Source organism: Facklamia languida CCUG 37842 (assembly GCF_000245795.1).
In the GTDB taxonomy this organism is placed as follows: domain Bacteria; phylum Bacillota; class Bacilli; order Lactobacillales; family Aerococcaceae; genus Facklamia; species Facklamia languida.
The window spans coordinates 1,434,007-1,487,404 of the sequence record NZ_JH601133.1 but is presented as its reverse complement, the minus strand read 5'-3'; the positions used below and the strand labels follow the sequence as shown (position 1 = coordinate 1,487,404).

Annotated in this window: 48 protein-coding genes (1 of these 48 cut by a window edge); 7 read left to right on the top strand and 41 right to left on the bottom strand. The window is 45.6% G+C overall.

Going from position 1 to position 53,398, the window contains the following annotated elements; translation table 11 throughout:
- Positions 1-209: 209 nt before the first annotated feature.
- The 14 genes from rplS to HMPREF9708_RS06810 all read right to left on the bottom strand — a co-directional run bounded on the left by rplS (position 210) and on the right by HMPREF9708_RS06810 (position 13,841).
- Entirely contained in the window at positions 210-557 is a 348-nt protein-coding gene (gene rplS / locus HMPREF9708_RS06875) for a 50S ribosomal protein L19 (protein ID WP_006309547.1), read from the bottom strand.
- 160 nt (positions 558-717) lie between these two features.
- Complete coding sequence (trmD, locus tag HMPREF9708_RS06870; protein WP_006309546.1) at positions 718-1,461, bottom strand: tRNA (guanosine(37)-N1)-methyltransferase TrmD; 744 nt, start codon at positions 1,459-1,461, stop codon at positions 718-720.
- Positions 1,451-1,972 (bottom strand): ribosome maturation factor RimM, encoded by a 522-nt coding sequence (rimM, locus tag HMPREF9708_RS06865; RefSeq protein WP_006309545.1) that lies wholly within the window; start codon positions 1,970-1,972, stop codon positions 1,451-1,453. Before rimM ends, trmD begins: the two co-directional genes overlap by 11 nt.
- Positions 1,973-2,142: 170 nt before the next feature.
- Entirely contained in the window at positions 2,143-2,421 is a 279-nt protein-coding gene (locus HMPREF9708_RS06860; protein ID WP_006309544.1) for a KH domain-containing protein, read from the bottom strand.
- Between the two features lie 36 nt (positions 2,422-2,457).
- On the bottom strand, positions 2,458-2,730 hold the full coding sequence (rpsP, locus tag HMPREF9708_RS06855) for a 30S ribosomal protein S16 (protein ID WP_006309543.1): 273 nt from the start codon (positions 2,728-2,730) through the stop codon (positions 2,458-2,460).
- A 91-nt stretch (positions 2,731-2,821) separates the two neighbouring features.
- Positions 2,822-4,294, bottom strand: a complete 1,473-nt coding sequence (ffh, locus tag HMPREF9708_RS06850; RefSeq protein WP_006309542.1) for a signal recognition particle protein — start codon at positions 4,292-4,294, stop codon at positions 2,822-2,824.
- A 17-nt stretch (positions 4,295-4,311) separates the two neighbouring features.
- A complete protein-coding gene (gene ylxM, locus HMPREF9708_RS06845; RefSeq protein WP_006309541.1) occupies positions 4,312-4,638 on the bottom strand; it encodes a YlxM family DNA-binding protein in 327 nt (108 codons plus the stop codon).
- A gap of 163 nt (positions 4,639-4,801) precedes the next feature.
- Positions 4,802-5,599: a hypothetical protein gene (locus tag HMPREF9708_RS06840; RefSeq protein WP_006309540.1), complete on the bottom strand. Its 798-nt coding sequence runs from the start codon at positions 5,597-5,599 to the stop codon at positions 4,802-4,804.
- A 9-nt stretch (positions 5,600-5,608) separates the two neighbouring features.
- Positions 5,609-6,172, bottom strand: coding sequence for a hypothetical protein (locus tag HMPREF9708_RS06835; protein WP_156798791.1), 564 nt, complete (start codon positions 6,170-6,172; stop codon positions 5,609-5,611).
- A 41-nt stretch (positions 6,173-6,213) separates the two neighbouring features.
- Entirely contained in the window at positions 6,214-6,828 is a 615-nt protein-coding gene (locus HMPREF9708_RS06830; RefSeq protein WP_198004242.1) for a hypothetical protein, read from the bottom strand.
- Positions 6,829-7,359: 531 nt separating this feature from the next.
- Positions 7,360-8,319: an ABC transporter permease gene (locus HMPREF9708_RS06825; protein ID WP_006309537.1), complete on the bottom strand. Its 960-nt coding sequence runs from the start codon at positions 8,317-8,319 to the stop codon at positions 7,360-7,362.
- Positions 8,319-9,401 carry an ABC transporter permease gene (locus tag HMPREF9708_RS06820; RefSeq protein ID WP_006309536.1) on the bottom strand — a complete coding sequence of 361 codons (1,083 nt, stop codon included), beginning with the start codon at positions 9,399-9,401 and terminating at the stop codon, positions 8,319-8,321. The genes HMPREF9708_RS06825 and HMPREF9708_RS06820 overlap by 1 nt, the downstream gene beginning before the upstream one ends.
- A gap of 2 nt (positions 9,402-9,403) precedes the next feature.
- Positions 9,404-10,960: an ABC transporter ATP-binding protein gene (locus tag HMPREF9708_RS06815; RefSeq protein ID WP_006309535.1), complete on the bottom strand. Its 1,557-nt coding sequence runs from the start codon at positions 10,958-10,960 to the stop codon at positions 9,404-9,406.
- A gap of 127 nt (positions 10,961-11,087) precedes the next feature.
- Positions 11,088-13,841 carry a DNA translocase FtsK gene (locus HMPREF9708_RS06810; RefSeq protein ID WP_006309534.1) on the bottom strand — a complete coding sequence of 918 codons (2,754 nt, stop codon included), beginning with the start codon at positions 13,839-13,841 and terminating at the stop codon, positions 11,088-11,090.
- Positions 13,842-14,255: 414 nt separating this feature from the next.
- Here HMPREF9708_RS06810 and yidC point away from each other — a divergent pair, with 414 nt between their 5' ends.
- Positions 14,256-15,215 carry a membrane protein insertase YidC gene (yidC, locus tag HMPREF9708_RS06805; protein ID WP_006309533.1) on the top strand — a complete coding sequence of 320 codons (960 nt, stop codon included), beginning with the start codon at positions 14,256-14,258 and terminating at the stop codon, positions 15,213-15,215.
- Positions 15,216-15,266: 51 nt separating this feature from the next.
- Here the strand turns inward: yidC and HMPREF9708_RS06800 are convergent, their stop codons facing one another.
- The 3 genes from HMPREF9708_RS06800 to gndA all read right to left on the bottom strand — a co-directional run bounded on the left by HMPREF9708_RS06800 (position 15,267) and on the right by gndA (position 19,015).
- On the bottom strand, positions 15,267-16,721 hold the full coding sequence (locus tag HMPREF9708_RS06800; protein ID WP_006309532.1) for a sensor histidine kinase: 1,455 nt from the start codon (positions 16,719-16,721) through the stop codon (positions 15,267-15,269).
- 1 nt (position 16,722) lies between these two features.
- Positions 16,723-17,424: a response regulator transcription factor gene (locus HMPREF9708_RS06795; protein ID WP_006309531.1), complete on the bottom strand. Its 702-nt coding sequence runs from the start codon at positions 17,422-17,424 to the stop codon at positions 16,723-16,725.
- A 145-nt stretch (positions 17,425-17,569) separates the two neighbouring features.
- Positions 17,570-19,015 carry an NADP-dependent phosphogluconate dehydrogenase gene (gndA, locus tag HMPREF9708_RS06790; protein ID WP_006309530.1) on the bottom strand — a complete coding sequence of 482 codons (1,446 nt, stop codon included), beginning with the start codon at positions 19,013-19,015 and terminating at the stop codon, positions 17,570-17,572.
- 131 nt (positions 19,016-19,146) lie between these two features.
- On the opposite strand from gndA, the gene HMPREF9708_RS08215 reads away from it, so the two are divergent.
- Positions 19,147-19,296 (top strand): DUF4044 domain-containing protein, encoded by a 150-nt coding sequence (locus HMPREF9708_RS08215; RefSeq protein ID WP_006309529.1) that lies wholly within the window; start codon positions 19,147-19,149, stop codon positions 19,294-19,296.
- 62 nt (positions 19,297-19,358) lie between these two features.
- Here HMPREF9708_RS08215 and HMPREF9708_RS06785 read toward each other — a convergent pair whose 3' ends face one another.
- From HMPREF9708_RS06785 to HMPREF9708_RS06765, 6 genes are all read right to left on the bottom strand, one after another.
- Positions 19,359-19,748 (bottom strand): rhodanese-like domain-containing protein, encoded by a 390-nt coding sequence (locus HMPREF9708_RS06785; protein WP_006309528.1) that lies wholly within the window; start codon positions 19,746-19,748, stop codon positions 19,359-19,361.
- 15 nt (positions 19,749-19,763) lie between these two features.
- Positions 19,764-20,450 carry a rhomboid family intramembrane serine protease gene (locus tag HMPREF9708_RS06780; RefSeq protein WP_006309527.1) on the bottom strand — a complete coding sequence of 229 codons (687 nt, stop codon included), beginning with the start codon at positions 20,448-20,450 and terminating at the stop codon, positions 19,764-19,766.
- 105 nt (positions 20,451-20,555) lie between these two features.
- Positions 20,556-20,708, bottom strand: coding sequence for a 50S ribosomal protein L33 (gene rpmG, locus HMPREF9708_RS08210; RefSeq protein ID WP_006309526.1), 153 nt, complete (start codon positions 20,706-20,708; stop codon positions 20,556-20,558).
- 101 nt (positions 20,709-20,809) lie between these two features.
- A complete protein-coding gene (locus tag HMPREF9708_RS06775; RefSeq protein WP_006309525.1) occupies positions 20,810-21,421 on the bottom strand; it encodes an endolytic transglycosylase MltG in 612 nt (203 codons plus the stop codon).
- Between the two features lie 14 nt (positions 21,422-21,435).
- Positions 21,436-21,909 carry a terminase gpP N-terminus-related DNA-binding protein gene (locus HMPREF9708_RS06770; protein ID WP_006309524.1) on the bottom strand — a complete coding sequence of 158 codons (474 nt, stop codon included), beginning with the start codon at positions 21,907-21,909 and terminating at the stop codon, positions 21,436-21,438.
- A gap of 71 nt (positions 21,910-21,980) precedes the next feature.
- Positions 21,981-24,152 (bottom strand): peptidoglycan D,D-transpeptidase FtsI family protein, encoded by a 2,172-nt coding sequence (locus tag HMPREF9708_RS06765; RefSeq protein ID WP_006309523.1) that lies wholly within the window; start codon positions 24,150-24,152, stop codon positions 21,981-21,983.
- A gap of 1,935 nt (positions 24,153-26,087) precedes the next feature.
- Between HMPREF9708_RS06765 and HMPREF9708_RS06760 the strand changes: the two genes are divergently transcribed.
- On the top strand, positions 26,088-28,757 hold the full coding sequence (locus tag HMPREF9708_RS06760) for a YfhO family protein (protein WP_006309522.1): 2,670 nt from the start codon (positions 26,088-26,090) through the stop codon (positions 28,755-28,757).
- A gap of 382 nt (positions 28,758-29,139) precedes the next feature.
- Positions 29,140-30,027 carry a DUF1189 family protein gene (locus HMPREF9708_RS06755; RefSeq protein WP_006309521.1) on the top strand — a complete coding sequence of 296 codons (888 nt, stop codon included), beginning with the start codon at positions 29,140-29,142 and terminating at the stop codon, positions 30,025-30,027.
- A 75-nt stretch (positions 30,028-30,102) separates the two neighbouring features.
- Here the strand turns inward: HMPREF9708_RS06755 and HMPREF9708_RS06750 are convergent, their stop codons facing one another.
- The 3 genes from HMPREF9708_RS06750 to HMPREF9708_RS06740 all read right to left on the bottom strand — a co-directional run bounded on the left by HMPREF9708_RS06750 (position 30,103) and on the right by HMPREF9708_RS06740 (position 33,475).
- Positions 30,103-30,489, bottom strand: a complete 387-nt coding sequence (locus HMPREF9708_RS06750) for a hypothetical protein (RefSeq protein ID WP_006309520.1) — start codon at positions 30,487-30,489, stop codon at positions 30,103-30,105.
- Between the two features lie 68 nt (positions 30,490-30,557).
- Entirely contained in the window at positions 30,558-32,027 is a 1,470-nt protein-coding gene (locus tag HMPREF9708_RS06745; RefSeq protein WP_006309519.1) for a C69 family dipeptidase, read from the bottom strand.
- A 104-nt stretch (positions 32,028-32,131) separates the two neighbouring features.
- On the bottom strand, positions 32,132-33,475 hold the full coding sequence (locus HMPREF9708_RS06740; RefSeq protein ID WP_006309518.1) for a DEAD/DEAH box helicase: 1,344 nt from the start codon (positions 33,473-33,475) through the stop codon (positions 32,132-32,134).
- A gap of 140 nt (positions 33,476-33,615) precedes the next feature.
- Between HMPREF9708_RS06740 and zwf the strand changes: the two genes are divergently transcribed.
- Positions 33,616-35,043 carry a glucose-6-phosphate dehydrogenase gene (zwf, locus tag HMPREF9708_RS06735; RefSeq protein WP_006309517.1) on the top strand — a complete coding sequence of 476 codons (1,428 nt, stop codon included), beginning with the start codon at positions 33,616-33,618 and terminating at the stop codon, positions 35,041-35,043.
- A gap of 330 nt (positions 35,044-35,373) precedes the next feature.
- Here the strand turns inward: zwf and HMPREF9708_RS06730 are convergent, their stop codons facing one another.
- From HMPREF9708_RS06730 to HMPREF9708_RS06695, 8 genes are all read right to left on the bottom strand, one after another.
- Entirely contained in the window at positions 35,374-36,639 is a 1,266-nt protein-coding gene (locus HMPREF9708_RS06730; RefSeq protein WP_006309516.1) for a DUF1576 domain-containing protein, read from the bottom strand.
- Positions 36,640-36,744: 105 nt separating this feature from the next.
- Complete coding sequence (locus HMPREF9708_RS06725; RefSeq protein WP_006309515.1) at positions 36,745-37,731, bottom strand: DHH family phosphoesterase; 987 nt, start codon at positions 37,729-37,731, stop codon at positions 36,745-36,747.
- Between the two features lie 12 nt (positions 37,732-37,743).
- A complete protein-coding gene (locus HMPREF9708_RS06720) occupies positions 37,744-39,060 on the bottom strand; it encodes a DRTGG domain-containing protein (protein WP_006309514.1) in 1,317 nt (438 codons plus the stop codon).
- 83 nt (positions 39,061-39,143) lie between these two features.
- Positions 39,144-39,959, bottom strand: coding sequence for a ZIP family metal transporter (locus HMPREF9708_RS06715; RefSeq protein WP_006309513.1), 816 nt, complete (start codon positions 39,957-39,959; stop codon positions 39,144-39,146).
- A 16-nt stretch (positions 39,960-39,975) separates the two neighbouring features.
- Positions 39,976-41,094, bottom strand: coding sequence for a DNA polymerase IV (gene dinB / locus HMPREF9708_RS06710; protein WP_006309512.1), 1,119 nt, complete (start codon positions 41,092-41,094; stop codon positions 39,976-39,978).
- Positions 41,095-41,200: 106 nt separating this feature from the next.
- Positions 41,201-41,572, bottom strand: a complete 372-nt coding sequence (gene yajC, locus HMPREF9708_RS06705; RefSeq protein ID WP_006309511.1) for a preprotein translocase subunit YajC — start codon at positions 41,570-41,572, stop codon at positions 41,201-41,203.
- Positions 41,573-41,878: 306 nt separating this feature from the next.
- Positions 41,879-43,018: a tRNA guanosine(34) transglycosylase Tgt gene (gene tgt / locus HMPREF9708_RS06700; RefSeq protein ID WP_006309510.1), complete on the bottom strand. Its 1,140-nt coding sequence runs from the start codon at positions 43,016-43,018 to the stop codon at positions 41,879-41,881.
- Between the two features lie 19 nt (positions 43,019-43,037).
- Positions 43,038-43,829: a glutaminyl-peptide cyclotransferase gene (locus HMPREF9708_RS06695; protein ID WP_006309509.1), complete on the bottom strand. Its 792-nt coding sequence runs from the start codon at positions 43,827-43,829 to the stop codon at positions 43,038-43,040.
- A 107-nt stretch (positions 43,830-43,936) separates the two neighbouring features.
- Between HMPREF9708_RS06695 and HMPREF9708_RS06690 the strand changes: the two genes are divergently transcribed.
- Positions 43,937-44,578 (top strand): lysophospholipid acyltransferase family protein, encoded by a 642-nt coding sequence (locus HMPREF9708_RS06690; RefSeq protein WP_006309508.1) that lies wholly within the window; start codon positions 43,937-43,939, stop codon positions 44,576-44,578.
- A 66-nt stretch (positions 44,579-44,644) separates the two neighbouring features.
- Here the strand turns inward: HMPREF9708_RS06690 and HMPREF9708_RS06685 are convergent, their stop codons facing one another.
- From HMPREF9708_RS06685 to HMPREF9708_RS06670, 4 genes are all read right to left on the bottom strand, one after another.
- A complete protein-coding gene (locus HMPREF9708_RS06685; RefSeq protein ID WP_006309507.1) occupies positions 44,645-46,435 on the bottom strand; it encodes an ABC transporter ATP-binding protein in 1,791 nt (596 codons plus the stop codon).
- The gene (locus HMPREF9708_RS06680; RefSeq protein ID WP_006309506.1) at positions 46,425-48,182 is read right to left on the bottom strand and encodes an ABC transporter ATP-binding protein; all 1,758 of its coding nucleotides are present in this window, start codon (positions 48,180-48,182) and stop codon (positions 46,425-46,427) included. Before HMPREF9708_RS06680 ends, HMPREF9708_RS06685 begins: the two co-directional genes overlap by 11 nt.
- A gap of 527 nt (positions 48,183-48,709) precedes the next feature.
- On the bottom strand, positions 48,710-48,928 hold the full coding sequence (locus HMPREF9708_RS06675; RefSeq protein WP_006309505.1) for a YneF family protein: 219 nt from the start codon (positions 48,926-48,928) through the stop codon (positions 48,710-48,712).
- Positions 48,929-48,987: 59 nt separating this feature from the next.
- Positions 48,988-49,233 carry a DUF896 domain-containing protein gene (locus tag HMPREF9708_RS06670; protein WP_006309504.1) on the bottom strand — a complete coding sequence of 82 codons (246 nt, stop codon included), beginning with the start codon at positions 49,231-49,233 and terminating at the stop codon, positions 48,988-48,990.
- An 86-nt stretch (positions 49,234-49,319) separates the two neighbouring features.
- Between HMPREF9708_RS06670 and lexA the strand changes: the two genes are divergently transcribed.
- Positions 49,320-49,934: a transcriptional repressor LexA gene (lexA, locus tag HMPREF9708_RS06665; protein WP_040447830.1), complete on the top strand. Its 615-nt coding sequence runs from the start codon at positions 49,320-49,322 to the stop codon at positions 49,932-49,934.
- A gap of 47 nt (positions 49,935-49,981) precedes the next feature.
- On the opposite strand, the gene HMPREF9708_RS06660 is transcribed toward lexA, so the two are convergent.
- The 3 genes in view from HMPREF9708_RS06660 to rnz are tightly spaced (each overlapping or abutting the next) and all read right to left on the bottom strand, a layout consistent with a single transcriptional unit that may run on beyond the window.
- Positions 49,982-50,494, bottom strand: a complete 513-nt coding sequence (locus HMPREF9708_RS06660; protein WP_006309502.1) for an adenine phosphoribosyltransferase — start codon at positions 50,492-50,494, stop codon at positions 49,982-49,984.
- On the bottom strand, positions 50,484-52,817 hold the full coding sequence (gene recJ / locus HMPREF9708_RS06655; protein WP_006309501.1) for a single-stranded-DNA-specific exonuclease RecJ: 2,334 nt from the start codon (positions 52,815-52,817) through the stop codon (positions 50,484-50,486). The genes HMPREF9708_RS06660 and recJ overlap by 11 nt, the downstream gene beginning before the upstream one ends.
- Positions 52,814-53,398, bottom strand: the 3' portion of a protein-coding gene (gene rnz / locus HMPREF9708_RS06650; RefSeq protein WP_006309500.1) for a ribonuclease Z. It continues 369 nt past the right edge of the window; 585 of the gene's 954 nt are visible here — the last part of the coding sequence; its start codon lies beyond the right edge, outside the window; its stop codon occupies positions 52,814-52,816. The genes recJ and rnz overlap by 4 nt, the downstream gene beginning before the upstream one ends.

Below are 53,398 nucleotides of genomic sequence, written 5' to 3'. Positions count from 1 at the left end.
GTAAATTTCAAGTATAAGTTAGCCACCTGGTTAACGTTCTATCTAAGGCTATTCTACTTTTTTAGTGACGGCTTGACAATGAGCTGAGGCATGGTATTTTGGCTCTATAATTAATAGGTTTTATAGAAGAAATAGACTTCCGTCAACCCTATTTAACATCGATTATAAAAAAAGAAGGACTGACTTTCGTCAGTCCTTTTTGTTGAATTCTAATGACCAATTTCACGAATTCGAGCTGCTTTACCAGCCAATGAGCGAATGTAGTAAAGTTTCGCACGACGCACACGGCCACGACGAGTGACTTCGATCTTCGCTACACGTGGTGAATGTACTGGGAATGTCCGCTCAACCCCTACACCATTTGAGATCTTACGAACGGTGTAAGTTTCGCTGATTCCAGCACCACGACGCTTGATAACAAGCCCTTCAAAGATTTGTACCCGTTCCCGTTCCCCTTCGACAATCAAAGCGTGAACTTTAACATTGTCTCCAGGACGAAATTCTGGGATATCGCTACGTAATTGAGCAGATGTAATCTTATCGATTAAGTGACTCATATTCTTTTCCTCCTAACAAACATTCTTAAATAGATCTCTATTTAGCGGAATATCGTTTTATTAAGGTCAAACGACCACTTTTAACATTATACTAGAAAATAATAAGATGTAAAGGCTAAATTTCAGAGGCCCACTAGCTTCTCTCAGATTTGAGATGCCGTTAGTCGTCAGCATCCTGAGACTGGTCTTCAGCCGCAAATTCCTCAAGCCAGGCACGCTCTTGAGGAGAAGGATCATAATCCTCCAAGAGGTCTGGTCGATACAGGTAGGTCCGCCTCAAACTCTCCCGATGGCGCCACTGGCTAATCTTGGCATGATGACCGCTCATCAGAACCTCTGGAACAAGCTGCTGACGGAATTCTAAGGGACGAGTGTATTGGGGATGTTCTAATAATGGAACTTGAAAGGACTCATGTACAATGGACTCCTCATTCCCCACCACTCCGGGTATTAAACGAACCGTCGCATCAACCATGACCATGGTTGGTAATTCCCCATTCGTTAAGACATAATCCCCCAAGGACACCTGGTCATCAACATAAGCGCGCACCCGCTCATCAAAGCCTTCATAATGACCACAAATAAAGATCAAATGATCTTCCTGAGCTAATTCTTGGGCTAATTGTTGACTAAAAGGCTGTCCAATAGGATCCACTAGGACGACTCTGGCATCTTGATAATGAGGGATGGCCTCTAAACAGTGAACAATCGGTTCGGGCCGCAAGAGCATGCCAGCGCCACCGCCATAGGGATAATCATCGACATGGCCATGACGGTTAATGGCAAAATCACGAAAATTATGGCAGGCCCATTCTAATAAACCCTTATCCTGAGCATTCTTCATCACCGAATGGTCCATGGGCGCAAACATTTCAGGGAAGAGGGTCAAAATATCAATCTTCATCAATCAATCCCTCCATCCGTTCAATCACCACACGCTGGTTGTCCAGGTCAACTTCTTTAACAACATCTTCAATAAATGGGAGTAAGATCTCCTTGCCAGCATGAGCCGGTTTAACCACCCAGACATCATTAGCCGGTAGCGACATAATCTCCTTAATGACTCCGACCTTTTGGCCTTCTTCATCAAAAACTTCTAGGCCGATGATTTGGTGGTGGTAGTAGGAACCTTCTTCTAAAGGCATCTGGTCCTGGTTGTCAATGGCCAGTTCCATCCCCTTAAAGGCCTCCACTTGGTTAATGGAATTAAACTCTTCAAAGTCCACCACATAGGCGCCCTTTTGCGGTCTGAAGTGAGCGACTGTCACTTGAGCTACCTGGCGGTCCCCCTCAATAATAAAGAGCCGGTTCCCCTTGGCAAAGCGCTCTTCGATGAAATCAGTATCTAAGAGTACCTTCACTTGCCCCTTGATCCCGTACGTGTTCACAATTCTAGCAATCCGATAAAAAGTCACCTAAATCCTCTCCTCCCTAGCTCGACCCTCTTGGTGTCAAATGACCAATTTCCTCAATATTAATTGACCCGATACCTTCTTATTTGCCTCATAATTAAAAAAGAGCGAAGTATACCAGCTACTTCACTCCTGCAGAAGCAGGACCGCTCACGGTCTACTGACCTGAGCGCTTATGCTTCTTCATTATCATCGTCATCTTGATTCAAATCATCCGCAATCACAATTCGAGGACGCTTCATATCCCGCACCTTCACACTGTAAACGATTGTGCGAATTGCGCGGATCACCCGCCCTTTCTTACCAATGATTCGACCGACATCATCGGGATGAAGAATTAAATGGTATTCCATAAAGTCTTCTGTCTCATGACGTTCAATCTGGAAATCATCGGGATGGTCAACTAAGGGTGTCACCATCGTGCGAATTAAACTTTCAATCGGTTCATTCATTGAGAACACATCCTTAATGCATTGTCACTTGTTTGACTATTTAGCTTGCTTTGATTCGTGGAATTTTTGCATGATTCCTTGACTAGATAATAAGTTGCGAACGGTATCAGAAGGTTGTGCACCCTTTGCTAACCATTCAAGAGCTTTCTCTTCTTCGATCACTAATTCTTCTGGATCTGCAACTGGATTATAAGTTCCGATCTTATCAATGATTCGTCCATCACGTGGTGAGCGAGAATCCGCTACAACGATCCGGTAGAAAGGACGCTTCTTAGCGCCTGAACGTCTTAAACGCATCTTAACTGCCATTCAATTCACCTCCATTAGTTATCTCACAATTTAGTATACTAACAGAAAAATAATGAAGTGTAAAGCTTTTTTGCTTTACACTTCAAAAAATTTATTTACGTTTCTTTTTCTTCTTTAAGAGTCGGGCAATTTGCTTTTGTTCTTGCTCCTTCTTTAATTGTTGCGGCGACTTCATCTTGCCCATATTTGGCATTTGAGGCATGCCAGACTTCCCACCTGCTTGTTGCTGCATCTGGTTCATCATCTTGTTCATCCCACTCATCTTCCCATTGGACATCTGGGCCATCATATTTCTTGATTGATTGAATTGTTTAATCAATTGGTTGACTTCATTCAAGGTCTGACCGCACCCACTAGCAATCCGGCGCCGCCGGCTTTGCGATATCTCATCAGGATGGGTACGTTCATAAGGTGTCATCGATTGAACGACGGCCCTGATCCGGTTCATATCCTTGTCATCTATATTAAAGTCCTGAATACCAGGAACCTTGTTAATCCCAGGGATCATCTTGATAAGATCCTTCAAAGGACCCATCTTACGGACTTGGTCCATCTGGTCAATAAAGTCATTAAAGTCAAAGGAAGCATCCTTAATCTTATCTGCCATCTTGGCAGCTTCTTCTTCATCAAAGTCCTGCTGAGCCTTCTCGATCAGGGTCATCATATCCCCCATACCCAGAATCCGGCTAGACATCCGGTCCGGGTGGAAGGGTTCTAAGGCATTTAATTGTTCTCCTTGACCGGTAAATTTGATCGGCTTATCAATGATGGACCGAATGGAGAGGGCCGCCCCACCCCGGGTGTCCCCGTCTAGCTTGGTAATAATAACCCCAGTGATATCTAAAGCATCATTAAAGGCCTGGGCGACATTGACCGCATCTTGACCGGTCATCGCATCCACTGTCAAAAGAATCTCATCCGGATGAACGGCCGCTTTAATCTGCTTCAATTCATTCATCAATTCTTCATTGACATGTAACCGCCCGGCCGTATCGATCAAGACCACGTCATTACCTTGAATGCGGGCGCGTTCTAGAGCTTGCCGGGCAATCTCAACGGGACTCACATCCGTTCCTTGACTAAAGACCTCAAAGTTCAACTGGCGACCGATGGTCTCTAGTTGGTCGATCGCTGCTGGACGATAGACGTCTCCAGCTACCAAGAGGGGTCGTTTGAGTCCTTGTTCTTTGAGATAATTGGCTAATTTACCAACCGTCGTGGTCTTACCTGCCCCTTGTAACCCCGCCATCATAATAACCGTCGGTGGTTGAGTGGCAAGATTTAAGGGAACTTGTTCGCCCCCCATTAATTCGGTTAATTCTTCATCGACAATCTTAACCACTTGTTGAGCGGGTGATAAAGACTGGAGCACTTCCGAACCCAGCGCTCGTTCATTCACTTGCTTGACGAAGGTCTTCACGACCTTGAAGTTAACGTCCGCTTCTAATAAGGCTAAGCGGATTTCCCGCATCATCTGCTTAAGGTCCGCCTCAGTAATCTTGCCGCCCTTACCGACTTGTGAGATTGAATCTTGTAATCGTTGTGATAGTCCTTCAAATGCCATGGCTGACTCCTTTATGCTTATTGTTCGAGTTCAATTAATTGATGGACCAGGTGCAAGGCTTGTTCTTGTCCTTGTAAGAGTTGGGTTAATTCTTCTAAAGCTTGCCAACGCTGGTCACTCTTCTTCTTGAGTTGGAGCTGGTCCTCATAGTGATTCAAAGCCTCTTCCGAACGCCTGATGGTATCATGGACTGCTTGGCGACTAATCTGCAAATTCTCCGCGATTTCGGCTAGTGAATAATCCGCTTCATAGTAGGCTTGCATGACACTGGCCTGCTTATCGGTTAAAAGCGTCCCATAATAGGACAGGAGTTGATTCATATAGACCGTCTTCTCAAGCGTCATGACTTGCCCCTCCTCAATTAAACTATTCCTTATTCTATCATGCTTAAAGGGTAAGTACAAATGCAATCATGACGGTCAACCAATCCTATCTAGGCAAAAAAACTGACCCCAGGGCCAGTTATAAATAATGATCAATTTGTGGTCGTCCATCATCTTCTATCGCTCACGAGAGACTACCCACCAAATCCTCAATCTCTTGTTCACTCGGACCTGCTTGGTCTGAATAATCAAGCCGTTGAATATCAAGGACAAGATTTCCTGCTTGATTCACTTGTAAAGCGACCACTTGATGACTTGCTTTGTCTACCTCCACGGTCCAATGACCGAAGAGATAGGTTGAAAATTCTTGTCCCAAATCACCTTCCAATTGATAGCTAGAACCCTGGTCCTTGAGAACTAGATCTTGACTCTCTTTGAAAGTGACTAAATAGTCTAAGAATAAGGCTTGAGGAAGGATCATCTCTTGTATTGACCCTTCTTGTTCAAAACTATTCTCAGGCCCATAGGAAGAAAGTGTATGGAGTGTTCCTTGCTGATAATAAATCAATTGTTGATGGTCCGGATAGGTGACTTGTTCATAGAATAATTGTCGTTCCTGATCGAAGCCTCCTTTGAGTTGGACTTCTTGGTAGCCTTCAAAGGGACGCATGACATAGGAATAGGTGACTTGTTGGTGGTTATTGAATTGCATCAAACTATCGAATAAGATCTGCTGGGCTTGGGAATCCGGGTCTTTTTCGTGATCAGATTGATCAAAAGCAGCTAAGGTAGCCAAATAAGTCTCATTCTTAAGATAAGGTGTCGTATGCTGTGGGTTCACCTCTCCTTGGCTAATTTCTTCCAAGGACCGTTTCTGTACATTACTTGGACTAAAATAAAAAAAGTAGACCACGCCCCCACTAATTCCTAATACGAATAGCAAGATGAGGATTGAAAGGATTATCTTTTTTGTTCTTGTCATGGGATCCTCCTAATAGATTACTTGACGATGGGCCATCATTTTCTTATCGAATAGATACCCCACCATAAAAAATAAAACCATTTTAATTAATAAGACCAAGATTGCTGTGCCATATGGAGCTTGGTCAATCGCAAAAAAAGTGATAAACCAAGGCTGAATCGTTAACCATGGCATCATCAAACCCATGGCGATCGTTAGAATCGTTGCAAGTAACGAATGGTTAAAGAACGTCCAAGCCAAAGCAGTAACCAAAGCAATCACAGTCAACAGCAAGGCTAGCTGACAGAGGCTAAATATAATATCTCCTAGAACGACTGGTTGTTGATAAAAGACCCATGCAAAAAACAAACTAGCCCCCATCATCAAAAGAATCAGCCCTTGGCTCAAAGCCAAAATCTTCCATTTATACCGACACCGTTTAGATAGACCCATGCGGTATAATTCCAAATTATTGAACTTAACATTAAACATGTAAATCAAAACGGCAAAACCAGGAATCAAAAGCCATGCTAAAAGATTGGCCTCCATGGGCTCTGATAAGAGCGTCTCATAGAGATTGGGCATATCTTCCATAAAACAAAAAAGACTGATCAGTATCTTCATTATATACCGAATCAGTCTCTTGAGGATCGAAATCGATTAAATTGGCCGCGAAAACGCAAAATTTGGCCGTGAAAAGAGTCATCACCTATAAAATTTGCTTGGAATTTTGCCTGATTGACCCTAACCAGCTCACCATCAACCAGTTTGACTGTTTGACTTGAGAGATTAATCTGCTCGACCGCTAAATGATTGATAAGGAGCCCGCGATTGACTGCAAAGAAAAGGGGTTGTAAGTAGTCAAAATTACTGAGTGGTTCTCTTAGGCGCTCAAAAGCCCCATTAATAAATTTCACTGTCAGATAGTGACTCCCTGGATCACGCTGAATCAGCGATATATCCTCCAGACGGTGACAGATCGCTTGTAACTGGAAATCTCTTTCGAAATGGAAGAAAATCGCAATGAGTTGAAGCTGGTCCAGCAAAGGGATCGACCCCAAATTAGAACATAAACAAAATAATTGCGCTTGATAGGTCTTAACTTTTTGATAAACAGTAAAGGAGTCGTAAACAATTACGAGATGGTGAAGCAAACCACTCTGTTCCAAAAAATCTAAGAAATCAAGACCCCTTTGTGAAACACCCTCAGGCCAATAAAAAATATGGAGATGCTGATGGAACTCTTTCATAAAGCAGTAATCGAACAAGTGAAATTGGGGTTCATCAAGGTTCATTATCTTAAATTGATAAGGAAGCTGTGACTGAATTAATTGATCAAATGGAATTTCTTGACTTTTTCCATATTTATATATATATATATCAACTTCGAAACCCCCTTTGAAAAAGAAAATAGAAATAGGAAATCGGGAAGATTGCCTTTGAGTAGACCGCCTCTACAAGTTGATTTGAGATCATCGTGAAGCCTTTTCCTAAGTCCATCATAAATTATCCGGCTACTTTAATCAATAAGTAGTTTCTATCTAATTTCAATGCCCGATACTACCAGACGACATATCTGCTGGACGCTTTTACTGAATTGATTGGAGTATAATAAAAACACCGAAACATCACAAAGCTAGGAATCCACATCGAGCCATCCTTACATAAAATGAAAGTCAGGATTAGCTCTTGCTCTAACCATGGATGATCAGGGATAAAATAGTCGGTGTCAATAAATAAATGAGCGACTCAAGGATGAGCCACTCATTCTAATTCGAATTCTATTTTGACTTAATGTAGGTGGTTCCATTAGCAGCGGGTCCCTTAGACTGGCCGACTATTCCAACAAGCACGATGATCGTAATAACGTACGGTGCGATCTGTAAGAAGACAGGCGGAATATTTCCAATCAGGGGGATACGGGAGCCAATGACTGCTAAGGATTGGGCAAAGCCAAAGAAGATGGCTGCTCCCATTGCCCCAATTGGATGATGCTTACCAAAGATCATGGCAGCCATCGCCATGAAACCTTGTCCAGCGATGGTTGAGATGGTGAACTTTAATGTAATCGAATTAGCTAGCACTGCTCCACCAATCCCTCCAAAGAGACCTGATAAGAGCACGCCTGCATACCGCATCAGATAGACATTCACACCTAAAGTGTCCGCTGCCTGGGGATGTTCACCGACTGAACGGAGACGTAAGCCAAAGCTGGTCTTATAGATGACGACCCAGGCCAAGACTGCCACGATCATTCCAGCGAAGGCAGGCTCAGACGTAGTTTGAAAGAAGATCGGTCCGATCACAGGGATCTTACTTAAGAGCGGAATATTGTCATAACCAAAGGAATGAGCGATCGATGGGGTCTCACCACGACCGTCGTAGATAACCCGAACGAGGAAAACAGCTAAGGCGGGAGCAATGAGGTTCAAGACAGTCCCAGAAATAATATGGTCCGCTCTCAAATGAACCGTGGCAACTGCATGAATTAATGAAAAGGCAACCCCTGCGAGTCCCCCTGCTAGGACCGCTAGCCAGGGAGTTAAGTCATTGCCGAATCGATCCCCAAAGAAGAGATTAAAGAGCACAGAAGCTAAGGCGCCAATCACCATAATGCCTTCCAAGCCGACATTCACAATTCCAGACCTTTCAGAGAAGACACCCCCTAAGGCGGTAAAGATTAAAGGGGCAGAATAAACTAGGGTCGATGAAACGATTAACGCGAGTAATGAGATAGACATTAGACTTCCCCCTCTTCTTGCATCAGCTTAGTTTGGCGAATTTTGCGCGTCTGGTGCCGGTCAGAAAAATAAGTAATAATATAGTTGGCCCCCACAAAGAAAATAATAATTCCAATCACGATATTGACAACTTCCTGAGGAATCTTGGCAAAGAGCGCCATAGTGGAAGCCCCTGTGTTCAAGGCCCCGAATAACAAGGCAGCAAAGATCACACCGATTGGATGGTTAATACCTAACAAGGCAACCGCCATTCCATTAAAGCCGATCGCTGGTGCCACCCCATTTTGTAAGTTGATAAAGCCAAATTCCCCCAAACCATTCATCACGCCGCCGAGACCGGCTAAGGCACCGGAAATGAACATGGCGAGGATAATATTCTTCTTAGCCGACATTCCTGCGTATTTTGCTGCATGTGGATTTAAACCAACCGTCTTTAATTCAAAACCGGTGGTTGTCCGAGCCATCAGAATCATCACCAAGACAGCGGCGATTAGGGCCAAGAAGATTCCACCATGAATCGTGGAATTCTGAGTCCACTGACTGAGAAAGTCCATCTTCAAGGACGCATTGGCCCCTACAGTAGGCGTGCGGTCAGCACGATCGGTAATAACATTCCGGATCAGATAATCAACCACATAGATCGATACATAGTTCAGCATAATGGTAACGATGACTTCACTGGTATTAAAGTAAGCCTTCAAGACACCCGCTATCGCCGCCCATAAGGCTCCTGCTAGGGTGCCAGCAATAATCGCCACAGGTAAAGTCAGCCACATGGGCGCTTCGCCTAAGGCAAGTGCCACCCAGACCGAAGCAAGCCAGCCCCAAAGCGCTTGACCAGAAAGTCCAATATTAAAGAAACCAGCCGTATAAGCGACCGCAAAGCCTAGCCCTGTAAAGATCAAAGGCGTCGCTGCCCGAATCGTCTGGCCAATCGCAAAGGGTGTACCAAAAGCACCAGTAAAGAGAAACTCATAGCCCCTAATCGGATCATAGCCAAAACTAATCATGAGGAGGGCACCAAAGAAGAGCCCAATAAAGACAGAAGCTAATGAAACAAAAAACTTATTAAAACCCTTCATACCTAGATCCCTCCTTCTTCACTGTGTTGAGCAGCGACTTCTTCTAGGGTAGAACCAGCCATCAAGAGACCCAGTTCTTCCTTATTGGTCTGGTCTGCTGGTAAATCGGCTACAATCTTGCCATCATAGACAACCAGAATCCGGTCAGAAACATTTAGAATTTCATCTAACTCGAAGCTCATCAACAAAACAGCCTTATTCTGATCACGCTGGTCAATGAGGGCTTGGTGGATGAATTCAATCGCACCGACGTCCAAGCCACGGGTCGGATTGGCAGCAATTAAGACATCAGGTTGCTGCTCTAATTCACGGGCGATGATGGCCTTCTGTTGGTTCCCCCCTGATAAAGCTTTGGCTGGAACCTGCTGGGAGACAGTCCGAACATCATACTTCTCGATCAATTGACCCGCTCGTTCTTCAATCGCATCAAAGTTAAGGAAATGACGACGAGAATAAGGCGGACGATAGTAGTCCTTTAAGACCATATTCTTTTCCAAGGCCATGTCGAGGATTAAACCATATTTATGGCGGTCTTCTGGGATATGGGCCAGTCCTTTTTCAGCAATCTTACGGGGGGACTCATTGGTTATGACTTCTTGGTTAAGAAGAACTTGGCCAGAATCAACCGGCATTAGACCTGTGATAGCAAGAATCAGTTCGGATTGGCCATTACCATCTATCCCAGCAATTCCAACAATTTCACCATGGTGAACATCGAAAGATAAATGATCGACCAGGGTCACATTACGCTGGTCTTTCACATGCAGGTCTTGAACCGATAAGGCAATATCGCTCGGTTGCGCACCCATTTTATCCGTCACGAAGGAGACATTCCGCCCCACCATCATATTGGCTAAGGCACTCGCGCTCGTATGGGCCACATTGACTGTATCGATCGATTCCCCGCGTCGGATGACCGTACAGCGGTCTGCTACTTGCTTAATTTCCTCCAGCTTATGGGTAATAATGATGATGGACTTGCCTTCCCGGGCTAAGGTCCTAAGGGTGACCATTAACTCTTCAATTTCTTGAGGGGTGAGAGAAGCCGTCGGCTCATCAAAGATCAGGATATCCGCTCCTCGGTACAAGGTCTTTAAGATCTCGACCCGCTGTTGCATCCCAACCGAAATATCGGAAATCTTCTTGTCAGGATCAACCGCTAGCTTGTACTTCTTAGATAATTCTACAATCCGGTCATAAGCCTGTTGCTTGTTCAAGAATATACCTTGTTTAGGTTCATGGCCCAGAATAATATTCTCTACAACCGTAAAATCTTCAATTAGCATGAAGTGTTGGTGGACCATCCCAATTCCCAACTCACTGGCTTTAGACGGTGAGTCAATGGTTGTCTCCTTACCATTAATAAAAATCCGACCGGATGTGGGTTCAAGTAGGCCAGACAACATGTTCATCAAAGTGGACTTGCCTGCCCCATTCTCGCCTAAGAGGGCATGAATCTCCCCCTTTTCTAGGACCAAATCAATATTCTTATTGGCATAAAAATCGCCAAAGCGCTTGGAGATTTTGCGCATTTCGATGACTGCATCATGTGAAGCCATTGGATCCCCTCTCTATCTGTCTATGTTGATTGTGAATTTTATTATGATATATGAGAACATTATATATGAAAACGCTAAAAAAATCAGTAGTATTTCGTATTTCCTTTGCCGATGGCGGACATTAGAATTAATCGTCAACCTGGTCAATTAAGACTTGACGTGGCTTACTACCATCTTGTTCAGAGACCAAGCCTTGTGCTTCGAGGTCATCAATCAGGCGGGCCGCTCGGTTATAGCCGATTCTGAACTTTCTTTGAAGTTGTGAGATCGAAATCGTCTCTAAATCTCGAAGCATCTCAACGGCCTCACCATAATACTCATCATCCGAAGCATGTTCATTAAGGTCCTGTTCATCTGAAACCATGATGGTCTCATCATATTGGGCCATGGCCTGGTCCTTAATAAAGTCAGTAATCCGTTCGACCTCTTCATCCGAAATATAGGCTCCTTGAACCCGAACTGGCTTATTCTTACCCATCGGTTGAAAGAGCATGTCCCCACGCCCTAATAACTTCTCCGCCCCGACCGAATCGAGAATGGTCCGAGAGTCGGTACCAGAAGAAACAGCAAAGGCCAAACGTGACGGTATATTTGCCTTGATAATTCCAGTAATAACGTCGACTGAAGGTCGTTGTGTAGCAATGATCATATGAATTCCGGCTGCCCGTGCCATCTGAGCCAACCGGATGATCGCATTCTCCACATCATTTGAAGCAACCATCATTAGATCTGCTAACTCATCAATAAAGACCACGATTTTTGGTAATTTCTGGTAGCCTTGTTCATGGAACTGGTCCACTTGGTCATTAAAGCCATCAATATTCCGCACACCAGTCGCTGCAAATAATTCATACCGTCGTTCCATCTCTTCCACCACATTATTTAAGGCTCTGGCGGCCTTGCGAGGATTGGTGACAACGGGTGAAAGCTGGTGAGGCAGGTCATTGTACAGGGTGAGTTCAACCTTCTTAGGATCAATCATTAGGAACTTGACTTCTTCTGGCTTGGCCTTCATCAGAATCGAACAAATAATTACATTGATTCCGACCGACTTACCAGACCCAGTTGCTCCCGCAACGAGCAAGTGAGGCATCTTGGTCAAGTCCGCTAAGGCGACAGACCCTGAAATATCCCGACCCAAAGGAACTTCTAAATTATTAGCACTCTCAAGACCTGCGTCAATAATCTCACTAAAGGCCACAGGTGAAACCTGGGTGTTGGGCACTTCAATCCCGATGAGGGATTTCCCTGGGATGGGTGCTTCCATCCGAATGTCGCGTGCTGCAAGCGCCAAGGCAATATCATCTGATAAGGACACAATCTTAGATACCTTCACTCCGACTGCTGGTTCAATCTCGTACTTGGTAACAGAGGGACCTAGGTTCGCTTTGACGACTTTGGCCTCAACACCAAAGCTTTCGAAGGTCTTCTCTAATTTGACAATGTTCTCTTCGATCCGTTGGTATTCTTGCGATTGGTCGACCGGTGGCAATTTCTTCAATAAGTCTTTGCCAGGTAAGCGGTAGTGACCCTTAACGGGACGCTTTTTGGCCCTGGTTGCTTGACCTGGTCCACCATTCGTCAACAAGGCTTCTAATTCATCATCCATCAGGGCTTGCTTTTGATCGCTGGCGTCATGCCAATGACTAGCGGTCGCAGTCGACTCCCGAGCAGGCTCTTCTTGCTTGATCTTTGAATCTGCTTGATCAGGATCTGCAGATTGAGGCTGAGAGCCAAAGTCCTCCTCAAATGACCGATCTTTAAATGAATGGTCTTCAAATAATGGCCCTTCAATCGGTTGATCCTGGTGACCGGTTTCTTCTGAAGGCGATGGGTTAAGGCCATGAATCTGGTCAAAAAAGTCGAGGTCTAAGACTCGGTCTTGACGGGCTAGTCGGTCGCGCTGCCATTGAGCCGTTCGAGCCTTAGGATCCCCTGCTTGGTAGGGCCTAAAGTCATAATCCCCCTGAGGTTGGTAGACCGGTTCCTCACTGCGTTCCATACTAGGCATATAATGAGGAGAAGATTCTATATCATCCAGATCTTCTTCTCCTGGTCTTAGAGTGTTAGTCCCAAAGAAAGTCTGGCGCAAGTGGTCAAACCAACCTTGTTTCTTTGAGTGTGAAGGAGTTGGCGGTATGTCCTCCATGGGGCTTGCCCCTGGTTGCGGTTGCGACACTGGGCTTTGTTCACCGACCGGGTCCTCCTGCTCGTCAAGAGCTGGATCTTGCGCTCCTTCTTTAAAGACCTGCTTCATCTCATCAAAGTCTGGCCAGATCTTAACCAAGCCCTTACCTAGACCACCAAACAGTCGGACAAAGGCCTGCCAGGCTTGACTAAAGGGCACATTGATTAAACAGATCAGCCCGATTAAACCGACCAGGCTCAAGAATAGGTAGGTTCCCCATTGACCGAATAGATAGCCAATGGTCGCATAAATCAACGCTCCGGTCATCCCGCCCCCTAAGGAGAAGGCTGTCTGACTGGTCAATAATTCATTCTTATAAAGATCAAAAGTATATTGAAAAATGGATCCCTCTGCCTGCTGAGTATAGGCTTGGTGGAGAACTTGATAGTGTAGGAGGCCAGTTAATGCCAGTAAGACTAAGGCGCCTCCTAATAACCGACGCGGAGGAACGTCCACGACTTGCCCCTTTACCACCATGACCAGCCCCATACTGGCAGTAGCAAACAAGGCCAAGGGATAGGTCTCACCTATCATTAAGCGAAAGCCATTCACCAACATCATGCCAACAAAGCCCCATTTAAAGAGCGCGATGACACTTAAGAAGATAATAAATAAACCAAGCAAGAGGTAGGTCGAATGGTAGTGACCTGCTAGCTTAGAGGATTGTCTTTTCTTAGACTTTTCTTTTCCCATCCATTCACTTCCTTCCTGGGATAGGACATAATGCACAGGCTATTATAGCATTTATTTCATTTAAGATCGAACCCCTATTGTCTGCTACCTATCAACCGCAAACCGGTAGGACCTAAAAATGTATGATAGTGAACTCCTAGTTGTCCGAGTCATTATCGATTTAATGCCGTTTATATAAGCTCATTCGTCATTAAATTCTCTTGGTATTTTATTTTTCCTAAGATCATCATAAATTTAAAAGCCTATTGATGAGCCTCCCTAGGCGATAGGACCCTTTATATTCGCTAAGATCAAACCATTATCGTCCTCAAGCCTTGCGTCGTCCCTTCTTTTAATTTACAATAGGAGACATTGCCTGTTAGTGATTGCGATCCGCAATTTCTTACGATGACTATCAATAATGGAGAGTGACAAATGAAACGAATCAAGAATAATTGGCGGTTTATCTTTCTCTTAATGAGTGTGGTCTTAATCGCGAGTGGCTGTATCCGCTATGACTCCGCTGGAAATCCTACAGGAGCTGTCTATGAATACCTTGGGGTTCCAACCGCTCACTTGCTGGACTATCTGGCCCATTTCATGGGGGGATCCTATGGGATGGCGATTATTATCATTACCATCATCGTCCGCTTGTTCATGCTGCCATCTACCTTCAAGATGACCAAGAACACAATGGAAAGTTCCGCTAAGATGAAGTATGCCCAGCCTGAAATCAATGAGATCCAAGAAGAAATGAAGGCGACGGATGATCCTCAAGAGAAAGCTGAATTACAGAAGGAACTCATGCAGGTCTATTCCAAGTACGATATCAATATGTTATCGAACATGTCTGGCTGTCTCCCCATGTTAATTCAACTACCCTTTATCTCAGCTGTTTATGCCGCAATCCGATCCTCCGAGAAAATTGCGGGTTCAACTTTCATGGGAATCGACCTAGGCGAACGGAGTCTCATCTTAGTGATTCTGGTAGCACTCGCTACCTTCGCCTCCAGTTGGCTCATGCAAAAATCCTCGCCCACTGCAGCGTCGGATAACCCCCAAGCCAATCAAATGCAGACTTCCATGATGATCATGAATCCTTTAATGTTGGGTTATTTCACCTATATTTCCAATGCGGGGTTAGGACTCTACTTCTTCGCTGGAGCCATCGTCTCCTTGCTACAACAAGTCTATATGAATAAGGTGGCTCGTCCCAAAATTCAAAAAGACATCGAAGAACGCGCTCAGAAATATGCGAATGTCCCCCGCCAACAGCGTAAAACAAAAGCCCGCCAAGCAAAAAAAGCGATTGAAAAAGAGAATGCTAAACGGATTGTCCCCGTCAAAACGACCACAGGCCGTAATGCCGGTAAGCAAAACCGTAAAAACAAATAAGAGTCATGCAAAAAACGCCACAACTGACGGATTGTCGGTTGTGGCGTTTTATTAGTCTTCTTCAACATCTTCCATAATCGGAAACTCAATATAAAAGATCGAGCCGTGCTTGTAGACCGATTCGACTCGGATACTCCCCTTGTATCCTTCAACTAATTGCTTGGCAATACTGAGACCCAGGCCATTACCGCCTTGGTTACGAGACCTTGCCTTATCGACCCGGTAGAAGCGCGCAAAGACCCGCTTCTTATCCTCTTCCTTCATTCCCTCACCAAAGTCTTGAACCGCAATTTCGACTTTGCCGACACCTCGACTCAGGGAAATATGGATCTCCTTGCGGTCCCGCGAATACTTAACAGCATTATCCAGCAGAATTATGAGAATCTGTTCAAAGTGATTGCGGAACATATTGACGTAAATCGCCTGGTTGTCCTTTTCACTATCCAAGTAAATATCGAAGTCGGGATAGAGCATGACAAAGTTATTATAAATCTGGCGCATGGCCGAGATGATCTCGGTCTTTTCATTCTTGTAGTCGACATCCACATGGTCTGCCCGTGACAAGTCTAACATCTCTTGAACGAGGACCTTCATCCGGGTGATCTCTTGCAAGGAAGCCGAAATGGATTCTTCTAAGATCTCCTTGTCTTCCTTCCCCCACCGGTCCAGCATCTTCAAGTGCCCTTCCACAATCGCCACCGGTGTTCGCAATTCATGCGAAACATCTTCAACAAATTGCTTCTGGTTTCGAACATAGAGGTCAATCTTATCAAGCAGTTTATTGACATGAAGTGAGAGATCACTCCATTCATCATTACTTCTCGGTTTCATGACCCGGACCTTAGACAGGGTATCGCCTTCCATTAAGTCGAGGGTATCATTGACATAATTCAAAGGCTTCAAGAAGTGGGTCGACAAGACGCCGGCCATAATTGCCGCCAAAACGAGATGAACCAGGGAAGAGATGAGTAAGTAGCGCTTTTGATCCTGATAGAAGTCACACATCCGATCAGGCTTAGCAATATACTGGATGCTCCCCAGTAATTGGTCATTGACCGTGGATAACAAGCGTTGGTTGCCAATCATATAAACTTGCCCTTCCACTTCTATTTCTTTTAAATGGGGTTGAGCGGCTTCGAGTGGCAGGTCGAGGTTCTGGCTCTCATAGACCAGGTTCTGATGGGAATCAAAGATCCGAATGATCACTTCCTCACTGGCAAAGAGTTCCACTAACCGTTGCTGAAGGGAGACTTCACCCGGATCTAAATAATAGCCAAAGACCTGGGAGTTAAACTTATCCTGAGTATTGGCTAATTCTGCTTGCAAGTCCTCAAAATTCTGTTGGTACCGACTGATCATTTGGCTCTGAAAGTCATTGAGGGTGAGTTGTTGGTAGACGATTAAGGATGTCGCTGAGATAAACCAGAGACTAAGGAACAGCAAAAGCCCCCATTTCCACTTTAAGGAGAGGGGCTGCTTTGCCTTGGATGATTCTTGTATCTCCATCTTAGCTTCTCATCACATAACCAGTACCGCGAACTGTCTGGATGTAGGAATCCTGTCCAGGTACATCGATCTTATTTCTTAGATAACGAATATAGACATCCACCACATTCGTCTCCACTTCTGTCTTATAGCCCCAGACCTCCTCAAGTAGGACATCACGAGACATGACCATATTCACATTCTCCATCAAGAAGAGGAGCAATTCATACTCGCGCTTGGTGAGGTCAATAATCTCCTCATCACGCTTAACAATTCGACTCGCCTTCTCAATCACTAAGTTGCGGTACTTAACCACCGCTTGTTGCTGGTTGCGAGCATCTTCTTCATTCTCAATCCGACGGAATAAGGCTCTCAAGCGTGCTAAAAGTTCCTCAATCGCGAAGGGTTTCACAATATAATCGTCTGCCCCCTGGTCTAGTCCAGATACTCTATCAATGACAGAATCACGCGCTGTCATAATAATAATCGGGGTGTCCTTAACCGGACGGATTCTTCGAACCACTTCGAGCCCATTTAATTCGGGTAACATCAAATCAAGCAGAATGACATCCCAGTCTTCCTCCAGCGCTGTTTCAAGTCCTGATCGCCCATCCTCACAGATGGCAGTCTCATACCCTTCATGTTGTAATTCTAACTCCACGAAGCGAGCCAGGTTCAGTTCATCCTCGACAATGAGGACTCGTTGTTTTGGATTATCTACCATTACACGCATCCCTTTCTTATAATCTCATGATTATTTTAACCTCTTTTATTAGAAATAGCTATCAAAATTAACAAATAAGCAAATTTGACCATGCTTAAATGAGAATTTACTGGCGGTTAGCTTCCTTTTAAGCCAAGCTTAAGCCCTAATCTTCAGTTTGCACTTGTTGATCTTGGTCCCATAAATAGTGGTAGTGCCCTGCCTGGTCTGTGCGTTGGTAGGTATGGGCTCCGAAATAGTCACGTTGGGCTTGAATTAAGTTGGCCGGTAGAACAGGCGAGCGATAGGAATCATAATAAGCAATGGCACTTGCTAAGCCTGGAATGGGAACGCCTCCTTGAATCGCGAGGCTAGCCACTTCTCGGGCAGCTGTTTGATAGTCAGCTATTATTTGGGAGAAGTAATCGTCCAACAAGAGATTGTCCAATTGAGGATCACGTTCAAAAGCATTGGTAATTTCTTGTAGGAACTGGGCGCGAATAATACAACCCGCTCGGAAAACCTTGGCAATTTCACCATAATCCAAATCCCATTCATAGACTTTAGAAGCTTGATGGTATTGGGCAAAGCCTTGGGCATAGGACATGATCTTACTAAAGTAGAGTGCTTGTCGAATCCGTTCAACCCAGACCTTTGTCTCTTCCTCATTAAAGGTATGGACTTCATTAGGTCCTTGCAAGATTTCTCCTGCCTTGACCCGCTGGTCCTTTAAAGCTGAGATAAAACGGGCATAGACAGACTCGGTAATGGTCATAGAAGGCATACCCAGGTCAAGCGCGGATTGAGAGGTCCACTTGCCCGTTCCCTTATTACCTGCTGCATCGAGGATGACATCCAACAAGGGACCTTGATGGATAGGGTCCTTGCGCGTGAGAATATCGGCCGTAATTTCAATAAGGTAGGAGTCCAATTCACCTTGGTTCCAGTCTTGAAAGATGCTAGCCATAGCTTCAACGGATAAGCCCAATAGGTCGCGCATGAGATGATAGGCTTCTGCGATCAACTGCATATCCCCATATTCAATCCCATTATGGACCATCTTGACATAGTGACCAGCCCCATTTGGCCCCATATAATTGACGCAGGCTTGGCCATCCCCAGGCGCTTTGGCTGCAATTTCTTCTAGGATAGGAGCCACTAATTGATAAGCATTCAGATCCCCACCAGGCATGAGGGCAGGTCCATTCAATGCACCCTCCTCGCCACCAGAAACCCCCATTCCAATGAAATGGATGCCCGATTGGCTCAATGTCTCACTTCGGCGCATGGTATCCTTAAAGAAGGTATTCCCCCCATCAATCAAGATGTCCCCTTGATCCAGTAGGGGTAACAGTGATTGAATGGTTAAATCGGTCGCATGTCCCGCCTTGACCATGAGAATAATCCGACGAGGCCGGTCAATCGAAGCAACAAAGGTCTCAAGATCATAAGCTGGCACCAAACCATGGTCTGAGAACTCTTCAACCACTGCTTCGGTCTTGGCACGGGTCCGATTATAGATGGCTACTTGATAGCCCTTATTCGCAATATTTAAAGCGAGGTTCTTCCCCATTACAGCCATGCCGACGACACCTATCTGCGCTAAAGTCATATCAAAACTCCTTTAATATTTTCTTAACTCATTCTATCAAAAATTAGGCCACAATTAAAGTTGCCTGAATCATTGAAATTTAGCTAGGCTTTCGCTACAATACTCGTATTAGAAAAAGAGGAGGTCCGAATGTGGTCAAACCATCTCAAAAGTATCCAAAGAAAAAGAAAAAAAGTAAATATGAACGCATGATTAAGACCATGTCCATTCTAATGGTCATCATCATGTTACTGGGTGTCATCATTAGTCTTTACTTCTCCTTACGGTATTACCTACAATAAGCCAGGAAAAGAAACTCTCGGCCCGTCTCCAATTGACGAGTCGAGAGTTTTTTTGATTGGAACTATAAATTAGACTTGGTCTTACCAAACCACTTGTCCAAGCCACCCTTTAGAATATAGACCTGGTCATAGCCAGCCTTGCGCAAAATATTGGCTGCCCGTGAGGAAAAGTGATAAGTCTGGTCATACAGACAAACTGGCAAGTCCTTGCGAATCTCTTGGTGCCGCATCTTGAACTGTGAGATGGGAATATTGCGGGCACCCAAGATATGATTGGCATCAAATTCGGCCGGTTCACGCACATCAATCACTTGGATCTTCCGGATTATCTGATTCAATTCTGCACTATCGATATATTCACTTGACCGTTTACGCATCAACCAGAGCCAAGCATAGTAGAGACCAACCACGACGGCTATAACGACAATGATAACGAGGAGTGTTCTTAACATTCGATTGCTTCCCTTCTAATGAACTAACTTAAACCAACCAACAGCCAATAATCCAGCGGCTAAACATAGAATCCCAAATAAGGCCAGCCAGCGATACTTCTTGGGAAAATCAGTCCGGTAACGCCCATCCAGACCGATCACAAGAGTCGCCAAGCCACCAAAGACGGCTCCCCCAATGTGCCCCCAATTATCAAGACCCGACCCCATGAGGCCTGTCACGATATTCAAGAGAATTAAAAGGGAGAAATTCATGGCCCGCTTTTTAAGGCCATAGGATTGGGGGTACATTTTAGCCAATATAATATAAGCAACGAACAGGCCAAATATCCCAGTGGATGCCCCTGCTGATATTGCCTCACTGAAGGCAAAAGAAAAGATATTGCCACCGATACTTGCGATCATAAAGAGTCCGAACAAACGTAGGTGGCCCATCAATCGTTCGAGGTCTTGGCCAATAAAATAGATCGACAAATTATTAAAGAGTAAATGTTCAAAGCCAATATGAATAAAAGCGGCAGTGACTAGACGGTACCATTCACCCTGATAGACGATATGAGGATTCGACTTGGCCCCGGTCTCAATCAAAGCTTCAAATGAAGTCGTCGTCTTGAAGGTCATCAACATATAGATGAAGACGAGCACATTGATGGCTACCAGGAAATAAGTGACAAAAGGTGCCGATGAACGCTTAAAGGCTTCCATAGCTTCCTCCCTTTCTTGCTATTTCATATTCATGATTATAGCTTAAGTCCGAACGCTTGTCATGAAAACTAAAAGGATTGGAGTGACCTCCAATCCTTGAGTGGTTTATTTCTTAACTTCACGATGAAGTGTCACCTTGCGTTCACGCGGGCAATACTTCTTAACCTCAATCCGATCTGGGTTGTTTCGCTTGTTTTTGTTTGTTAAATAATTGCGTTCCCCACATTCTGTACATTCTAAATTAATGTTAACGCGCATTTGATTCCCTCCAAACTCTATAAAATATACCTGTATAAAAACAGCACTCGAATAGTATAGCATTAATTCAAGGCAGATGCTAATAGAAATTTAAATTTTACTTATTGATAGTAATAAGCACCATGAGTCAATTGGCTGGCAATCTCATGAATGGACATATCAGGGGTCAACTCATATTCACCTGCTTGAATCACAGTGGCCAAGTTCCATTGATCAATTAGTTCTTGGAACTCAGCTGCTGATTCCACGTAGCCTTCACTCTCTAGGCGGCCAGCGATCTCTGCTGAGCCTTCGCCTTGATTGACGACAAAGGTGCCATCCCCTTGTGGGTCCGCTGCAGGATCCTCTTCCGTCCTCTCTTCATCCGTCGTCTCTTCATCGAGTTGACTTTCATCCCACTTCTCTTTCAAAGATTCATAATAAGCAATCGATTCATTTTGCTTGTCAACCTTAGACTTTAAAGACTCCTGGTCATCCTTGAGCTTAGAAATTTGTGAAGATAATTCATCGCGTTCAAGGCTGACACTTTCCAAGTCTGCCTTAGCTATCGATTCTTCTTCCTTAAGCTTCTGTGTGTGCTCTCCCTTAAGTAGACTAGGAAGCGTAACACCGTCAACTGGAACATTTCCTTGGTAGAAGACCGCAAAAGCTCCAGTCAGAATACTTGCGGCTAAAAAACCAAGGCCAATTGAACGTAAACTTTGTTTACTCATGCTAGACCCCCTCCTTAGCGATTCTCGATATATTCATCAATGAAATACTGGACCGTCACTAATTCTTCATCGACTTCCTGTGAGATCTCCTTCAAGGTGTAACCTTGAGAATAGAGTCGAATGATCTCTTCCCTTTTCATATCCGTGATCTCATAATTAATCGACTCTTCAACCGGTAATGGCTTCAAGTCTGATAATGGTTTCAGGTCTGGTTCTGGTTGCACGTCCGCTTGGATGGCTTCATCCTCTTGGTCCTGACTTTGCTTGCTATAATAGACCTCTTCAGCTGTCACATGCTCAAGTGGCTGACTTTCAAAAAGATCTTCTTCTAATTCATTGACTTGCTTTTGTAAGTGACGCAATTGCTCGGCTTGGCTATCCACCTGTTCGCTTAAGTGGTCATAAGCAGGCTGCTTGGCAAAGAGCGAGCTAACAAAGAAAATAATGGCGATCACGAGTAATACAATGACTAAAATCCAAATATCCATTTTATTCACCTCTCCTATTTTCATTCATTCTAACATATTCTTGTGAACTTTTTGTAGCAAAAAAATGATTCTTATGGGTTGTTAGGGGCAACTGTAGTGGTCACCGGCTCTTGGGTCGTATTAGTGTTGAGATTCGTTTGAGGGTCAAATTTATTCACGATCTGCCGAGTTTCCGACAGGGTCTCAAAGTAAGCAGTCATGACTTCACGGAAAATGCGAATGGATTCAGATCCCCAGGTCGTCTCGTCCAAATAAGGAACCACGACCGAAATCGCAATCTCAGGATTATCGAAAGGAGCGTAACCGATAAAAGTTGCATTAATGACGGGCTCATTCTGGGCATATTGGATCGGTCCTGAGTAGAAGGCCTCTGCCGTTCCTGTCTTAACACCTAGCTTGATCGGGTAATTCTTCAAAAGCGAAGCAGCTGTCCCCAAATCAGAATGGGCTGCTTGATACATACCCTGATGAATCCGGTCCATCGCGGCAGGATCAATATCCACCACGTTCAGGATTTTTGGTGGAATACCGGTCACAACGCCCCCTAATTGCCCATTGCTATCGGTATTGCGGACTTGCTTAACCAAACGAGGGGAGTAGCGAATCCCACCATTTGCAATGGTTGCGGCATATTGAGCGAGTTGAAGGGGGGTGTACAAGTCGAATTGCCCATAAGACAAGTCGAGGGCCGATACCAATTGTGAACTCTTCGGTGTAAAACCGCCCGACTCATTCGGCAAATCAATGCCTGTTTGAGTTCCCAAACCAAATTCAGCAAAATTTCGCCGGATAATATCAATGGTTTCCGGATTGATATTCAACCGTCCTTCCTTCTCATAGTTGAACTGACCACCGATCCGCATGGCAAGGCGAATCATATAAATGTTCGAAGACCGTTGTAAAGCAGTAATATCATCGATCGGAATAATGCCATTCTTGTTGAAGAGCGAAGCTTTCTCCTGTGAAGCTTGGAACTTCATCGGTTCATCGACAATCACATTGTCGGTTAAGGAGATTACCCCTTCCTTGTAACCCATGGCAATCATCGCGGGCTTAATACTGGACCCCATTCCATAAGAACTATTTATAGCACCTAAAGCATCGTCAACAACCTTATCATATTGATAGCTATCATTGTCCTTATCATAAGCAAACCGCTTGCCAGATATGCCTAAGACGTCACCATTCTTGGGATTGAGAGCCACGACATAGACCCGGTCATTGAGACCCCGATCGGCTCCCATGCGGATCAAACTGTCTTCCACAATTTGGTCGAGCTTGGCTTGAAACTTCGAATTAATGGTCAAGACCAAGTTATTCCCCTTGGCACCTTGATAGACTTCTTTATTGGTTAAGATATCATCACTTGAATCGGTCACAATATTATAGAGCGATTTGGTCCCCTTTAAGATGGTCTCATACTCTTTCTCAAGATAGGAGACTCCCACCCGGTCATTCAAGGCATAGCCCCGTGTCAAGAGCTTACGTGCATCCTCACTGGGAATTCCCCGCTCTTCCGAGGAGACATTGCCCAGAATAGACCGCAACATATCCCCTTGAGGATAAGTCCGTTGCCAATCCGTTCCGATCTGAATTCCTGGTAAATCTCTTAAATTCTCACTGACCCGCGCAATTTCTTCCTGGGTCACATTCTTACTCTTAATTGGGACCGTTGATAAGGCATAAGCCGAGGCCATCCGTTTATAGATTGCGATGATCTCCTTCTCCGCTTCAGAAAAATCCAAGTCGGAATCCTTGATATGGTTAAGCTGTGCCTGGTAGGCTTCACTCCCATTGAGGAGTCGCTCTTCTTCGCTCAAGCGTTGGCGAATTAAGTCAATATTTGCAACCAAGAAATAATCCTTCATGTCCCGTTTGGTAATATTCTGGTAAGGCATGTCAATTAGGGACGCTAACTGGGTCGCAATCTTCACCCGGTCCTTGGCCGATACTTGTGAGTCGCGATCACGTGTATAAAGGATCGCCCGTTCCGGTTGATTGCCGACAATCACCTTGCCTTGACTATCATAGATCATTCCACGTGGAACCGATCCGGTTGAATAAGTCGATTCCGTTCGCTGAACCATCTGGGTCAGACTCTCCCCTTTATATAATTGGAGATAACCCAAGCGAATAAAGAGGGCTGTAAAAGATAAGAACACCACGAAGAACAGGAGGTTGAGCCTGCGTGGGATATGGGAATGGTTACGTTTTTTCTTTAATTGATAGGTTTGTTTAGCCATAGTGAGGGTAACTCTCTCTCTCTCTTGTATAAATTCTTTCCAATTATAGCAAAATTTAGCCTAACTTCCAATGACCCAAGCTGATAGTCCTCTTAAATGACCAATCAACAAATTAGAAGGCAGTACTTCTGCTTAATTAAAGGATCGCCTTCCAAAACCAAGATTTTCTGGCTTATCTAACTGGATTAAGTAATGAAAAAAACTAAAAAATACAAGGAAGGATAGCCGTCAATAAGTCAGGTCCCAATGCTTATCATAGGGGACCGCCCTTCAAAGCAAGGCTTTTCCGGATTCGACCCACTAGGCAGACCCAGTTACAAGGATTAATCTATAAAAATACTAAATAGAATTAAAGGATTAAAAGGCGAGATACCGTCAATAAGGCAAGTCCCCAATGCTTATCATAGGGGACCGTCTTTCAAAGCTAAGCTTTTTCAGACTCGATCCACTAGGCAATGCCTAAACGGTAAACCGTAAGGCATTGCACGCTACGTGGATCGTCCTCCTTCCTATGATTAAGCATTGGGGACCTGCCTTTTATTGACGGATTCATGTTTTTATTTATTTAAGGCTTTTTAAATTAATCCAGTTGGTAAAATGGAAAATCATTCGATAAAACATTGCTAATAGAAATATAGGGTCTTTATTTGATCAGGGAACAACTTTGCTAAACAAATTAAACAGTAAAAAAATAATGGGATGGCTAAAACTCAGAGGCCGCTTTTTAAAATAAACTAAATCAATAAATAAGGAAATCTAGCTTTTATCGATTCGCATCAAGATCTTAGATTTTTTAAAAGTAGAAGATCACCTGACTAAGTTTGTCATGCCAATCGATTCTGAGTTTTACTTATTAGGTGAGAAAAAACTATCAGAACTTCTTATCTTTTTAGTCTTATCATCCTCTCCTGACTTGAATCCGATGTAAGTTCTTTTACATAGAGGCGATTGATATTTTACTGTAGTAGGATGATGATGTTTACACGAATTGAAAACGTATGTTTTGCGGGTGATGCATTTTTGCGTCACCCGAATTTTTTGGCTTATCAAAGTATAATGCTTCCTTTAACCCTGTTTTTAAAAGCATGAAACACTGAAGTCAGATTGAGGAAGTGTGCTAACCAAGTAGCATAAAGAAGCTTATCCCTTTTATTTTGTTGTATATTGAGCCTATATTTTAATGTATTTATGAGGGCCCTAAAGATAGCTTGCTTATCTTTCCTTTAAAATAGATGTTAACTATCGAAAATTATACTTTTACTTAATCATTAGCTTCATAAGGAGTTCGGTTTAAGGTAAAAAGAATGAAAGCTATTTACTCGTTTGTTATTGGTAATGCTTTATTAAATGAATTCCTTTTTGTCGCCTGGATTAATTTTAGAGTACTAAATAGATAAAGACACAAACTTCGTCAATAACAGGCAGGTCTCACTACTTAATCATAGGAAAGAGGACGATCCACGTAGCGTGCATTGCCTTACGGTTCACCGTTTGGGCAATGCCTAGTGGATCGAGTCTGGAAAAGCGACAGCTTTGGAAGGCGGTCCCCTATGATAAGCATTGGACCTGACTGATTGACGGTATCTTGCCTTTTTATATTTTTAGTTTCTTGTATCATTTATGCCTAGTGGATCGAGTCTGGAAAAGCGAGAGCTTTGAAAGACGGTCCCTTATGATTAAGTAGTGGACCTGCCTTATTGACGGCTATCTTGCCTTTTATTTATAATTTTTTATTATTTATGCCTAGTGGATCGAGTCTGGAAAAGCGACAGCTTTGGAAGACGGTCCCCTATGATAAGCATTGAGCCTGACTGATTGACGGCTATCTTACCTTTTATTTTATCTGAACCAGCCCTTTATCAAACAACATTATAAATTATCAAGCCAATTTGATATGATAGAAGTGCTAATGATCCACTTAATGAAGGAGTTCCTATGAAGAAGAAACAACTTGCCTACTCAATACTTAACCTTTTAATCACCATGTCCCTCATAATCATACTCTACTGGCGCATGGATTTTATTCCTTTTGGCGGACCGGAGAAACGTTCCCTCCTAACGATCGACCTCGGTCAGCAATATATCGACTTCTTCTCCCTTTTCCGCCAAGCCCTCCTGAAGGATCCGCGCTTATTTCTCTACTCGTTCCAAAAAGGCATCGGTGGCGAAATGATGGGCTTGTGGGCCTATTACCTCCTATCTCCTTTTAACTTGATGCTACTCTTCTTCAAGGAAGACCAACTCGACCTAGCGGTCACCTTTTTAACAATGGCTAAACTTGTGGCTGCCTCAGCTAGCTTTTATGCTTTTAGCCACCGTAAGTATTCGCTTCCACCGCTTTATAATATAGCGCTGGCTCAGTGTTATGCCTTCATGTCTTATGTGATCGTCTTTCAATTAAATATCATGTGGTTGGATGGCGTGATCCTGCTCCCTCTCATTGCCTTAGGTTTAGACCGCTTCGTCAAGGGGCAATCCCACTGGCTCTATACCCTCACCCTGACATTGGCCTTAGTGACCCATTACTATATTGGCTATATGATTTGCCTCTTCCTAGCCTTGTACGCGGTCTATGTGATCCTTGAACAAGATCAAGATTGGACTTTTAAGTCCTTCTTCAACCAGTATTTTCGCTTTATCTACTATTCCTTCTTGGCTGGATTAACAGCAACGGTCATCCTGCTCCCCACCTTCTTGTCCATGTTAACCAGCAAGGGGGCTTGGACCGGCGACTTATTTAACAGCCTCTCACTCAATGGGTCGCTCATGGACCACTTTTCCAAGCTCTTTATCGGCAGCTTTGTCTACGATGAACTGTCTGGAGGCACGGCCAATATATATGTGGGGATGCTTCCCCTAGTCTTGGTCCTCCTTTATGCCTTGAATCCTTCGATTCGATTAAAAGAAAAACTGATAGCTGGTCTGATCCTCCTTGGCTTTTATCTGTCCTTTTCTGTCGATCTTTTGAATAAAATCTGGCACATGGGACAATTTCCCATCTGGTATGACCACCGGTTTTCTTTTACATTTTCTTTCTTTATCCTCGCCTTGGCTGGTCAAGGGCTGGCTAAACAGAAAAAGCCAGTCTCCCTGGTGGCCAGCTTAGTTGGACTCTGCCTGATGGCTGCTGTCACCTTTATCTACTTTCAATGGGGTGATTATGACTACTTGACTCCAGAGAAGCTCTTTCTTTCCTTGGCCTTCTTTGTTGTGATCCTGGTCATTCTCCAGTTAAGTTTTCTCAACCGACCCTGGCGCCAGCTGATCATCTTAGGTTTGACCCTGTGTGAATTAGGCTTTAATGCCTTATACATCCTGGATGAAGTCGGTCATTATGTTCAACCCAGTCAGTTTCACGACTATATCACCCTTTTGGACCATGCCCTCGAGAAAATCCGTCCTAAATCTGGTGAATTTTATCGGATTCACAAGACCTTCCAACGGACCAAGAATGAGGCCTTCTTCCGCCACTACCCAGGATTGGACCACTTTGGCTCGACCTTAGAACAAAGGACCAGCCAACTCTATGCCTACTTAGGCCTCGCCCAGACCACCAATTCCATCAATTATACCAGTGGGACCCTCTTTACCGATGATTTCTTTGATGTGCGCTATGTCTTAGATGTTGCACCCAACTCCCATATTGTCACCAAGGCAGATGGCTTCTATCTCTACCGGTCAGCTAATGATTTGGACCTTCATGCCTACCCCAAAATCGCCCGTTCAGACCGCTACCTGGTCTATGAAAATCGGGACCGCCTAGGCTTTGCCTTTGAGGTCTCCAACCAAGTGACCCAGGCCTCCTTTGAAGATTTCAAGCCCATCGCCAACCAGGAAACCCTCTTACGCCTCATTAACTTTGATGGGTATGATCTGCCTTTCTACCAGCCCCGGGCTTTTACCGCGGCGAGCTACGACAACCTACAAGTCACGGACAAGGGAGATGGCGATTTCTACACCTATGAGAAGGTGGAGCCACAAGGCTCTGCCAGCTTCACCTTAACATTCCAAGCCAACCAAGCAAACCCCTATTACTTTACCTTCCCCAGCCAGTATTCCAATCGCAATGTCAAGTTAGCCATTGATGGAAAAGACTATGACTTCTATACACCCGCGGATGGGCGGCAAGTCCTAGCGGCAAGCTTTGACCAACTGGGACGGCATAGCCTCACCCTGACCCCCAAGAAAAATCCAATCAAGGCGAATTTGATTCAGCTCTATGAATTTGACTATCCACGCTATCAAGCCCTCCTGGACCAAAAAAAATCGAGTCGCTTTCAAGTGACAGATTTTAAGGAGAACCAGATTACCGGAACTGTTCGTATTCAACAAAGACAAGGCCACCTCCTCTTTGCCCTGCCATATGACCGCAATTGGAAGGTCAAGGTGGATGGCCAAACTGTTAAGCCTCTCCCGGTCTTAAATGAGACCCTCATGGCGATCCCAATCGACCAAGGTGACCATACAGTAGAATTAACCTACTTCCCGAATAGTCTGATCGTCGGTTTCTTCGTCAGTCTCCTTGGGCTCGTCTGGCAAGGCATCGCCCACCACCGCCACCAAGCCCAACTAGCTGGCAAAACAGCCAACCAAAACATAAAATGACCCACTATTTGATGGTTTTACCTAATAAAAGGTACGATATTAAAAGGCTGTACCTGTCGCCTCTTTATTTGTAGATTCAACAAGGGCATTGAAAAAGCTAGAAAGTATTTGTTACCGATCAGCTGCTAGCGCGCAAGCTTTGTTAGAATTGCAGACGATCATAATCGTTAATTTTTTGAGACTGGTCTGGGTCAGGATGCATTGGATTGATATGAAACCGATTGAGACCTTCTGAATAATTGTGAATGATCCGATAGCCAGACAGGGTCGTGACCGTTTAAGCTAGATAGCTCCCTTTCAAAAATAAACTTGAATTAAAGGCTTGATTTAGCTAAGATTAATACCATTAGACCCCCAGAACATATATCAAAGGAAGAATAACTTGAAGAAAATTTTCTTAATTTTAAAATACGGCATCCAAAATTCGCGCGTCTATGTACAAGCGATTAATTTAAGATGGCGGCCCATTCTACGGTTGAGTCTCATTCCCATTCTTTTTATGGCACTCAACCAAACCATTCAACTTCAACCCGTCATTCATGACTTTCAGTCTAATCTTGAAAACGCAGCCCAACATGTCCCAGAATTTAAACGGATTGACCAACAACTAGTCCTAAGCGACCAGGCCAAGGCCCTCTACTACCATTCCGATTATTTCCAGCTCATTATTGACGACCAACTCGTCAATCTTTCCGATCAGGAAGGGATTGCCCTGGCAAAGAGCAAGGCAGACAAGGTCTCTAACCATTCCCTTACCAACCTCCTCTTGACCAAGGACCAGGTGCTCTTTTATTCCTTGACCAATCCACAAGTGGTTGATCTAGACCCTGCCTATCTTCCGGACAGTCAGACCCTGGTCAAACTACTCAATTACCTGCCGCAAGAAAGCTTCTTGATCAATCTAACCGTCTTTTTAACCTCCTTTGTCCTGTCCTTCTTCGTCTACTGGTATCTAATGGTCCTAGCGGGGATCCTGATTGCGATCTTGAACTTCCGCTTAAGTGTCCGGTTGCCCTTCTCTTCACGATTGAAACTGGCAACCATTGCGGGCTTTACCCCCTTTATGGGCGTACAATTGATGAACCTGATCCTACCAGCCGTCCGGATCAATTACTATCTCTATCTCTTATTGGTCCTCTTCATTGTCTACCAAGCCATTAAGAACCATACCCGGTTCATCCAAGATATGATCGAGGACCTGGATGGATTCGTAGAATACTTAGACCAGCAGGAAGACCAGGATCCTTCTGATCGCTCTTCTTCCAAATAATGAATAAAGCCCTAAGCACATCCTGATGAGGAATCGCTTAGGGCTTTTTGATTGTCGATTGATCCTGTAGACAAATTAAGATCGGTGGAGGAAAAAGTCAAAGGTCCCATAGATCAGGGCAAAGGCGAGTGCCCAAAGACCAAATCGGATCAGGCCTTCCTTTACAGGGGAGATTCTTAGGGCGTTATAGCCCTGCCAATATTTGGACCGGATATTATAGGGCAAGTCGTCAAGACCCAGTTGATCCAGATAGTCCAGACTCTTCACCGGGTCCTCCTCCCCCTGGTAGCCATAGACATTGGCCAAACGGATCATGGCCTGAGACTGTCTCTCCTGGTAATGGGTCAAATTTTGATAATGGGACCAGCCAAAACTCACTGCCCAGATCATCAAGAGCGACACAAAAAATCCTCTCACCAGCCATTTATACTTTCGATCTAATTTAGTTATTCTTCTCTTCACTCGGCTTCTGCCTCCTGCTTGGGTCATGGTTTTTAAAGACGAGGGGCCTCCGACCCGTCTAGAGTGTCTTAATTATCACTCAAGGCGTAGCCATTCTTCATTTCACAGCTGGCTACATAGAGGACTTTGTCAAGTAGCTCATTCGTCGCTTCTTGTACATAGTCTGCCATGGCTTGGTTGGCTTCTTCTAGCATGGCTTGAACGGGTTGGTCCTCTTCTTGCTTGTCAAGATAGCGCTGATCTGTTTGGTTAATCAGATAATGTCCCTTGTTAACAACTGCATTTTGATACCGTCCGACAAACTTGTCTGTTTTGTAGAAGTGTGTATCACAGATAGCCGCAATCAAGCGGTTGGCCCAATAAAAGCTCTCCGTCGTGACTTGCCTTGCTGGCTCAGCCAGGTAGGCAGGTGTCTGATTCACATTGGTATAAAATGGTACGATAGCATTAAAAGGGTTAGACCCGAAGGATAGCCATTGAATGGAACGGATGGCTTCCGGAAGATAGGGACGAATCTGGGTATAAGCCGTCACATTCTGGCGACTAATCCCAATTGGGCGATACTTGCCGCGCTCTGCGGGATCACCATACTTGCCATAACAATCATAAGGAGTGCCTTGATAGTGACTTGAAAGGACCCATTTAATCGCTTCAATGCTGATCTTTGTTTCGGGTTCCAAGCACCATGGGAGGTCATCATCCTCTGGCCTAAATTCAGCTTCTGGACCGTCCCAACTGTAAGTACGTGGATTGAAATAGCGCAACATCATCCATGCCCGCGGTGTATTATAAACATGGTCGGCATCCATTCTGGACCCAAAGGCCAAGCGGGGATTGAAAGTTTCCCCTTCCCGCCCCAAATTCATGTGGTAGCGTTGGCTCCATTCTTTGAGATCCTTAGAACACATAAAGTTCTTCTGGTCACCTGCTGCATCTTCAAAATCAAACTGATCAATCCCTAATTGGTTAGGCATGACCACATAGGCATTATCAGGCACCCGGCGCGCCATCCAATGATGGCCCCCAATTGTTTCTAACCACCAAATCTCATCCACATCCTGGAAGGCAATCCCATTGGCCTCATAAGTCCCATAGGTTTCCAATAGTTGCCCCAAGCGTTCAACCCCTTGGCGAGCGGACCGAATATAAGGCAAGACCAGGGTAACAAAATCTTCTTCCCCGATCCCTTTTCCTTCCTTGGTTCCCGCTAGCAAGGGATCTGCTCCTTGAACCCGGGCATTGGTGGACAGGGTCTCGGTCGCTGTCATGGCAACATTTAATTCATTAATCCCTGCAGCTCCCCAGATTCCTTTCGACCGATCCGCATCCGGTAGACAGGTATAGCGCAGTGGATTGTCCGGTAGGTCAATCTCACATTCCGTGATAACAGACTTGTACTGACGGGGTTGGTCTTCCGGCTTCACCACAATAAAGTGCTTAGCTGTAAAGATCCCAGAGGGCGAATCTTCACTCCGGGTCACAATGGTCGAACCATCATAACTTGCATCCTTACCGACTAACAGGGTTGTACATCCCATTCTAGGTCACTCCTTCTTCTTTTGTAGATTATTTTACCCTATTATATACCTTTTCTGGCTGGATAGAAGTGTAAATTTAAATGTTTTTGGGTGCGTTCCGTCCATTAGGAAGACTTGCCGCGCCTCTGCTGTCGCTTGGCTAATTTGTTCTGCCGTTTTGCTTGGGACTGGCGGTGGGCCTTAATCTGCCAATTTAATTTCCGTTTATAGCCAGGCTTAACCTTGGCCTTCTTGTGGCGGTTGATCATGGCTTGGACTTTAGGATCTTCGCTTTCCTTCTTGGTGTCCTTGCGACGCGTTCGGCGGTAGCGCTGGTCGATCGCTTTGATCTCTCCATCAATGATCGCGACTTCCGTAAATTCAACCCCTTTTTTCTCCAACTGTTCAATGGCTTGGTCATCATCAGGGGTCATCAAGGTGTAAGCTGTTCCGGCCAGTTGGTTACGGGCAGTCCGTCCGACCCGGTGAACGAAGAATTCCAGGTCCTGTGGCAATTCGGTATTAATAATTAAGGAGATACCTGGAATATCAATCCCCCGTGCAGCCAGGTCAGAAGCCACCACATATTGATAATCCAGATTTCGAATTTGCTTCATCAACCGCTTGCGCTCTCTCGGCTCAATCCCTCCGTGCAGGGTCGCCACCTTAAGCCCCTTAGCTTTAAGATATTCGGAAACTTCATCCGCATAAAGACGGGTATTACAAAAGACCATGGCTAGAAAGGGATGACCCAGAGTCAATAATTGATAGACCAATTCCTTACGGTCCTTACCCTTGGTGTTAATTAAGAAGTTATCCACTTGGTCGACTAAGACCTCTTGGGCTTCCATAGTAATCTGCTCGGGCTGGTCCATATACTTCTTCAAAAAGATTGATAATTGCTGTGGAATAGTCGCTGAAAAGACCATCATCTGCAATTCTTTAGGCATTCGAGCCGCAATCTCATCGACGATCGAGAGAAAGCCAAGATCCATTGTCATATCCGCTTCATCAATGACGAGATATTCAGCTGTTTGGACCCAGAGGGCATTCTCTTGCATCAGGTCAAAGATCCGACCCGGTGTCCCAATGACAAGCTGCGGTTGTTGATGGTTGATTTTGTCAATCTGGCGCTTTTTGTCAGTGCCACCGATATAATGACCGATCCGAAAACGGTCAGGTTCTGCACTTAATAGTTGACTCGCTACTTGGTAAAGCTGGGTTGCTAATTCCCGACTCGGAGCGGTAATCACTGCTTGAACTTGGTCCTTATTCGGATCTAGCGCTTGAAGAATGGGCAGCAAAAAAGCATGGGTCTTGCCCGAACCGGTCTGCGACTGAACGATCAGGCTCTCACCCTTAAGGGCAAGTGGAATCACCTCTTCTTGCACAGCAGTTAATTGTTTAAAGCCCATTTGGTCCAAGGATTTATTGAGGAAGGGTTTCAATTTTAATTCGGTAAATTTCATATAGGTCTCCTTATTCAGATACTTGAGCTAGAATGATTGGTTATAGTATACCATAGGTCAGCCATTGGGTCAGGGATCCGGTTGAATCACTAAGGGCAATTCGCTATAATGAAGGCTGTTAAAAATAGAGGGGGACCACCATGAGACAAAACCACTTAATCATGACTTTATTTGGAGCAACTGGCGACCTAGCTTCCCGTAAGCTCTATCCAGCCCTCTACCAGCTTTATGCCAAGAATTTATTATCCAATGAATTTGCCTTGATTGGAACCGGACGACGGGACTGGAGCCAAGACCATTTTCGTGATGTAGTCCGGCACAGTATTCAACCCTGTGATCCATCCGAGAAGCTCTTGGAAGAATTTCTCACCCATTTCTACTATCTGCAAGCGGATATCGAATCCGTCCAGGACTATGCAGCCCTCAAATCCCTGATCAGTCAATTAGAAGCCACTTATCACAGCCAAGGCAACCGGGTCTTTTATATTTCGCTGGCTCCAACCCTCTTTGCGACGATCACCCACCACTTAAAAGAACAGGCCCTCCTCTCAGAGTCCGGTTATAACCGGTTAATCATTGAGAAGCCCTTTGGCTATGACCAAGAAAGTGCTCGAAAGCTTCAACACCAACTGGAAAGGTCCTTTGAGGAAGAACAGATCTACCGGATTGACCATTATCTAGGCAAGAGCATCGTCAACCAAATTCTCCCCATCCGCTTCCACAATCCGATTCTTAAAGCCCTCTGGCAGCGGGAGATGATTGATCATATCCAAATTAGCTTGAATGAAAGTCTAGGGGTAGAAGGCCGTGGTGCCTATTACGAAACCAGTGGCGTTAGCCGTGACATGATCCAAAACCACGCCTTGCAACTGGTCACCCTCTTAACCTTAGACGAACCGGACACCCTGTCTGCCCAAGCCATTCGCCAGGCTAAAATTCAGATTCTCAAGAACTTACGCTTAGCAAATGGCAGTCAAGATCTGGTCCGTGGCCAATATGGTCCGAGTGTCAATGGTAAGGAAAAGGGATACTTACAAGAAGACGGGGTCGCTCCAGATTCACAGGTTGAAACCTTTATGGCAGTAAAAGTCTTTATTGACCTACCTGAATGGCAGAATGTTCCCATCTATCTGCGGTCTGGCAAGGCGCTCAAGGACAAGAAGACCGATATCAAAATTATCTTCCAGTCACCAGATCCTGATCTGCCAGCCAATTATTTACAATTTGAGCTGGCACCCGATCCTAAGATCCGGCTCAGACTCAACCAAATGGATTCCACCCAGAGACGTGAGTTTAAGGACTTACCGCTCAGCTACCAGGTTGACTCCCGCTTGGCTAAGCGGCTTCCTAAAGACTATGAGAAACTCCTCTATGATTGCTTCCAGGGCGATCTCAATAACTTTGCCCACTTCCTCGAAGTTGATTATGCTTGGCAATTCATTGACCAGATTCACCAGCTCTGGCAGCAGGAAGCGACACCCCTCTACCCTTATCCGGCCCAATCCCAAGGCCCACAAGCGGCCGATGACCTCTTAAGACGGGACAACCGCCAATGGATCCAAGAGTGATCCCTTCTTGCTAGCTAGAATCATCTATCAAGATAAGAAACCAGCCCATCAATGAATCGCCAGATTAATAAGCGTTATTGAAAGAAATCATTGTAATCCCCACCTGACCATCAAGCAAGACAAAGCACCGAATATTTAATCAAGGGAAGCCGATCGAGTGACGGAGCCATCCGGCTTTACAGTTCACTAGGTCGGCATTGCCCAGTGGAAGTCGCTTAGAAAATAAGTTTTTTCTAAGCGACCCAACGATTAAACATTCGGTGCTTTTGTGTTTTTAATTTGTTTGATTAGGATCCGCTAGCGTTTCATCACGAGCACGCATGGATAGCCTTAGTCTGACAGTCTCTTCCAAAATTTCAAGGAAGAATGCCCCAAGAAGTGATCAAAGAGCGGAACCAGGGTCGCCGCCACCAGGCCTCCAGCCAAACCGTGGTTGTATAAGCTAATTCCCCCATGACTCAAGCCGATATTCGTCGCCACTGCCTTATGGATAAATCCAGCAAAGATACCGGCCAATAGGCCAAATTCCCCCGCAATCGGGGCAATGGTCGTCGCTAGGAGCACTGTGAGGAGGTTAGGGGTCCCCGATGGATCATACTTGTTGATTAAGCCAGAAAAATGAACCCCAATCATAATTGGGAGCACATTCTTAGGATGCTTACCATAACATCCAAAGCCCATGACTGATAAGATCCCACCTGAGATAGGTCCATTAATCGTACCACCGCATAACTTAACAAAGAGGATCGAGACCAGACCCAGAGCGCCCACATTGAACATCACCAAGTACTTATTGGCCTTGACTGTAAAGTCCTCCGTCCCCTTGCCACTTAGCTGGTAAATGCGATGGTAACCCTTGAGTCCCTTGTTTTTTATAAGGCCATAAACAGCTAGAACCAAGGACAGTATAGCCAAGAAGAAGGTAGGGTAGGTATCGTCAGCCTGATAGGCTAAGTCGTTAATAGGAATCTCTTGACCAAAGACCCGGAGGATCCCTGCGACCGTAATGGCAATAATCCCCAAGGCAAAGCCCACATTGTAGAGAGAATAGCCTCCGTGAACTTTGGACAGGCTGCTAGCCATTGGAATGATGATATAGCCAATCAGGAGCCCTGCTGAGATCCCGAGTAGGAGGCCCAGACCAACTGGATATCCCATTCCGAAGGACAGCAAACTCACAATCGGACTAATCCCCGTCACAAAACAGACAATATGCATGTAATCAGACAAGTGGATCTGGCGGTGGTGGCAATAGAGAGAAGCCCCAACCATCAAGGGAATCGAATTAAAGAGATTCTTACCAAAGAAACTAAAGCCTGCCACCATCAAGATGGCCGCCATCAGTGCTCCATTCAGCTTGGCTTTAGCCCAAACCGCCCAGACCACTGACAATAATATCATCAACCCAACATTGACGAAGCTTACGCCCATGCCCCCAATGACAAAATAATCCGACAGCAAGTTGCTCGGGGACTGCATAATCGCCACCAGCCCCTGCCCCACTTCCTGGATGGGACTCATTACCAAGCCAAAGACAATAAAAGCCAGACCTAAAAGATAAAATTCCCGATAGGTAAATTTGTTACTCCCTTTCATTAAGACCTCCTTCATTCATTTCGCTTCTTTTATTGAGGATTCACCTTTTTGTGTGGACCCTTGTTTTTTTATAGAACGTCGCATAGACTCCTCGCCAGCAGCAGACTAAAGAACAGATTGCTTTTGTTGCAAATAGGCCTGATTGGTCTTCACCAAGTCCGCAATCAAGGCTTGTCCTTCTGCTTCATCCTGGACTTTGGCTCCACTGGCCATGGCATGACCGCCCCCTTGGTATTGGGCAGCCAGCTGATTAATGGCCGGACCCTTGGACCGGATCCGAGCCCGGTATTTCATAGAATTGGAAGCTTGTTCAATGAAGATCACCCAAGAGAGGATCCCCTTGACACGACCGGGTAAATTGGTGATGCCATTAGTATCTTCCTCTGTCAATCCAAACCGCTGAATATCCTCCAGAAGAATTCGAATGGAAGCCACACCTGGTTCATGAACCTGCATTTGGTCAACCATGTAGGCTTCAAATTGGAGGGTCGCAAAGTCGATCTCACTCATCTGACGGTTCACGCCCACCGCATCAATTCCCATCTTCATCAATTCAGCTACCATTTCAAAGGTTTGGCTCGTGGTGTTGGAGAATTGAAACCGCCCCGTGTCCCCTACAATCCCTGCATACAAGAGCTGGCTAGCTTTCTGATTTAAAGGAAGGTGGTCTTTCAAGGCCAAGGCAAGATAAGTGATGATCTCGGCTGTTGAAGAAGCCTCGTCCTGCAGAAGGCGGACCTCTCCATAATCATCCACTAGGAGGTGGTGGTCAATCTTAACCAGGGCAGCTCCCTGCTGGTAGTCCTTGCCATCAATGCGTTCTTGATTGGCAGTATCCACCACAATCACCAGGGCGTCCCGGTAGTCTTCACGGCTGACTGGATCCATCTCGCCTAGCCAGGAAAGGCCAGCTGATTGAGAACCGGCTGCTAGGACCCGCTTACTTGGATCTCCCTGCTTGATCAATTCAGCCAAACCGAGCTGAGAACCGATCGCATCCGGATCGGGCCGGACATGACGGTGAATGATCACTGTTTGATAGTCTTCTAGCAGCTTAGCGAAGGATCGAATGGCTTGGTCGTCTAAGTACATAAGAGACACTCCTTATTTATTGATATTTTGTAAACCAACTGTCGCCTGTGCAAAGAGGGAATTCTCATGGTAGACACGGACTTGGGTAATGGATGAACGGCGGTTGGCATTTAAGACGTCGACCTGAAAGTCAATCAGGTAGCCTAGCTGGATAGTCGTAAAATAATTCAAATTAAAGCTTTCGATAATAATGGTATGGCCAGTCTTGGCCTTGACTTTCTCGATCGCGACTTGGGTCATCAGTTCACACAGGGCGCCATAAGAGATCGATCCCAGACTGGTCACCATTTGGGGTTGAACTTTCAACCGGTAGTCATACTTGGCATTAAAGGCATGATGGTGGGCTGGTTCTAAGTGTTGGACCAATTCTTGGTCATAGGTTTGGGCCATCTTGGCTTGTTGCTGAACATTCTGCAAGGCCTTCATCACATCGTGGCGAGAGATCACGCCTAATAAGTCCATATTATCTGCAACAACAGGGATCATCTCAATGTCTTCCCAAACCATCTTATAAGAGACGGCCGCCACACTCATGTGACTCTTAACTGTAATCACTTTCTTACTCATGGCCCGTTCAATCGTGACCTGGTCTCCCTTGCCCATTAAGTCATTGGCTGTCACGACTCCCACTAAGCGGGTATGATTAACCACTGGAAAGCGGGATAGGCCTGTCAACTTGGACTTCCGTTTGAAATCTTCAATGGTGTCGGTAGGACTGAGGGATTGGGTCTCTGCAATCGGTGTATAGACCTCCTCCACTGTTACCATATCTTGGCGAATCATCTGCTCATTCAGCGACCGGTTGATCATGGAAGCAACAGTAAAAGTGTCATAGTGGGTCGTCATAATGGGTAATTCTTGTTGATTGGCAAGGGTAATTATATCAGGATCGGTCTTAAAGCCCCCGGTAATTAGGACGGCTACCCCATGCTTGAGCGAATGCCGTTGGACCTCACTACGATTTCCCACAATCATCAAGGTATCCTTATCGAAATAGCGTTCCATAGCATTTAAAGTCATCGCCCCAATAATATACTTGGACAAAGGTTTGTTTAAGCCCGATTGCCCCCCTAGCACCTCCCCATCAATCAAGGGTAAGATGTCAGCTAGGGTTAAGTGGCCGCTATTCAGGTCATATTTTTGCTCGATCCGCAAGGTCCCGACCCGTTCAATTGTAGAAACCAAGCCTGCATTCTCGGCATCCTTGATTGCCCGATAAGCCGTCCCCTCACTAACCTGCAAGTCTTTAGCCATTCCACGCACAGACACCTTACTCCCGATCGGCAAGGATTGAATATATTGAATGACACGTTCATGTTTTGTTGTCATGCTAGTCCCCCTATAAAATGAGCGACTAAAGGGCTCATATGAGCTGCCCCTCAGTCGCTTACTCAATCAACTGTCAAAATCCCCTATCCTAAGGCAACGTCCAAGATCATCATGATCACAAACCCCACCATAAAACTCATGGTCGCATGGTCTGTATTACCTGAAGTCTGGGACTCGGGAATTAATTCTTCCACCACCACGAAGATCATAGCACCCGCTGCAAAAGACAAGGCATAGGGTAATAAAAATTGCATGACCAGTACAGCAGCCGCCCCAATCATGGCCCCGATTGGTTCAACCAGGGCGGACATTTGACCCAAGTGGAAGGCCCGGCGCTCGCCCTTTCCTTCTGACATCAGGGGCAAGGATAAGGCAGAACCTTCTGGTATATTCTGAATCCCAATCCCAATCACTAAGGAGATAGCTGAAGCCAATGTAGCCCCTTCTATCCCCGATGTGACCGCAGCAAATGCGACACCCATGGCCATCCCTTCCGGAATATTATGGATCGTCACCGCCAGGAAGAGCATCCAGGTTCGGGTAAGATGGGTCTTAGAAGGGTCTGTATCCCCGTGGTCCCCTGCATAATGCAAGTGAGGAACGAGCTTGTCGATTATCCGCAAGAAAATGCCCCCGACCATAAAGCCGACCGCAGCTGGAATCCAGGCTGGAAAGTCTGGTCGGTTCAATTCAGCTTGGTTTAAGGCCGGTTCTAATAAAGACCAGAAGGAAGCAGCCACCATGACGCCCCCCGCAAAGCCCTGCATGATGGCTAAAAAACGTTGATTCACTTCTTTGACGAAAAAGACTGAAGCCGCGCCCAAGGCGGTACATGCCCAGGTAAATAAACCTGCCAGCCCAGCTTGATAAATCGGATTAAGTGTTAAAAACCATTCCAAGGTATGTCTCCTTTAACTAATCAATTAATTTTATTGTCAGGGAATGACGCCTCGCATCAACCAAATCTGAAACACTGACCCCTAATAGGCGGATTGTTTGGTCTAAGCGGCCATGCGCTTCCCATAAGTCAAGCGCTCGATCGAGAATCTGACTCTTTTGATTGGTCACTTCCGCAAGAGAAGCTTGACGCGTGAGCGTTTGAAAATCATCATATCTTATTTTAAGAGTAACCCTCTGGCAAAGCAAGTCTTTAGCCTTTAGTCGCCGGTGGATTTCTCCTGATAAAGCTTGTAGCTGATTGAAGACCTCTTCTTCTTGAGTTAAGAAAGAGTGAAAGGTTCGCTCGACACCAATCGACTTGCGATCGCGATAGGGTTTGACAGGGGAAGAATAAACACCACGCACCTTATAATAAAGGGAATGCCCCATCTTGCCAAAATGAGTCACCAAGTCCTCATAAGAAAGCTGGTAGAGGTCCTGGCCATTTCGAACTCCCATTGCTTCAAATTGAGCCAGGGTCTTCTTACCGACTCCATGAAAGTCCTTAAGAGGCAACTGAAGCAGGAAGGCCTGACTTTCCTGGGGCGTCACCAAGGTGATGCCATTGGGTTTATGAAAGTCTGATGCAATCTTAGCGATAAATTTATTATAAGACACACCGACCGAAGCGGTTAATTGCGTCTCCTGCTTGATAGCGGTCTGAATCTGTTGAGCCAGTTTTAGAGCAGAGGGTTCCTTGACCTTATTCTGGGTGACATCCAAATAAGCTTCATCCAGTGACAAAGGCTCGATCAGGTCAGTATACCGCTTAAAGATCTGGTGAATCTCTTGCGACACCTGCCGGTAATAGGCCATATTGCCCTTGACAAAGATAGCATGCGGGCAGAGCTGGTAGGCTTGCAGGGCGGGCATGGCGGAATGAATCCCATATTCACGCGCCTTATAATTACAAGTTGCGACAATCCCCCGCCCTCCCGTCTCATGCGGATGACGAGCGATCACCAGTGGTTGGTTGGCCCATTCGGGGTGGTCCCGCATCTCAATACTGGCATAAAAAGCATCCATATCCACATGAAGAATCTTGCGACTCGTATCCGGTTTCGGATCCTCAAAGGTTAATAAACCAAATTGCATACCTACCCCTCCTTATCAGTCAGTGAAGGCTCGAACTTGGACCTTTAGAGATTGGTCCGATAGAAAAGGACCCCAGCTGATGCTGAGGTCCAAGTCATTGGTCAGATTAAGCTTCAGACGATTCAAGTTCCTCTTCGCTTGGCTGAATGTCTTCATATTCTTCAACCGGCTCTTCAGGTGTCAAATCCTCAACCTCTGTACTCGCCTTACCAGCAGACTGCTTAACATTCGCAATGGCATTCAATTCATAAGTTAAGAAAATCCCTTCACAATCCAACACAACCAAACGGTTCTCGTGATCCACTTCATCCACGATCCCATGGAGACCGCCGATGGTAACCACCCCGTCACCTTTTTGGATGTTCTCAAGCATTAATTTCTTCTGTTCCGTTGCCTTCTTTTGAGGGCGAATGAGCATGAAATAGAAGAGGACAAACATGACCAGCATGGGTAACAAAGCAACAATCGGATTATTCATTCTTATCAATTCCTCCTATACATTTACCTTTTTAGTATATCAATTTTGACGATCTCTGCCAATCAATTTCTCATTATTCTCTTGTATTTTGTATCAATCGAAAACAAAAAGGATTAAGGAGGTAAAATAGATTGAAGGGACTTGGTCATAAAAGAACCTCCTTTAATCCCATAAAAAAGAAGGCGGCCCCGATGCTTAATTCAAGGAGACCGCCCTCCAAAATGTTGCTTTCCGGGCTCGATCCACTAGGAAGTGGCTAGACGGTACTCGTGTCGCAATGATAGTCATATTTTGCCTCGCATTGGCTTAGAATTCGGGGGCATTGGGTCGATTATAACCATACTCTTCACGGAAGGCCTGCCTGAATTCGAGTAATTGATCGTCTTGGATCGCTTGACGGACTTGAACCATCAGATTCAATAGGAAGTGGGTGTTGTGAATGGAGGTCAACCGCAGACCGAAGGTTTCATCACACTTAATTAAGTGACGAATATAAGCCCGTGTGTAATGACGGCAAGTATAACAATCACACTTGGGATCAATTGGAGTATAGTCCCTTGCATATTGCGCATTCTTGACAACCAAGCGACCCTGGGAGGTCATACAGGTCCCATTACGTGCAATTCGAGTGGCGAGGACACAGTCAAACATATCCACCCCCCGAATAGCCCCGTCAATTAAGGCATCCGGTGAACCCACGCCCATTAGATAACGGGGTTTGTCTTTAGGTAATTCAGGAGTGAGATAGTCTAAGACCGCGTTCATCTCCTCCTTGGTCTCACCAACCGATAGACCGCCAATTGAATAACCTGGAAAATCTAAGGCCGCCATGTCTCGCGCATGTTGCAAGCGGAGGTCCTTATAACCGGCCCCTTGACAGATCCCAAACAACGCTTGTCGGTCCGGATGCTGATGGGCTTTTAAGCCCCGCTCAGCCCACCGGGTTGTGCGAGCAATCGAATTCTTAACATAATCATAGGATTGGTGGTAATCAGGGCACTCATCAAAGGACATAATCAGATCAGCCCCCAAGGCATTTTGGATCGCAATCGCCTTCTCCGGTGTCAAGAAAAGCTTCTCACCTGATAAGTGATTACGAAAATGGACACCCTCCTCTTCAATCTGACGCATCTCACTTAGGGAAAAGACCTGGAAGCCACCTGAATCCGTCAAAATGCCCTGGTCCCAATTCATGAAAGAATGCAGACCCCCTGCTTCTTGAACAATGTCTTCTCCCGGTCTCAACCAGAGATGGTAGGTATTCGATAAGATGACACCCGCCCCCATCTCCTTCAATTCTTCCGGTGATAAGGCCTTGACAGTGGCCAGAGTCCCTACCGGCATATACATGGGCGTCGGAAACGATCCGTGAGGAGTATGTAGGATCCCCAAGCGAGCACCGGTATGTTTTTCTTCTTTAATGAGTTCATAAGTGATTGCTGCCATCTTAACCATCCTTTATTCTTTAATTGTCACGAAGATGCACTTCTAATAGAAAGGGAAAATTCTTGCCTGTTAGATAGAACCGGTCTGCTTCAATATGGGCGATGCCGTTGAGGGCATCCATCTCCTGGGCTTGAGCCGGAGTAATGGGGATGTCTTGCAAAATCGGATCGAGGTCATAAATCAGCTGGACTTGACCCGTCTCTGGATCGATCTTAATAATATGATGATCATACCAAATATTGGCATAGAGCGCTTGGTTGGCATATTCCAACTCGTTCAGTTGGGTCACAGGTCGTCCTTGCCAAGTCACTTGGAGGTCATTCAAGCGGGTAAAAGCTTCTGGATCTTGCTGGTACAAAGAACTGCTACCATCACTCATCCAGAAAAGATCCCGGTCAGGATCATAGGCCAAACCCCAACCCTCGCCTGAGTATTCAAATTGGTCGACTCGACCAAGATCTGTCAAGGACCGCTTCAATACGATTCCTTCCTTCCAGGTTAACTGCCAAAGGGCATCTTCCCGAATAGAAATTCCCTCTCCAAAATAAGCCTCGGGCAGGTCTTGCATAGGGATGAATTGCCCTGCTTGGAAGTCAAAGGTCCCAACTTGCGATTCGCCATAATGGCCAGTTCCCAGATAAAGATCGCCATCCTGGCTAAGTTCCAGCCCTTGGATAAAGAAGGGATCTTGGATCGGAATTACTCTTATTAGATCCACTCTTCCCTGATTCGCTGCTGGGATGTGTTGAGCCAGGTGGGGTTGAGGGCTGATGGTTAACAGGGTCATGACCAGCATTATTAAAGCTTGCATAAATGATCTCCTTTACTTAGTAATTAAACTCTATCACGAACTTTGGCTTGAATCTAGCTTAAATATTGGTAAAATAAGACTATTATTTGCATGAAAAGGAGTAGACAATGACTTTTTATCACTTCATGGTGGGACTCTGTCGCTTTTTCTTCTATCTATTCAATGGTAAACCAGAGGTTCACGGATTAGACAACTTACCCAGTGACGAGACGGTGATCTTTGCCGCCACGCATCGGTCAGCTTTTGACCCCTTCTATCTCGCCATTGAATTGAGTCCGCGCCCCATCTCCTTTATGGCCAAGGACTCCATCTTCAAATGGAAATGGTTAGCCAACCTTTTACGTAAAGGCCATGTCTTTCCAGTTAACCGTGATAAGCCATCACCCAAGATCATTAAGTTTGCAGTCAAACAATTGACCCAGAACCAACTCAACTTGGGCATCTTTCCCTCAGGCTCCCGCTATTCGACACAAGTCAAAGGAGGGACGGCCTATATTCAACGCTTAGCCAAGAAGGCGATCGTGCCGATCGCCATTCAGCCCCCTTTAACCCTGGGCGGATTCTTAAAGCGGCAAAAGGCCAAGATCATGATCGGCCAACCAATTGCCTATGATCCAAGTCGGGACTATGATAAGGCCCACTTACAAGAAATTGATCAAGCCATCCAGCAGGCCTTTGACCAGCTAGACCAAGCGCTCGACCCCACCTATCGCTATGATCCCCCAGCACGAAAACAAGCCAAAGATTAAGTCCAGAGAAACAAATCAATTCGATTAGAAAACCCAGCTGAAACTTTCCATCAGCTGGGTTATTTTTTAGGCTTTTTCCATAGATTGTAACTCGTACATCTGGAAGTATGTACCGCCCTTGGCAATCAATTCATCATGGGTCCCCGCTTCAATAATCTTGCCCTTATCCAGCACAATAATCTGGTGGGCATCCTTAATCGTTGAGAGACGGTGGGCAATCGCAATCGTGGTCCGCCCCTGCCGCATCTTGTTCAGGGAGTCTTGAATATAATGCTCTGTCTCAGTATCAATATTGGCCGTGGCTTCATCCAAGATAAGAATACGAGGTTTACGGGCCATGGTTCGGGCAAAGGAGAGCAATTGCTTCTGACCGGTTGAATAGGCGGCTCCCCGCTCGATCACAACTCGGTCATAGCCACTAGGATGTTGGTCAATGAAGGTATCCGCATGAACAAATTGAGCCGCTTCCTTAATCGTTTTGTCGCCAATACTGGCGTCCAATAGGCGAATATTACGGGCGACATCGCCATAAAAGATAAAGGAATCCTGGAGGACGAGCCCCATCTTACTTCGTAATTCCTCATAGGAGAAGTCCCGGATCGAATGCCCATCGATTCGCACGTCACCTGACTGGTACTCATAAAATCGCATTAAGACATTGATAATGGAAGACTTACCTGATCCCGTATGGCCCACAATCGCGACGGTCTCGCCTGGATTCACTCTAAAGGAAACTTGGTCTAAGACTTGATGGTCGCCATCATAAGAGAAACTTAATTGATCAAATTCAATAAGGCCCTCCGTAATCACAGCCTCTGGATTGTTCAACTGCTGGGGCACAAATTCCTGGTTATCTAGGTAACCTAAGATCCGGGAAGAAGACACTACCCCATCTTGCAGCAGACTCAGGGAGTCCATCATCATTCCCATAGGTCGGAAGAATTGGGTTGAATATTGGGTAAAGGCATAAATCACACCGACCTCTACAACACCTGAGAAATACTGCCGCCCCAGTATGAAGACAACCAAGGCCAAAGCTAAGCCTTCTAAAAGACTGATAATCGGCATCAAGAGTAAAGAGTTCATCTGAACCATGGTGCGACGATTATTGAAATGTCGGTCGTTCTGCTCTTCAAATTCCCGGTAAACCCGTTCTTCTTGCCGGAAATTCTGAATGGTCGATACCCCCATAACCGATTCGTTAATCTTCGTATTCAACCGACTGAGGTTCTCCCGCATCTTCCGATAGACCATGGAGGAATAGGACTGATAGAACCAGACTAAGCCCGCCATGATTGGAATGAACAGGAGGAAAATCAAGGCCATATAGCTGTTTAGGAGGTACATCCCAATGAAGACCGAAATAATCGTCACGATCCCCTCAAAGAGGGCATAGAAAACCCGCCAGAATTCCTTGAGGGTTTCAGTATCATTGGTCACACGCGAGACAATTGACCCACCTGGTGTTTGATCAAAGAACCGCATACCCAGCTGGTTAATCTTAGTGAAAATTGTATTGCGAATCAGTTCAACGGTCTTCTCTGATGCCATATCAAACAGGTAAGAAGACAAGTAGTTGAAGATGATTTGTCCGAGTAAGAAGGTCCCATAAATGGCCACAAAGATTAGGCCAATTCGAAGGCTCATTTGATTCGTTGCCAGGTATTGGTCAATAAATCCTTGAACAATTCTTGGCATAATAACCGACACAACAATCGAGAGTCCCGCACACAAGACCGCCCAGAAAAACCGGCGCCAATAATGACCAGCAAAGGCAAAGATCCGCTTGGTAATTTGGACCTGTTCGCCAATCGTCATTTTCTTGGTCCAGGCTGATTGATACTCTTTATTGGCCATTGGCTTCACCCTCTTCCATCATGGCTAATTCTTGTTGGGCATACATTTCAGCATACCAGCCGCCTTGGCTAATTAATTGATCATGATTCCCCCGTTCAACAATTCGCCCTTCATCCAGGACCAGGATCTCATCGGCGTGCATGACACTCGATAGACGGTGGGTTGCTATCAGGGTCATCCGCTGAGAGTCATCCCCCTTAACCGATTGGAGGATGGCCTCTTCCGTCTTGGCATCCACGGCAGAAAGGGAATCGTCCATGATCAATACCGTCGGATCCAGCAAGAGGGCCCTAGCAATCGCAATCCGCTGTTTCTGCCCACCTGAAAGAGAGACCCCCCGTTCGCCAACCAGGGTCTCATAACCTTCTGGAAAATCGAGAATATCATCATGAATGGCCGCTAACTTCGCCACCGCTTCAACTTCAGCCATGCTGGCGTCAGGCCGCGCAAACCGGATATTTTCGAGGATGGTGGTGGAGAATAGGAAGTTGTCTTGGGGGACATAGCCAATCTGAGGTAATAAGGCATCCAAGGCAAAGTCCTGCATGTCCTGTCCATTATAACGAATGGATCCTCGATAATGGTCGTATTCACGCATTAAGAGCTTGAAGAGTGTCGTCTTACCCGACCCTGTCTTACCAACAATCCCCAGGGTTTCTTGTGGCTTCAGCGTAAAGTCAATGCCTTCAAGGTCCGCTGGTTGGCCTGGCTGATAGCTAAAGGCCTCGATATGATAATGAAGGGGACCTTGGATGGGCGTTTGAATCGCCTGGTCACTTTCTTGGATATGACTTTTCTCCTTCAGAATCTCTTCAATTCGCTCATAGGAAGCCGCACCACGATTTAAGATGTTAAATAACCGCCCTACCGCGATCATCGGCCAGGTCAACCGGGTAATATAGGAGATGAAGGCCACTAATAGCCCAATCGTAATCTGACCATCCACCACCAGAAAGCCACCATAAAAGAGCCCGATCATGGTCGCTAGACCCATGATAAGTTGGCTGACCGGTCGAAAGCTCGCATCATAGAAGTAGACCTTCTGATTCATCTTCACCACATGGTCTGTCTTATTCTTAAAGTCTTTAATATCTAAGGCTTCCTCACCGAAGGTCTTAATCACCTTCATCCCAGTGACACTCTCTTGCACCTTATCATTCATCGTCGAAAAAGCTGCTTGAGCATTATGGGAGTGGTAGTGGAGCTTACTTCCAATGTAATTAATAAAGAGGGCCAGGAAGGGTAAGGGAATAATCGACACCAGTGACAAGCGCCAATCGACGACCACCAGCATCATGAATAAGGTCACCAGACCTTGTGACAAGGAGTCGACCAGGGTCAAGATTCCTGCCGATGCGACCATACGAATCGCATTGAGGTCGTTCGTCGTTCGAGCCATCAAATCCCCTGTCCGATACTTCTGGAAAAAGTAACTGTCCATAGTCATGAAGTGATGAAAGAGGCGGCCTCGAAGCAAGCGCTCTAACTTAGCAGAAGAACCAAAGATTGCCATCCGCCAAACATACCGCATACCGTAGGTGATAAGCGCTAGAAAGACCAATACGACCACCCAAATAATTAATTGCTGATAATCGATCGTCTGATTGGTCATAGCATCAATAATCCTACCTAAGAACAAAGGGATGAGTCCTGAAACAATACTAATAAGGACCAGCATACTAATTCCTAGGAGATAAGCCTTCTTCTCTTGTTTAAAAAACCAGCCAAGCTTGGCGAACATATCCATGATTTGCTATCTCCTTTTTCTTTATAATATTTAACTCTCATATTATCATTTGCTCATTTTCATTACAATCAAATAGCAATCAGAATATTGAGAATGTGTCAAAGTTAAGAAGGCAGCTCTTGGTATCCGGGCCATTATTCGATCCCCTTAATCCAATCTCATTCATGATGATCATTTAAATAAGGCAGATCTCAGGCTTAATTAAAGAGGACCGCCGTCCAACTTCCTCTGATTAAGCCAGGGAACTGCCTTCTTTCATTTTGACATATAAAGTGATCGACCCTTATAATCAACCATTTATTATGTAATATTTTAATAGAACCGTTTAATATGAAGGATCACCAGCCTTTATAACTTCGCATTAAATGGTATAAATTCAGTAAAATCAAAAAATGAATATCAATTTACAATAAAACAGATGATCAGCAAAACCTAGCTTTGAAGGTCCCCATCAATTAAAGCGAATTATCCGTGCCGAAGTAAAATAAAAAAGAGCTCACCCGCAGGTCAACTCTTTCTTGATCCGACTATTTAGACTGCATCTTCATCGATTGCATGATCTGCTGAACCTTTCGCTTGGAAGGCTTTTGACCCATTTGAGCCATCATTGCTGTAATCATACGCTCATCGATAGGTGGATTCTTCTTGAAGTAATCCATCATATAGCGACGGGCTAAATAAAAACCAAGCACCGCTCCGAGAATCAGTGCCAAAATGATTAACATAATCCATCCGTAAACTGGCATAGTATGACCTCCTTTACTTATCTTCTCTAGTTTATCAGTTATTCTTCCAACCTGCACCCTTAATTATCTTGCGCAGGCTCTGATTTTTTTTGGTCCTGCATGCGCTTCACCTTATCAGGGGTGATTTCATTTCCTTGGGGATCAAAGACGCGGATCCCTTCAATTTGAGCTTTCATTTGCTGCCTAAATTGACTCAGATAGTCCTGCCGCAAGGCCTTTTGCTCGATTTTTTCTTGGTCGGTCAAACCTTGGGCTTTTTGCTTACGCGCAAGCTGATTAATGCGGTCAATTAAGTTTTTTTCCATTTTAACCTCCAAATAACGAACATTTGTTTGTAAAAAGGGGCGAGGTTTGCTATAATAGGCCCAACAAAAGGAAAGAGTGAGTGTATATGACAAAAATTTCCGCCAAACAATTGAATGTCTTACACAGTATTTATGAGTTACTCAATGAGAATGGTTACCCACCGACCGTTCGAGAGATCGGCGACCGTGTTGGCCTCTCTTCCCCTTCTACGGTTCACGGCCACTTGGACCGCTTATGTGAGAAAGGCTTCATTGATCGCGACTCAAGTAAGACCCGGACCCTTGAGATTACCCAACTTGGTCTTGAAGCCATTGGCGTCCAATCCGATCGGGTTCCTCTCTTAGGCTATGTGGCAGCAGGTGCTCCCATCCTCGCTGAGGAAGAAGCCATGGACTACCTGCCAGTTCCGAACGACCTACCCTATGACCCCTCTGAACTCTTCATGCTGATCATTAAGGGCGAATCCATGATCAATGTAGGGATTCTGGACGGGGATATCATCACGGTCCGCCGGCAATCTGTCGCCAATAATGGAGAGATTGTTGTCGCCATGACCCTCGATCACGAAGCCACCTGTAAGACTTTCTTTAAGAAGTCAGACCATATTGTGCTAAGACCTGAGAATGACGAGATGGAGGATATTATCCTACCGGATGCTCAGATCCTGGGAAAGGTTGTCTCCTTAACCCGTTACTTCTAGCTCTAGCCTTCCATTATACAAGCCAGCCTGGGATGACCAGGCTTTTTTTAATAGTGCATTAGGGTGAAGTAGTCGTGGCCTTTTAACTTGTCTCGACCTGCCAGATCATCCAGTTCAATAAGGAAGGCGCATCCCGCTACAATCCCCCCTAAGTCTTCAACCAACTGAATCGAAGCAGCGACCGTCCCACCTGTTGCGAGTAAGTCATCCGTAATCAAGACCCGTTGGCCAGGCTTGATGGCATCCCGGTGAATCTGCAAGGTGTTAGACCCATATTCCAAGTCATATTCCACCTCGATCGTTTCTCTGGGAAGCTTGCCTTTCTTACGAACAGGGGCAAAGCCGACCCCCAAAGCATAAGCAACAGGACAACCAATAATAAAGCCGCGGGCTTCGGGGCCTACCACCATATCGATCTCTAATTTCTTGGCATAGTCCACAATTTCTTGAGTAGCTGCCGCAAAGGCGGGGCCATTCCCCATTAAGGGCGTAATATCACGAAAGATAATCCCCTCTTCGGGATAGTTGTCAACTCGTGCAATATAATCTTCATACTTCATGCGAATTCTCCTCATTCATCCATGTTACGATTTCATCGATCGTCTGATAATTAAAGAACGCTTCTGCTTCCATGGCCAGGCGATATTTTGCCATGGCTGGCATGGCAAATAAATCAACCTTTCGGTTGGTGGGCGAAGTGACTTTTGTGACGACACCATCCTTTATTTTAACAAATTCTGCTTCAAAAAACACTACGATCATCAGCTTGATTTTACTCGCGTTGATCTGGAGATGATGACTCAGGGCTGGAATCTGGTTTAGGTTAAAGGTCGGTTGGCCGGTCAAGAATTGATAAAAGGCCTTAAAGTCCTGTCGACTAGGTAGCCCGGCTAAATACTTGGACTCTGCCAAGTAAGATCCTAGATAGACCCGGCGCCATTCCTGTTGGAGGTAGAGATCCTTCAATTGTTGCCGGTCACCAGGGGGTTCCATAATTATCAGGTCTTGAAGATCAGGGTCCAGCCGTATCTCCTGGTCATAGAGGATAGCTTCTGAACCAGGGCCCATTTCTTGCTTGAATTGGTGGAGGTGGTTGGCCTGGTCAAAGACATACAGGGACTGAGCACGGCCATATAAGTCTGAGTGAATCTGACTGCCCCGATAATCTACCCATTGGCCTTGCGGGTAGCCAAAGTCTTTGACCAGGACTTGTATTTGTGGCTTATTTTGCCACTGATTCAAGGAGACCTGGCCAGCAATAGATAGTCGCGTCTCCGCTTGGACTTCCTGCATCCGATCCGCCATAGCAAAGGCCACCGCACTTAGACCAGGACTCTCCCCTGCTTGTAGGATTAATTTAACATGTTGCTTGTCGACCCCCATCAAGCGTTTATCTTGGATATAGGCCTGGTCCAATACCAGGATAGGCTTGGGATTATCCATGCCAAAGGGGCCAAGGGCTTGAATTTCTTCAAATAAGGTAGGAGTCACTTCCTCCGCCTGGACGATGAGGTCCACCTTAAGTCGAGGGGGTTGGTTAATCCGTTCCTGAGCTTGATCAGCTAATTGCCTTAACTGGTCCTTGAAGGCTGGCCAATCTGCCTCTGAGACCGTCATGCCCGCTGCTTGACTGTGGCCGCCAAATTGCAGCAAGAGGGACTGAATGGAGGATAACCAGTCAAACAAATGAACAGCGGGAACCGACCGACCCGATCCCTTATAGTGACCCTTTTGCGGATCATAATGAAAGAGGAGGGTTGGTCGCTGGTACTTATCCACAATCCGACTAGCCACAATCCCCAGAACACCCGGATGCCAGTTCTCACCTGAGGCAATAATGATATTTGGTCGTTCCGTCTGATTAGCGACCTGGTCTTCGACTTCCTTAAGAATCTGGTTAACCAGAGCCTGCCGCTTTTGATTGGCCGCATTCATCTGATCTAAGTAATCCTTAGCATGAGAGGGATCATGGCTGGATAACCACTCCAGACCTGGACTGGCATCTCCCAAGCGTCCAAGTGCATTTAGCCGTGGACCAATGATGAAGCCAATCGTTTCCGTCGATAAGGCTTCCTGTGTGACCTGCTCTTGATCCAATAGCTGCTTTAAGCCGATGCGTGAGGTCTGAGCCAGCATCCGGATTCCAGTTTGGATGATGGTCCGATTCTCATCCACAACACTTACCATATCAGCCACCGTCCCGATCGCAGCTAGTTCAATTGCTTCCGCCGGCAATTCATCTAGGAGCGCGATTGCCAATTTTAATGCTACACCCGCACCTGCTAATTCTCCAAAGGGATAATTCCCCTGGGGATGGCGCGGGTGAATGATGGCGTATGCGGCTGGTAAACTGGCTTGAATTTCATGGTGGTCAGTGACAATCACATCGACACCGCGATCCTGGGCATAAGCAATGGCCTCATGCCCTGCGACCCCATTGTCGACTGTTATAATCAACTGGATCCCCTGGTCAATCCATTCCCGGTAGCGGTCAAGATTGGGTCCATAACCATCTTGGAACCGGTCCGGTAAATAATAATTAACTTCTCCACCCAAGGCCTCAATGGCTTCCTTAACGATCAGGGTAGAAGTGATTCCATCCGCATCATAATCCCCATAGATAAGGATCGGCTCACATTCACCAATCGCATGATGAATCCTTTCGACTGCACGGTCCATATCATAGAGAAGCGCAGGATCATGAAAAAGGGTAGGTTGGCTCGAACAAGCCGCTTGAATCGCTTGGTCAGTCTTTAATCCTCGAGCTAAACACAAGCGTAAAAAAGCAGGAGAGTATGTGACTCCTGCTTTTTTTAATTGGTCGATCTTCGTGTTTAAATCCTCAACCTCAGGCAAATCCCACTGATATTTCGCTAATTTCATGGTGTCACCTCGATCTTGTGTCCTCGAGGAGGAATTTCAAATTCATCAAAGTCTTGGACCACCTGGCTAGCGGGGAAAATGGCTTGTGCCTGTTGTTCCAAGATTCGGGTCTCCTGCTTCAAATAACGAGCTGAAATATGGTTCATGTACAATTGACCGACTTGCGCATCCTGGGCAACTTGTGCTGCCTGAGCAGAAGTTGAATGGAAGTAAGCCTTGGCCATCTTAGCCTCCCCTGCTTCATGGGTCGCTTCATGCACTAAGACATCCGCTCCCTTGGCAAGCTGGACACTGTTAGCTGTCTTGCGGGTATCACCCAGGATGGTCACAACCCGTCCTGGTCGGGGCGGCGCTAGAAAATCTTGACCATTTAGCACTTGGCCATCCGCTAATTCCACGACTTCACCACGTTTAAGCTGACCCAAAATCGGACCATTTGGGATCTGATAGGGCGCTAATCGATCCATCAAGAGTTGCCCCGGTGCATCGGGTTCCTGGACACGGTAGCCATAGGAAAGAATGCCGTGATCTAATGGCAGGTAGTCAACTTGCCAGCCCGCCACGATGTCTAAGTGCCCTCC

Coding starts and splice junctions, on each gene's coding strand:
- rplS (WP_006309547.1), bottom strand. CDS start 557: ATGAGTCACTTAATCGATAAGATTACATCTGCTCAATTACGTAGCGAT.
- trmD (WP_006309546.1), bottom strand. CDS start 1,461: ATGAAGATTGATATTTTGACCCTCTTCCCTGAAATGTTTGCGCCCATG.
- HMPREF9708_RS06860 (WP_006309544.1), bottom strand. CDS start 2,421: ATGAATGAACCGATTGAAAGTTTAATTCGCACGATGGTGACACCCTTA.
- rpsP (WP_006309543.1), bottom strand. CDS start 2,730: ATGGCAGTTAAGATGCGTTTAAGACGTTCAGGCGCTAAGAAGCGTCCT.
- ffh (WP_006309542.1), bottom strand. CDS start 4,294: ATGGCATTTGAAGGACTATCACAACGATTACAAGATTCAATCTCACAA.
- ylxM (WP_006309541.1), bottom strand. CDS start 4,638: ATGACGCTTGAGAAGACGGTCTATATGAATCAACTCCTGTCCTATTAT.
- HMPREF9708_RS06840 (WP_006309540.1), bottom strand. CDS start 5,599: ATGACAAGAACAAAAAAGATAATCCTTTCAATCCTCATCTTGCTATTC.
- HMPREF9708_RS06835 (WP_156798791.1), bottom strand. CDS start 6,172: ATGGAAGATATGCCCAATCTCTATGAGACGCTCTTATCAGAGCCCATG.
- HMPREF9708_RS06830 (WP_198004242.1), bottom strand. CDS start 6,828: ATGAAAGAGTTCCATCAGCATCTCCATATTTTTTATTGGCCTGAGGGT.
- HMPREF9708_RS06825 (WP_006309537.1), bottom strand. CDS start 8,319: ATGTCTATCTCATTACTCGCGTTAATCGTTTCATCGACCCTAGTTTAT.
- HMPREF9708_RS06820 (WP_006309536.1), bottom strand. CDS start 9,401: ATGAAGGGTTTTAATAAGTTTTTTGTTTCATTAGCTTCTGTCTTTATT.
- HMPREF9708_RS06815 (WP_006309535.1), bottom strand. CDS start 10,960: ATGGCTTCACATGATGCAGTCATCGAAATGCGCAAAATCTCCAAGCGC.
- HMPREF9708_RS06810 (WP_006309534.1), bottom strand. CDS start 13,841: ATGGGAAAAGAAAAGTCTAAGAAAAGACAATCCTCTAAGCTAGCAGGT.
- yidC (WP_006309533.1), top strand. CDS start 14,256: ATGAAACGAATCAAGAATAATTGGCGGTTTATCTTTCTCTTAATGAGT.
- HMPREF9708_RS06800 (WP_006309532.1), bottom strand. CDS start 16,721: ATGGAGATACAAGAATCATCCAAGGCAAAGCAGCCCCTCTCCTTAAAG.
- HMPREF9708_RS06795 (WP_006309531.1), bottom strand. CDS start 17,424: ATGGTAGATAATCCAAAACAACGAGTCCTCATTGTCGAGGATGAACTG.
- gndA (WP_006309530.1), bottom strand. CDS start 19,015: ATGACTTTAGCGCAGATAGGTGTCGTCGGCATGGCTGTAATGGGGAAG.
- HMPREF9708_RS06785 (WP_006309528.1), bottom strand. CDS start 19,748: ATGTTAAGAACACTCCTCGTTATCATTGTCGTTATAGCCGTCGTGGTT.
- HMPREF9708_RS06780 (WP_006309527.1), bottom strand. CDS start 20,450: ATGGAAGCCTTTAAGCGTTCATCGGCACCTTTTGTCACTTATTTCCTG.
- rpmG (WP_006309526.1), bottom strand. CDS start 20,708: ATGCGCGTTAACATTAATTTAGAATGTACAGAATGTGGGGAACGCAAT.
- HMPREF9708_RS06775 (WP_006309525.1), bottom strand. CDS start 21,421: ATGAGTAAACAAAGTTTACGTTCAATTGGCCTTGGTTTTTTAGCCGCA.
- HMPREF9708_RS06770 (WP_006309524.1), bottom strand. CDS start 21,909: ATGGATATTTGGATTTTAGTCATTGTATTACTCGTGATCGCCATTATT.
- HMPREF9708_RS06765 (WP_006309523.1), bottom strand. CDS start 24,152: ATGGCTAAACAAACCTATCAATTAAAGAAAAAACGTAACCATTCCCAT.
- HMPREF9708_RS06760 (WP_006309522.1), top strand. CDS start 26,088: ATGAAGAAGAAACAACTTGCCTACTCAATACTTAACCTTTTAATCACC.
- HMPREF9708_RS06745 (WP_006309519.1), bottom strand. CDS start 32,027: ATGGGATGTACAACCCTGTTAGTCGGTAAGGATGCAAGTTATGATGGT.
- HMPREF9708_RS06740 (WP_006309518.1), bottom strand. CDS start 33,475: ATGAAATTTACCGAATTAAAATTGAAACCCTTCCTCAATAAATCCTTG.
- zwf (WP_006309517.1), top strand. CDS start 33,616: ATGAGACAAAACCACTTAATCATGACTTTATTTGGAGCAACTGGCGAC.
- HMPREF9708_RS06730 (WP_006309516.1), bottom strand. CDS start 36,639: ATGAAAGGGAGTAACAAATTTACCTATCGGGAATTTTATCTTTTAGGT.
- HMPREF9708_RS06725 (WP_006309515.1), bottom strand. CDS start 37,731: ATGTACTTAGACGACCAAGCCATTCGATCCTTCGCTAAGCTGCTAGAA.
- HMPREF9708_RS06720 (WP_006309514.1), bottom strand. CDS start 39,060: ATGACAACAAAACATGAACGTGTCATTCAATATATTCAATCCTTGCCG.
- dinB (WP_006309512.1), bottom strand. CDS start 41,094: ATGCAATTTGGTTTATTAACCTTTGAGGATCCGAAACCGGATACGAGT.
- yajC (WP_006309511.1), bottom strand. CDS start 41,572: ATGAATAATCCGATTGTTGCTTTGTTACCCATGCTGGTCATGTTTGTC.
- tgt (WP_006309510.1), bottom strand. CDS start 43,018: ATGGCAGCAATCACTTATGAACTCATTAAAGAAGAAAAACATACCGGT.
- HMPREF9708_RS06695 (WP_006309509.1), bottom strand. CDS start 43,829: ATGCAAGCTTTAATAATGCTGGTCATGACCCTGTTAACCATCAGCCCT.
- HMPREF9708_RS06690 (WP_006309508.1), top strand. CDS start 43,937: ATGACTTTTTATCACTTCATGGTGGGACTCTGTCGCTTTTTCTTCTAT.
- HMPREF9708_RS06685 (WP_006309507.1), bottom strand. CDS start 46,435: ATGGCCAATAAAGAGTATCAATCAGCCTGGACCAAGAAAATGACGATT.
- HMPREF9708_RS06680 (WP_006309506.1), bottom strand. CDS start 48,182: ATGGATATGTTCGCCAAGCTTGGCTGGTTTTTTAAACAAGAGAAGAAG.
- HMPREF9708_RS06675 (WP_006309505.1), bottom strand. CDS start 48,928: ATGCCAGTTTACGGATGGATTATGTTAATCATTTTGGCACTGATTCTC.
- HMPREF9708_RS06670 (WP_006309504.1), bottom strand. CDS start 49,233: ATGGAAAAAAACTTAATTGACCGCATTAATCAGCTTGCGCGTAAGCAA.
- lexA (WP_040447830.1), top strand. CDS start 49,320: ATGACAAAAATTTCCGCCAAACAATTGAATGTCTTACACAGTATTTAT.
- HMPREF9708_RS06660 (WP_006309502.1), bottom strand. CDS start 50,494: ATGAAGTATGAAGATTATATTGCACGAGTTGACAACTATCCCGAAGAG.
- recJ (WP_006309501.1), bottom strand. CDS start 52,817: ATGAAATTAGCGAAATATCAGTGGGATTTGCCTGAGGTTGAGGATTTA.